The sequence below is a fragment of the Tenacibaculum amylolyticum genome (assembly GCF_964511145.1).
Lineage (GTDB): Bacteria > Bacteroidota > Bacteroidia > Flavobacteriales > Flavobacteriaceae > Polaribacter > Polaribacter amylolyticum.
In genome coordinates this window covers 57,672-115,342 of record NZ_CAZEFZ010000066.1, presented here as the reverse complement: position 1 = coordinate 115,342, position 57,671 = coordinate 57,672, and the positions used below count along the sequence as shown (strand labels likewise).

The 57,671-nt window shown below is 30.9% G+C and carries 51 protein-coding genes and 1 tRNA gene (2 of these 52 cut by a window edge); 20 read left to right on the top strand and 32 right to left on the bottom strand.

The window, feature by feature from the left end; translation table 11 throughout:
- Both ACKTTC_RS15755 and ACKTTC_RS15750 read left to right on the top strand, forming a co-directional pair.
- Positions 1–92: the 3' portion of an inorganic diphosphatase gene (locus tag ACKTTC_RS15755; protein ID WP_408040808.1), read on the top strand. 436 nt of this gene lie to the left of the window's left edge; the window shows 92 of its 528 coding nt (coding positions 437–528); the start codon falls outside the window, past its left edge; it ends in the stop codon at positions 90–92.
- Positions 93–203: 111 nt separating this feature from the next.
- On the top strand, positions 204–2,549 hold the full coding sequence (locus ACKTTC_RS15750; RefSeq protein WP_408040807.1) for a sodium-translocating pyrophosphatase: 2,346 nt from the start codon (positions 204–206) through the stop codon (positions 2,547–2,549).
- Between the two features lie 49 nt (positions 2,550–2,598).
- Here the strand turns inward: ACKTTC_RS15750 and ACKTTC_RS15745 are convergent, their stop codons facing one another.
- The gene (locus ACKTTC_RS15745) at positions 2,599–3,057 is read right to left on the bottom strand and encodes an Lrp/AsnC family transcriptional regulator (RefSeq protein ID WP_408040806.1); all 459 of its coding nucleotides are present in this window, start codon (positions 3,055–3,057) and stop codon (positions 2,599–2,601) included.
- A gap of 155 nt (positions 3,058–3,212) precedes the next feature.
- Between ACKTTC_RS15745 and ACKTTC_RS15740 the strand changes: the two genes are divergently transcribed.
- Positions 3,213–4,412 (top strand): aminotransferase class I/II-fold pyridoxal phosphate-dependent enzyme, encoded by a 1,200-nt coding sequence (locus tag ACKTTC_RS15740; RefSeq protein WP_408040805.1) that lies wholly within the window; start codon positions 3,213–3,215, stop codon positions 4,410–4,412.
- A gap of 1 nt (position 4,413) precedes the next feature.
- Here the strand turns inward: ACKTTC_RS15740 and ACKTTC_RS15735 are convergent, their stop codons facing one another.
- Positions 4,414–5,430, bottom strand: coding sequence for a metal-dependent hydrolase (locus ACKTTC_RS15735; protein ID WP_408040804.1), 1,017 nt, complete (start codon positions 5,428–5,430; stop codon positions 4,414–4,416).
- 83 nt (positions 5,431–5,513) lie between these two features.
- Here ACKTTC_RS15735 and nhaC point away from each other — a divergent pair, with 83 nt between their 5' ends.
- Positions 5,514–6,980, top strand: coding sequence for a Na+/H+ antiporter NhaC (gene nhaC, locus ACKTTC_RS15730; protein ID WP_408040803.1), 1,467 nt, complete (start codon positions 5,514–5,516; stop codon positions 6,978–6,980).
- Between the two features lie 80 nt (positions 6,981–7,060).
- Positions 7,061–7,225: a bacteriocin-like protein gene (locus ACKTTC_RS15725; RefSeq protein WP_408040802.1), complete on the top strand. Its 165-nt coding sequence runs from the start codon at positions 7,061–7,063 to the stop codon at positions 7,223–7,225.
- A gap of 58 nt (positions 7,226–7,283) precedes the next feature.
- Here the strand turns inward: ACKTTC_RS15725 and ACKTTC_RS15720 are convergent, their stop codons facing one another.
- Positions 7,284–9,236 (bottom strand): putative porin, encoded by a 1,953-nt coding sequence (locus ACKTTC_RS15720; protein ID WP_408040801.1) that lies wholly within the window; start codon positions 9,234–9,236, stop codon positions 7,284–7,286.
- Positions 9,237–9,306: 70 nt separating this feature from the next.
- Between ACKTTC_RS15720 and ACKTTC_RS15715 the strand changes: the two genes are divergently transcribed.
- The gene (locus ACKTTC_RS15715; RefSeq protein WP_408040800.1) at positions 9,307–9,912 is read left to right on the top strand and encodes a ribonuclease HII; all 606 of its coding nucleotides are present in this window, start codon (positions 9,307–9,309) and stop codon (positions 9,910–9,912) included.
- Positions 9,913–9,968: 56 nt separating this feature from the next.
- Here ACKTTC_RS15715 and ACKTTC_RS15710 read toward each other — a convergent pair whose 3' ends face one another.
- The 3 genes from ACKTTC_RS15710 to ACKTTC_RS15700 form a co-directional block, all read right to left on the bottom strand.
- A complete protein-coding gene (locus ACKTTC_RS15710) occupies positions 9,969–10,451 on the bottom strand; it encodes a hypothetical protein (RefSeq protein ID WP_408040799.1) in 483 nt (160 codons plus the stop codon).
- 111 nt (positions 10,452–10,562) lie between these two features.
- Entirely contained in the window at positions 10,563–11,090 is a 528-nt protein-coding gene (locus ACKTTC_RS15705; RefSeq protein WP_408040798.1) for a hypothetical protein, read from the bottom strand.
- A gap of 5 nt (positions 11,091–11,095) precedes the next feature.
- Positions 11,096–11,614 carry a hypothetical protein gene (locus ACKTTC_RS15700; protein WP_408040797.1) on the bottom strand — a complete coding sequence of 173 codons (519 nt, stop codon included), beginning with the start codon at positions 11,612–11,614 and terminating at the stop codon, positions 11,096–11,098.
- Positions 11,615–11,679: 65 nt separating this feature from the next.
- Between ACKTTC_RS15700 and ACKTTC_RS15695 the strand changes: the two genes are divergently transcribed.
- Positions 11,680–12,729 (top strand): nucleoid-associated protein, encoded by a 1,050-nt coding sequence (locus ACKTTC_RS15695; RefSeq protein WP_408040796.1) that lies wholly within the window; start codon positions 11,680–11,682, stop codon positions 12,727–12,729.
- Positions 12,730–12,870: 141 nt separating this feature from the next.
- Here ACKTTC_RS15695 and ACKTTC_RS15690 read toward each other — a convergent pair whose 3' ends face one another.
- From ACKTTC_RS15690 to ACKTTC_RS15665, 6 genes are all read right to left on the bottom strand, one after another.
- Entirely contained in the window at positions 12,871–14,703 is a 1,833-nt protein-coding gene (locus ACKTTC_RS15690; RefSeq protein ID WP_408040795.1) for a hypothetical protein, read from the bottom strand.
- A 5-nt stretch (positions 14,704–14,708) separates the two neighbouring features.
- Positions 14,709–16,427, bottom strand: a complete 1,719-nt coding sequence (locus ACKTTC_RS15685) for a hypothetical protein (protein WP_408040794.1) — start codon at positions 16,425–16,427, stop codon at positions 14,709–14,711.
- Positions 16,428–16,433: 6 nt separating this feature from the next.
- Complete coding sequence (locus tag ACKTTC_RS15680) at positions 16,434–18,014, bottom strand: hypothetical protein (RefSeq protein ID WP_408040793.1); 1,581 nt, start codon at positions 18,012–18,014, stop codon at positions 16,434–16,436.
- Positions 18,015–18,017: 3 nt separating this feature from the next.
- Positions 18,018–19,445 (bottom strand): hypothetical protein, encoded by a 1,428-nt coding sequence (locus ACKTTC_RS15675; RefSeq protein ID WP_408040792.1) that lies wholly within the window; start codon positions 19,443–19,445, stop codon positions 18,018–18,020.
- 68 nt (positions 19,446–19,513) lie between these two features.
- Positions 19,514–20,092: a PhnA domain-containing protein gene (locus tag ACKTTC_RS15670; RefSeq protein WP_408040791.1), complete on the bottom strand. Its 579-nt coding sequence runs from the start codon at positions 20,090–20,092 to the stop codon at positions 19,514–19,516.
- A 49-nt stretch (positions 20,093–20,141) separates the two neighbouring features.
- Complete coding sequence (locus tag ACKTTC_RS15665) at positions 20,142–20,570, bottom strand: YybH family protein (RefSeq protein WP_408040790.1); 429 nt, start codon at positions 20,568–20,570, stop codon at positions 20,142–20,144.
- Positions 20,571–20,662: 92 nt separating this feature from the next.
- Here ACKTTC_RS15665 and ACKTTC_RS15660 point away from each other — a divergent pair, with 92 nt between their 5' ends.
- Positions 20,663–21,166: a GNAT family N-acetyltransferase gene (locus ACKTTC_RS15660; protein WP_408040789.1), complete on the top strand. Its 504-nt coding sequence runs from the start codon at positions 20,663–20,665 to the stop codon at positions 21,164–21,166.
- Here ACKTTC_RS15660 and rimM read toward each other — a convergent pair.
- From rimM to ACKTTC_RS15610, 10 genes are all read right to left on the bottom strand, one after another.
- Positions 21,163–21,690: a ribosome maturation factor RimM gene (gene rimM / locus ACKTTC_RS15655; protein WP_408040788.1), complete on the bottom strand. Its 528-nt coding sequence runs from the start codon at positions 21,688–21,690 to the stop codon at positions 21,163–21,165. The genes ACKTTC_RS15660 and rimM overlap by 4 nt on opposite strands.
- Before the next feature lie 14 nt (positions 21,691–21,704).
- Entirely contained in the window at positions 21,705–22,205 is a 501-nt protein-coding gene (locus tag ACKTTC_RS15650) for a 30S ribosomal protein S16 (protein WP_408040787.1), read from the bottom strand.
- A 190-nt stretch (positions 22,206–22,395) separates the two neighbouring features.
- Positions 22,396–22,587, bottom strand: coding sequence for a cold-shock protein (locus ACKTTC_RS15645; protein ID WP_408040786.1), 192 nt, complete (start codon positions 22,585–22,587; stop codon positions 22,396–22,398).
- Between the two features lie 96 nt (positions 22,588–22,683).
- A complete protein-coding gene (locus tag ACKTTC_RS15640; RefSeq protein WP_408040785.1) occupies positions 22,684–23,784 on the bottom strand; it encodes a DUF4407 domain-containing protein in 1,101 nt (366 codons plus the stop codon).
- 66 nt (positions 23,785–23,850) lie between these two features.
- A complete protein-coding gene (locus tag ACKTTC_RS15635) occupies positions 23,851–27,177 on the bottom strand; it encodes an LGFP repeat-containing protein (RefSeq protein ID WP_408040784.1) in 3,327 nt (1,108 codons plus the stop codon).
- 271 nt (positions 27,178–27,448) lie between these two features.
- Entirely contained in the window at positions 27,449–30,409 is a 2,961-nt protein-coding gene (locus ACKTTC_RS15630; RefSeq protein WP_408040783.1) for a M56 family metallopeptidase, read from the bottom strand.
- Positions 30,406–30,777 (bottom strand): BlaI/MecI/CopY family transcriptional regulator, encoded by a 372-nt coding sequence (locus ACKTTC_RS15625; protein WP_408040782.1) that lies wholly within the window; start codon positions 30,775–30,777, stop codon positions 30,406–30,408. Before ACKTTC_RS15625 ends, ACKTTC_RS15630 begins: the two co-directional genes overlap by 4 nt.
- A 151-nt stretch (positions 30,778–30,928) precedes the next feature.
- Entirely contained in the window at positions 30,929–32,875 is a 1,947-nt protein-coding gene (locus ACKTTC_RS15620; RefSeq protein WP_408040781.1) for a DUF3857 domain-containing protein, read from the bottom strand.
- 5 nt (positions 32,876–32,880) lie between these two features.
- Positions 32,881–34,899 (bottom strand): transglutaminase domain-containing protein, encoded by a 2,019-nt coding sequence (locus ACKTTC_RS15615; RefSeq protein ID WP_408040780.1) that lies wholly within the window; start codon positions 34,897–34,899, stop codon positions 32,881–32,883.
- A gap of 23 nt (positions 34,900–34,922) precedes the next feature.
- A complete protein-coding gene (locus ACKTTC_RS15610) occupies positions 34,923–36,827 on the bottom strand; it encodes a DUF3857 domain-containing protein (protein ID WP_408040779.1) in 1,905 nt (634 codons plus the stop codon).
- A gap of 103 nt (positions 36,828–36,930) precedes the next feature.
- Between ACKTTC_RS15610 and ACKTTC_RS15605 the strand changes: the two genes are divergently transcribed.
- Together ACKTTC_RS15605 and ACKTTC_RS15600 are read left to right on the top strand one after the other, a co-directional pair.
- Positions 36,931–37,506, top strand: a complete 576-nt coding sequence (locus tag ACKTTC_RS15605) for a hypothetical protein (protein ID WP_408040778.1) — start codon at positions 36,931–36,933, stop codon at positions 37,504–37,506.
- Between the two features lie 3 nt (positions 37,507–37,509).
- A complete protein-coding gene (locus ACKTTC_RS15600; RefSeq protein ID WP_408040777.1) occupies positions 37,510–38,160 on the top strand; it encodes a DUF2490 domain-containing protein in 651 nt (216 codons plus the stop codon).
- A gap of 60 nt (positions 38,161–38,220) precedes the next feature.
- Here ACKTTC_RS15600 and ACKTTC_RS15595 read toward each other — a convergent pair whose 3' ends face one another.
- Complete coding sequence (locus ACKTTC_RS15595) at positions 38,221–39,609, bottom strand: dipeptidase (protein WP_408040776.1); 1,389 nt, start codon at positions 39,607–39,609, stop codon at positions 38,221–38,223.
- Positions 39,610–39,763: 154 nt separating this feature from the next.
- Between ACKTTC_RS15595 and ACKTTC_RS15590 the strand changes: the two genes are divergently transcribed.
- A tRNA-Leu gene (locus ACKTTC_RS15590) sits at positions 39,764–39,845 on the top strand.
- Positions 39,846–39,966: 121 nt separating this feature from the next.
- On the opposite strand, the gene ACKTTC_RS15585 is transcribed toward ACKTTC_RS15590, so the two are convergent.
- From ACKTTC_RS15585 to ACKTTC_RS15570, 4 genes are all read right to left on the bottom strand, one after another.
- On the bottom strand, positions 39,967–40,617 hold the full coding sequence (locus ACKTTC_RS15585; protein WP_408040775.1) for a hypothetical protein: 651 nt from the start codon (positions 40,615–40,617) through the stop codon (positions 39,967–39,969).
- 113 nt (positions 40,618–40,730) lie between these two features.
- On the bottom strand, positions 40,731–41,978 hold the full coding sequence (locus ACKTTC_RS15580; RefSeq protein WP_408040774.1) for a S41 family peptidase: 1,248 nt from the start codon (positions 41,976–41,978) through the stop codon (positions 40,731–40,733).
- Between the two features lie 78 nt (positions 41,979–42,056).
- Positions 42,057–43,145 carry a helix-turn-helix transcriptional regulator gene (locus tag ACKTTC_RS15575; protein ID WP_408040773.1) on the bottom strand — a complete coding sequence of 363 codons (1,089 nt, stop codon included), beginning with the start codon at positions 43,143–43,145 and terminating at the stop codon, positions 42,057–42,059.
- A 14-nt stretch (positions 43,146–43,159) separates the two neighbouring features.
- Positions 43,160–43,630, bottom strand: coding sequence for a DinB family protein (locus tag ACKTTC_RS15570; RefSeq protein WP_408040772.1), 471 nt, complete (start codon positions 43,628–43,630; stop codon positions 43,160–43,162).
- A gap of 86 nt (positions 43,631–43,716) precedes the next feature.
- On the opposite strand from ACKTTC_RS15570, the gene ACKTTC_RS15565 reads away from it, so the two are divergent.
- Both ACKTTC_RS15565 and ACKTTC_RS15560 read left to right on the top strand, forming a co-directional pair.
- A complete protein-coding gene (locus ACKTTC_RS15565; RefSeq protein ID WP_408040771.1) occupies positions 43,717–44,196 on the top strand; it encodes a hypothetical protein in 480 nt (159 codons plus the stop codon).
- A gap of 27 nt (positions 44,197–44,223) precedes the next feature.
- A complete protein-coding gene (locus ACKTTC_RS15560; RefSeq protein WP_408040770.1) occupies positions 44,224–45,762 on the top strand; it encodes a YifB family Mg chelatase-like AAA ATPase in 1,539 nt (512 codons plus the stop codon).
- A gap of 87 nt (positions 45,763–45,849) precedes the next feature.
- Here the strand turns inward: ACKTTC_RS15560 and ACKTTC_RS15555 are convergent, their stop codons facing one another.
- A complete protein-coding gene (locus tag ACKTTC_RS15555) occupies positions 45,850–46,908 on the bottom strand; it encodes a response regulator (RefSeq protein ID WP_408040769.1) in 1,059 nt (352 codons plus the stop codon).
- Positions 46,905–48,152, bottom strand: coding sequence for a PAS domain-containing sensor histidine kinase (locus tag ACKTTC_RS15550; protein WP_408040768.1), 1,248 nt, complete (start codon positions 48,150–48,152; stop codon positions 46,905–46,907). Before ACKTTC_RS15550 ends, ACKTTC_RS15555 begins: the two co-directional genes overlap by 4 nt.
- 110 nt (positions 48,153–48,262) lie before the next feature.
- Between ACKTTC_RS15550 and ACKTTC_RS15545 the strand changes: the two genes are divergently transcribed.
- The 7 genes from ACKTTC_RS15545 (at position 48,263) to ACKTTC_RS15515 (ending at position 56,042) form a co-directional block, all read left to right on the top strand.
- Entirely contained in the window at positions 48,263–48,673 is a 411-nt protein-coding gene (locus ACKTTC_RS15545; protein ID WP_408040767.1) for a hypothetical protein, read from the top strand.
- A 118-nt stretch (positions 48,674–48,791) separates the two neighbouring features.
- Positions 48,792–49,136, top strand: coding sequence for a hypothetical protein (locus ACKTTC_RS15540; RefSeq protein ID WP_408040766.1), 345 nt, complete (start codon positions 48,792–48,794; stop codon positions 49,134–49,136).
- 115 nt (positions 49,137–49,251) lie between these two features.
- Positions 49,252–50,562, top strand: a complete 1,311-nt coding sequence (gene pabB / locus ACKTTC_RS15535) for an aminodeoxychorismate synthase component I (protein WP_408040765.1) — start codon at positions 49,252–49,254, stop codon at positions 50,560–50,562.
- A 3-nt stretch (positions 50,563–50,565) separates the two neighbouring features.
- Positions 50,566–51,399, top strand: a complete 834-nt coding sequence (locus ACKTTC_RS15530) for an alpha/beta hydrolase (protein ID WP_408040764.1) — start codon at positions 50,566–50,568, stop codon at positions 51,397–51,399.
- Positions 51,399–52,709 (top strand): tRNA lysidine(34) synthetase TilS, encoded by a 1,311-nt coding sequence (gene tilS, locus ACKTTC_RS15525; protein WP_408040763.1) that lies wholly within the window; start codon positions 51,399–51,401, stop codon positions 52,707–52,709. The genes ACKTTC_RS15530 and tilS overlap by 1 nt, the downstream gene beginning before the upstream one ends.
- A 16-nt stretch (positions 52,710–52,725) precedes the next feature.
- Complete coding sequence (locus ACKTTC_RS15520; protein WP_408040762.1) at positions 52,726–54,705, top strand: protein-disulfide reductase DsbD family protein; 1,980 nt, start codon at positions 52,726–52,728, stop codon at positions 54,703–54,705.
- 368 nt (positions 54,706–55,073) lie between these two features.
- Positions 55,074–56,042: a DUF7151 family protein gene (locus ACKTTC_RS15515; RefSeq protein ID WP_408040761.1), complete on the top strand. Its 969-nt coding sequence runs from the start codon at positions 55,074–55,076 to the stop codon at positions 56,040–56,042.
- A 107-nt stretch (positions 56,043–56,149) separates the two neighbouring features.
- Here ACKTTC_RS15515 and ACKTTC_RS15510 read toward each other — a convergent pair whose 3' ends face one another.
- The 3 genes in view from ACKTTC_RS15510 to ACKTTC_RS15500 are tightly spaced (at most 33 nt apart) and all read right to left on the bottom strand, a layout consistent with a single transcriptional unit that may run on beyond the window.
- Positions 56,150–56,974, bottom strand: coding sequence for a DNA/RNA non-specific endonuclease (locus tag ACKTTC_RS15510; RefSeq protein WP_408040760.1), 825 nt, complete (start codon positions 56,972–56,974; stop codon positions 56,150–56,152).
- Positions 56,964–57,413 (bottom strand): acyl-CoA thioesterase, encoded by a 450-nt coding sequence (locus ACKTTC_RS15505; protein WP_408040759.1) that lies wholly within the window; start codon positions 57,411–57,413, stop codon positions 56,964–56,966. The genes ACKTTC_RS15510 and ACKTTC_RS15505 overlap by 11 nt, the downstream gene beginning before the upstream one ends.
- Positions 57,414–57,446: 33 nt before the next feature.
- Positions 57,447–57,671 carry the 3' portion of an ABC transporter permease gene (locus ACKTTC_RS15500; protein WP_408040758.1) on the bottom strand. 852 nt of this gene lie beyond the right edge of the window, so the window shows 225 of its 1,077 coding nt (coding positions 853–1,077); its start codon lies off the right edge, out of view — the gene reads right to left on this strand; its stop codon occupies positions 57,447–57,449.

Below are 57,671 nucleotides of genomic sequence, written 5' to 3'. Positions count from 1 at the left end.
GAGATGCAGATGAAGCTTATTCAATTTTAGATAAGTGTATCGAACGTTACGAAAACAGTGAACACAAAGAAAACGGAGATTTTAAAGTTTAATTTTTTGTGTTGAAAAATAAGCAAGCTCATTACTTAAGTAATGAGCTTTTTTTATTTAGAGTTTGATTTTGTTATATTTAAGCCAATAAACTAATCATTTAATTAACTATTATGAAATCAAACATGATCTTAGTGCCAATTATATTGGCAGTGTTAGGATTGATTTTCATGTTCATCAAAATGTCTTGGGTAAAGAAACAAGATGCAGGTGATGAAAAAATGAAATCAATCTCAAAAAGTATTAAAGAAGGAGCTTTGGCATTTTTAAATGCAGAATATAAGCTTCTTTTTATTTTTGCAATAATCGCTTCCGTAGCACTCTTTATAATATCACAAATAGTAGAAACCACGCACTGGGTAATTGTCATTGCTTTTATCATTGGAGCTATCTTTTCAGCCTTAGCAGGAAACATAGGTATGCGAATAGCAACAGATGCTAATGCACGTACAACCGAAGCCGCAAAAACAAGTTTACCTAAAGCATTGCAGGTTTCTTTTGGTGGAGGAACTGTAATGGGATTAGGAGTTGCTGGCTTAGCAGTATTGGGGTTAAGTCTTTTCTTTATGTTGTTTGTTTCGATGTTTGTAACTGGAGCAGGAAATTTTTATGAAGAAATGACAGTTGCTTTAGAAGCATTAGCTGGTTTTTCTCTTGGAGCTGAAAGTATTGCATTATTTGCTAGAGTTGGTGGAGGAATTTATACAAAAGCAGCAGATGTTGGAGCAGATTTAGTAGGTAAGGTTGAAGCAGGTATTCCCGAAGACGATCCTAGAAATCCAGCAACAATTGCAGATAATGTTGGAGATAATGTTGGAGATGTAGCGGGAATGGGAGCAGACTTATTTGGTAGTTATGTAGCAACAGTTTTAGCTGCTATGGTATTAGGAAATTATGTAATTAGAGATATGTCTATCACTTCTCCATTTACAGACGATTTTAATGGAATGGGACCAATTTTATTACCATTAGTAATAGCTGGTGTTGGAATTATAGCTTCTATTATAGGAACATTCTTAGTAAAAATAAAAGATAATACAGCTAAAGAAAAAGAAGTACAACAAGCATTAGATTTTGGTAACTGGGCATCAATTATTATTACACTTGTAGCAAGTTGGTTCTTAATTCAATGGATGCTACCAGAAACCTTATTAATGAGTTTCTTCGGAGAAGGAATTATTGAAGTTCCATCGCAACATGTTTTCTATGCCTGTGTTATTGGATTAGCAGTTGGAGCTTTAATTTCTACAGTAACTGCTTATTATACAAGTTTAGGGAAAAAGCCAGTATTACATATCGTTCAAAATAGTTCTACAGGAGCTGCTACAAATATTATTGCAGGATTAGCTGTTGGAATGAAATCTACTTTTTTATCAGTAATCTTATTTGCTGCGGCAATTTTTGGATCGTATGCTTTAGCAGGATTCTATGGGGTTGCATTAGCAGCTTCAGCAATGATGGCAACTACAGCTATGCAATTGGCAATTGATGCTTTTGGACCTATTGCAGATAACGCAGGCGGAGTTGCTGAAATGAGTGAATTAGAAGAACACGTACGTGAGCGTACAGATATTTTAGATTCAGTAGGAAACACAACTGCTGCTGTAGGTAAAGGATTTGCAATTGCTTCTGCAGCATTGACTGCTTTAGCACTTTTTGCGGCGTATGTTACATTTACGGGAATTGATGGAATTAATATTTTTAAAGCAGATGTATTAGCAATGTTATTTGTTGGAGGAATGATTCCAGTAATTTTCTCAGCCTTAGCAATGGAGTCTGTAGGTAAAGCAGCTATGGAAATGGTACACGAAGTACGTCGTCAGTTTAAAGAAATTCCTGGAATTATGGAAGGAACTGGAACACCAGATTATGCAAAGTGTGTAGATATTTCTACAAAAGCAGCTTTACGCGAAATGATTTTACCAGGATTAATTACCATTATCACTCCAGTAATTATTGGTGTGCTATTTGGGGCAGAACCTTTAGGTGGATATATGGCTGGAGTTTGTGTAAGTGGTGTAATGTGGGCAATTTTCCAAAATAATGCAGGAGGTGCTTGGGATAATGCTAAAAAGTCTTTTGAAGCAGGAGTAGAAATTAATGGAGAAATGACCTATAAAGGATCAGATGCACATAAAGCTGCCGTTACAGGAGATACTGTAGGAGATCCTTTTAAAGATACATCTGGACCATCTATGAATATTTTAATTAAGTTAACATGTTTAGTTGGTTTAGTAATTGCACCAATTTTAGGTGGTGGACATTCTGCTTTTTCTGAAGAAACTGGTGAAGTAAGCAAAGAGATTCGCGTAGAAGTAAAAGCTAAGGAAGGAGATACTGCTACAGCAACTATTACGACAACCGTTGTTAAAGATGGTAAGAAAGAATCTGAAGTTACAAAAGTAGAAGGAACAGTTGAAGAAGTTGAAAAAGAAATAGAAAAACAAAAAGAACAATAAATTTTTCTAAATAAAAGTGAAAGGCCATTGTAATGCACAATGGCCTTTTTTATATTGTGATTTTGGTAGAGTTTTTTACTTCTCCAATGGTAAAAGAACTTTGTGTACTACCAATATGTTTAATGGTTGTGAGCTTCGTAACCATAAATTCTCGATATTCTTGCATGTCTTTTACGTATATTTTTAAAATATAATCATAGTCACCACTAATATGAAAGCACTCAGACACTTCATCTAGTTTAGAAATTTCACTTTCAAAAACAGAAAGGTATTCTTTAGAATGTTGAATCAATTTTACTTGACAAAAAACTAAAAAGGATTTATCTATTTTTTTAGGGTCTACTTTAGCCGCATAATGCGTAATAATCCCTTCTTTTTCTAGTTTTTTAATGCGTTCGTAAGTAGCAGTAACCGATAAATGAAGTAGTATGGCCAACTGTTTGCTAGTACGTTTACTATCTTCTTGTAATAGATTGATCAATTTAGCATCAATAGCATCAAGTTTCATATCGAAAATATTTCTATAAAAGTACTTTTAAAATTTTGAATTAAGAATTAAAATCTATTATTGTTTATTTTTTTAGATTTTAAACCTGTATTTTCTTGTTTTTATTGAATTTTATTGTGTTTTACTGTTGTTTTGTGTTGTAAAAACAACGACTAATGAAATTTAAGCCAGCAAACAAAATTCAAGATTTACAGTACTTTGGAGAATTTGGAGGAGTAAATCCATCTATTTCAGATTCATCTACTTACACATTTTTATCTGCTAAAACCATGTTCGACACGTTCGAAGGAAACGCAGATGGGTGCTATTTATATTCACGCCACACTTCGCCGTCTAATTTATATTTAGGAGAAGCATTGGCGGCAATGGAAGGTACTGAAACGGCAAATGTAGCTGGTTCTGGTATGGGAGCAATTACGCCAGTATTATTACAATTATGTGGAGCAGGAGATCATATCGTATCTAGCAGAACAATTTATGGAGGTACATATGCTTTTTTGAAAAACTTTACGCCTAAATTGAATATTACGACGTCATTTGTAGATATTACAAAATTAGATGTTGTAGAAAATGCTATTAATGAAAATACAAAGGTTTTATACTGTGAAACAGTTAGTAATCCATTATTAGAAGTAGCAGATATTAAAGGTTTAGCAGCATTAGCAAAAAAACACAACTTAAAATTAGTAGTAGATAATACATTTTCACCATTGTCTGTAACTCCAGTACAATTAGGAGCAGATGTTGTAATTCATAGTTTAACGAAATTTATTAATGGTTCTTCAGATACAGTAGGAGGAGTAGTTTGCGGAACACAAGAATTTATAGACGATTTACGTAATGTAAATGATGGAGCTTGTATGCTATTAGGATCTACAATGGATAGTATGCGCGCATCTTCAATCTTAAAGAATTTAAGAACATTACATATTCGTATAAAACAACACAGTAAAAATGCGTTGTATTTAGCAGAGAAGTTTGAAGCTGATGGATTAAAAACTGTATATCCAGGATTAGCATCACATCCGTCTCATGAATTGTTTAAAACAATGATAAATGAAGAGTATGGATTTGGAGGAATGCTTACCATAGATGTTGGTTCTTTAGATAAGGCTAACGAGTTAATGGAATTAATGCAAAGCAAAAATTTAGGATACTTGGCAGTAAGTTTAGGATTCTACAAAACATTATTCTCTGCACCAGGAACATCTACATCATCAGAAATTCCAGAAGACGAACAAAAAGAAATGGGATTAACAGATGGTTTAATCCGTTTTTCTATTGGTTTAGATAACGATATTGAACGTACTTATGATATGATGAAAGAATGTATGAAAGAGGTAGGAATTCTATAGTTTAGATCCCAGAAACTCTTAACCAAAACTTTTGAAAGTCCTCCTGAGATGGAGCTCTATCATATAATGGCAACGCTTCCCAGCGATTGCCATTTTTTTTCACCTTAAAACTAAATACGGAAGAGTTTTTATCTTCAGGATTTAATAAAGGATAGCGTAAGTCATTATAACGAATAAAAGAACTATCCGTTTTTTGCAGATTGTAAAAATCATTACTAAACCACTCTAACTTTTCTAAATCTGGATTATGCATTGGTAATAGATCATGATTTTTAGGAAGAGATATAAAGCTGGTAGGTTTATGAGTGTCTAATAAAGAGTAAAAAGTTACTTTATAGTCTAGATCTGTTTCAGCAATAGCATACCATAAAACATTATTTAAAATAGTGGGTTGAGCAGAATAACGCTTGTATTCAATTTTAGCTTTAGAAAGGGCTCCTTTAAAAACACTATCAATATAAATTTTATTGATTATAGTTAATAGAAGGTAAAAAGAACTTACATAACCCCCTGTTTTTAACCACCATGTTCGTTTCGGATTAGATCTTTTAAAAAACATTAAAATAATTAAAGAAATTAAAAAAGGAATGGTGTATAAAGGATCTACTACTGCTATAGTATTGAAAGCAACTCTGTAATCTGAAAAAGGCAAGAATAGTTGTGTTCCGTAAGGAGTAAAACTATCTAATAACGGATGTGTGAAAATGGATAAAAAATAAAGCCAAATCCAATCTTTTCGCGTGGTTGTGTTTTTTCTTTTTCCTGTGTCGTATAACCAAAAAGTAAGATAACCAAACAGAAAAGCTCCAATAATAGCAAAAGGAATAGAGTGCATAAAACCTCTATGAAATATCAATTCATCAATAGAATTATTGTAGAAGAGTTTACCAAAGAAAACATCTAAATCGGGAATAGTACCACCAATGGCTCCGAATAATAATGCTTTGTTACCAATTTTTTTCCCGAGTGCAATCTCACCTACGGCTGCACCTAAAACTATTTGAGTTAATGAATCCATATTAGAAGCAAAAGTAGCAAACGCTTTTCACTTGCGTAAGTCTTAACAAAATCGTAACATTACAAACCAAAAAAAATCTTTCAATGCAAGAAAACAACAAGAATTCTGAAATTAAAATAGAAAATCAAAAAATTCAGCAAAATAAAGAATTGTCTATTTGGGAAGCATTACTACCCGTATTTATATTAATAGGATTACTTGCATATAATATTTTTGCCAAAGATGGAGCTTGGCTTGGCGATTATTCAAATCAATACATCCTTTTAATGGGAGGTGGAGCAGCAGCAATAATAGGTTTTTTAAATAAAACAACTATTAACAAAATGTTTGCTGAAGTATGGGAAAACTGGAAGAGTGTTTTTGTACCGATTTTAATTTTGGTGTTAGTTGGGGCTTTAGCTGGAACTTGGTTAATTAGTGGAATTATACCTGCTATGGTATATTATGGATTACAAGTATTGAGTCCAACGATATTTTTACCAGCTTCTGTAATAATTGCAGCCATTATATCTATAGCAACAGGAAGTTCTTGGACTACTTCGGCTACAGTTGGTATTGCATTAGTAGGAATTGGTAGCGCACTTGGAATTCCAACAGGAATGATTGCTGGGGCTGTAATTTCTGGAGCATATTTTGGAGATAAAATGTCACCTCTTTCAGACACAACAAATTTAGCGCCAGCTATGGCAGGTACAGATTTATTTACGCATATTAAATATATGACATTTACTACGGTACCAACAATTTTAATAACATTGGTCGTTTTCACCATTTTAAGCTTTTCAGTAAATACAAGTGGTAGTTCAGATGTAAGTACTTTATTAAATGCTATAAATAATGCTTTTAATATTTCTCCGTGGCTATTTGTAGTTCCTTTAGTAGTAATTGCCTTAATTCTTTTAAAAACCAAACCATTGGTAGCTTTAGGAACAGGAATTGTTTTGGCAGCAATATTTGCTGTTATTTTTCAAAGCGAAGTACTAGTGAAATTATCAGATTCTCATTTTGAATCTATTTTTAATGCAATTTTAAGTGATACACAAGTTGAGACAGATAATGAGCGATTAACAGAATTGTTTAGTTCTGGAGGAATTAAAGGAATGTTGTGGACTATTTTATTAATTGTATGTGCAATGGTCTTTGGAGGTATTATGGATGCAATTGGAGCCTTAGCCAAGATTACAAATGTACTTTTAGAAATGGCGAAATCTATATTTGGATTGTTCTTTAGTACCGTTGCGAGTTGTATTGGATTAAACATTGTTGCTTCAGATCAATACTTAGCACTTGTAATTCCAGGAAAGATGTTTAAAAAAGCGTTTGATGATAGAGGATTGGCTCCTGAAAATTTGAGTAGAACCTTAGAAGATAGTGGAACGGTAACTTCTGTTTTAATTCCATGGAATACTTGTGGAGCTTATCAAAGTGGTGTATTAGGTGTTGGAGTAGGAGAGTATTTTATATATGCAATATTTAATTGGTTAAGTCCATTTATGACATTAATCTTTGCTGCTTTCAGAATTAAAATAAGACAACTAGCTAAGAAATAAAAAGCAAATTAGTTTTCATCTAATAGCAAATGAAAAATGTTTTTTTATCTTTAGAATATTAACCTCTTAAATTTCTAATCATGAAAAAACAAATTGAAAACTTAGGAAAAAAATTAAACAGAGAAGAACTAAAAAACATTAATGGAGCATTGAGTCGCTTAGAATATTGTGAAAGAGTTTGCTCAGGTTTTGGTTCCTATCCATACAGAGCTTATTTAATGTGTGGTTGTTTAGAACTTTACTAAAATATAAAAAGCCTTATAATTCATTTATAAGGCTTTTTTATTGTTGATATTTTGTTTTTTAGATAAACCAGTTCCATACCAAACCAAAACGGATAGATAAATCTCTATATGGGTGATTTGGTGCAGAGAAATAGTTTTTAGTAGAGAAACCAGAAGTAACATTATCTACCTTAAAATAAATTCTTGTACGCCTTACTTTGGCATTAAAAAAAACATCTATTGTAGGATAGCCAATTTCAGTATCATTTTGAAGTGTAAATTCTGCTAATAATGGATTATAAGCATTTGCGCGATACTTTGTAAAGTATTTAAAAGTAGCACCAATTTGTACTTTTAAAGGTTTTCCTTTAAACCATTCATCTGTATAATATAAGGTATTACGAGTAACAAACTCAGGAACTCTAAATACATTACTACCACTAGACACGTTTTGGTACATTACAGTATTGTCTAATGCAAATTTTCGGAAAAACTTAAACTCTTTATTTACTTTCGCTTTAAGATATACAACTGATCCGCCAAATTGTTTAGGAAGATTGTCTGTGTCAAAATACACATAATCTTCAATATTAGTAAAATCGATACTTGCATTACCCCATTTAGAATTTAATGCGACTCCAATGTTTCGAGTATCTATATTGGTAAAGTTATTTTCCCAATTATAAGTATTATATACACTTTGAAAAAACTGTTGATTAAAGTTAGGTGCTTTCGAAGTAAGTAATACACTACCTTTTACTTTAAATACGCTATCTTTTTCATAAATAGCTTCACCATTAAAATGATTACCTGCTAAATAACCACTACCTGGAGTAACAGTTGCACTAGCATTTACGCTAAAGTCACCAACTCTTCCGTTCCAATCTGCGCCTAAAGAAACCGCATTACCTTTTAAACGTTGTTTGTTTACTAAAATATTACTGTTGTATATGGTGTCATATCCATAATCTACAGTTGTATAATTTGCTTTTACCCTAAATCTTCCTAAAACATATTTTGAATTAAATTCTAAATATGCCTGGTTATTTAATAGGGTATAATTGGTTGTTTCATTTACACTTCCTGCAGTTTTACTTGCATCTCCAAAAAAGCTAGTGGTTATATTTTGTTGATCAAACTTGTATGTTTTTCCTTCATAATAAAAAACTTGTCCAACTTTTAAATTACTAAAGTCTTTAACGTTGGCGCTATCTTTACTAGAGAAGAGCTTGTAGTTATGATCTACATAAACTCTTGTTCCATCAAAAACATTTTCAGCATCATTTAAGTTAACATCCAAACGCGCACGATCCGTAAAATTAGGATCATTATTTACAAAGTTTTGCAAAGAAGCTTCAGTTAATCCACCATTTTCTTGATTGGTAAAATCTTGGGTTGTAACATGTGCTTTTATATTATATTGATCTTTTGGAGTACTATAAAGCATGGTAGCTCTAAAATTACCAGTACTAGCCAACGAACGACGATATTGTCCTAAAGATCGTAAACCTCTGTAGGCAACGCTAAAATTTAAACGTTTAGATAAATTAAAAGTGAATAAAGCATCTAATACTTGTCCTTGTTCCTGACCAGTTCTATACATAATTACTGTAGTTGGTGTTGGTACTTGATAGTAATCGATGTCTCTAATGGTTAAGTAATTAAATTGCTTTGCTCTAAAACCAATATCTGGAAATTGAGTGATATTTCTGAAGTTATAACCAAGAGTATTAAAAGTTTGTCCTTGATTTTGAAAAGCTAATAACTCAAAGTTGTCTTTTCTTCTAAAATTAAACTTATACTCTTTTTTAATATTTAAAGTTGTATCTACGTATGTAGTGTCTTTTTGGTAATGAAAAACTTTATAATCGGTATATTTTGTTTTACCGTTTAAAATCACCGAAATTTCATTACCAGCTACAGAATCAATACTTCTATTTCTACCTCCAGCAAAACCTCCATCTACGGTTCTTAACTGACTTTGTATTGTAATACTTGAAAGTAAAAAAAGAAAAACTAAAAAATATTTCATAAAGACAAATGTAAAATAATAAAACGAAAATAAATGCGAATCTTATCTATGAAAACTGTTAATTTGTAGTATGCTAGCATTAAATTATAGTGGTTCTGTTTTAGAGGCAGGAACAGATGAAGCGGGGAGAGGTTGTCTTTCTGGTCCAGTAGTAGCTGCCGCAGTTATTTTACCTGAAGATTTTGAACATGAATTGTTGAATGATTCGAAGCAATTATCTGAAAAAAAGCGAATGGAATTACGTCCTTTTATCGAAGAAAATGCATTGAGTTATGCAGTATCGTTCATAGCGAATGAAGAAGTAGACGAGTTGAATGTTTTACAAGCTTCTATTACAGGAATGCATCGTGCTATTGAAGCATTAAAAGTACAACCAGAATTTATTATTGTAGACGGAAATAAATTTAAACCTTATAAAGATATTCCTCATGAAACAATTGTAAAAGGAGATGGTAAATACATGAGCATTGCAGCAGCTTCTGTATTAGCAAAAACGTATAGAGATGAATTCATGGAAAAAATCCACAAAGAATTTCCAAATTATCATTGGAAAAAAAATAAAGGATATCCTACAAAACAACACCGTGAAGCCATTCGAGAATTTGGTGCTACTAAGTATCACAGGAAATCTTTTCGATTGTTACCAGAGCAACTAGAAATAGAGTTTAAAAAGTAATAGAATAACGATTACTTTTTAAACTCTATAATGGATTTGATTCAAATTCAGAATTATCAATTGAAATAATGATTTTTCCAATCGCTCCAATCACAATCTTCAACACGAACTCTCCATCTACCTGAAACATGTCCATTTAATTGACTTAGAGAACTGTAATGCTTTGTAAATGTTTGTTGAGAGCCAGGAAAAATTAGTTCATCTTCACTAAAGCTAAAAGTTTGTCCAAAAACAGAAATTCCACCAGAACCTACTTGAAATTGCACAGTATAAGTTACCAACTCAGGTAAACCAGATAGTTGATTATCCACTGTCCAAGTTAAACTAACACCACTTCTCATTAGTGGTCCATTTACAAGGTTGCTTATTTGTACGTTATCACAAAAAAGATTGGCATTTAGTGCTTTTTTACCTTGAACTTGTTTAAATGTAGTGCTTTGGTCGTTTTCAAGAATTTCTTCAATCGCTTCAGATTCGCTACAAGAAGTAAATACTAAGCCAAACACAAATAACAAGGCTAATAATTTAATTACTTTCATTATTTTTATTTTTTTGAGTTTTATATATCAAAACTCTTTTAAAAAGGTTGTAAAAGCAATACTGTCTTCGCTAACGCAAGGATCTATTTCATGTTCGTTTTTTTATATGCTCTATTTTGATTTTGAACCTACAAAATGATCTGATTTCAATTTAAACAACACATTGAATGTAGTTAAACTTCCATAGATTCGGGTAATGTATTGTTGCAAATCTATTTTATCTTGATCGTCTAACGTTTTACTAGCATTAATTTTTTGTTCCATGACACGAATACGGTCTCTAACCATTACAATTTTGTGGAAAAACGTATCAATAGGAATTTCTTTAGCGCTTAAACTTGTGTCTGCAGGCTCTAAAATTAATTTCCCTCCTTTAAATTTATCTGCAATAGGAACTATTTCAGTAACATCGCTCCATTGCTTTAAAATTTTACGTAAAGAACTTTCTACTTCAAAAAAACTAATAGTATCTACTTCATCTTCTACAGCCTCTATAACTTCAAACTCATCATTAAGAGCTATGGTTTCTAATCCGTTTTCTTGAAAAGTAACCCAGTATAATTTGCTATCTACATTAGTAACTACTCCAAATCCATATTCTGGATGATTAATTCTGGAACCAATACCTAATAATTTCATATGTTTTAATTTATTATAATTTCATAATCCTCAACTGGAATTCCTTTGAGGGTATTTGTTTTATATCGTGTTGTAAATTCTGTGGTTGTAATATCAATTTCAAAAAGATTTGGAGCAGATGTAATGGCATCGCCGTAAATAGGATCTGTATTAAATTCTAAAGGAATAAACATTTTTCTATCATCTGAAAGTGTGATTATAAAACAACCTAAATCATTTTCTGATTTTAAAAATCTGGCATACTCAAAATACCAATTGACAGATTTTTTAGAACTCTTTTCAGCATACGTTAAATTTCCTTTAGCAGGAATATCTAATACTTTTTCGGAAAGTTTAATTACTATTTTATTATCTAAGACTTCTCCTAAAGCTATTGAAGCTTCACTAAAGCTATTATCTGTATAATTTTTGAAAATAAATTGTCTAGATTCGGAAGAAACATCTACGAATTCAGCACCATCGATACAGCTTGTAAAAAATAATGAAGTAAAAATAAATATAGCAATTGTAAAGATTTTTTTCATAAGATTCATAACATTAACATTAGAAATGCTAAAATACGTATTTTTGTGACCTAATTTTTTGAAAAATGATTAAAAGAACTCGAGCAGAAATAACGAAATGTATTATTCATAAAGTAGCAAATAAGTATAATAGTGGGAAGAATGCGTTATCGGAAAGTTTGGTACGTTTTGATGAGGAAAGTTATGAATTACTGATGCCTTTTTTATTAAAACCATTTGCTAATGTTACACAGAGTTATCGTTTTAGTCATCATGCAGATGTACGATTGAATGAAATTAATAATTATGCATCTCAAATTTTTGAAGACGAAGAAACTTTCATAGAAAATTCTAAGAATGTCGTAAATCATTTATATGAACAATCTAATTCAGCTCAAATTAAAACGGGTGATGTTTTGGTGGTGTTATTTGAAGGGTTAGAATATAAAGATGTGCTTACAGAAGCAGTTGGAATCTTTAAAATTGAAAGTAAAGTAGATTTCTTTCAAACTTATTTAGATGATGATAGTTTTGATGTAGTGGTGCAAAAAGGAATTTCAACAAAAAGATTAGATAAAGGGTGTTTAGTTTTAAATTCATCTGACACTGAGGGAACTGTTGTACTTTCTGTAGATAATAATAATTACGATGCACAATATTGGATAAAAAACTTCTTAAGTGTAAAGTTTGCAGATGATCGTAATTTGCACACGCAACATTATTTAGAATTGTGTAAAGATTTTTCTGAAGAGGTAATTAAACCAGAATTTGGAAAACACGAACAAGGAAACTTCTTAGCTAATACAGTAGATTATTTTAAAGAGCATGAAAGTGTAGATTATCACACATTCAAAGATGAAGTTTTTCATGAAGATAAACACAAAGATTTATTTGAAGATTACAAGCAACATTTTGAGAAGCTAAATGATGTGTTAATTCGAAATAATTTTGAAGTTTCTGATGTAGTGCTAAAAAAAGAAAAAGGGAAGCTTAAAACGGAAATAAAACTAGATACAAATATTCAAATAAAATTAGATATTGATGCTCCCGATGCAGCTTCTGAATATTTAGAACGTGGATACGATGAAGATAAGCGAATGAAATATTACAAGGTGTATTATAACGCTGAGAAGTAATAGTTTTGTTAAAAGTTTGAAATTTGGTGACTGAGCTTCGTCGAAGTCACAATTAAATAGATTCTATAATATTTAAAAAAGCCCAAAGATTAAATTTCTTTGGGCTTTTTGAATGTTTATCTTTTTTAAAGATAGAAAAACCTATTCTTTAGAATTTAGTAACTTTTTGACTAAAGACTTTAATTCTTCAAGCTCTTTTTCTTGCTTTTCAAGTCTCTCTTCTTGTTTTTGTAATCGATTGATTTCTTTTTGTTGTTGAATTGTATACAATGTTAACTCTTCTACTTTTTCTAGTAATTTCTTGTTCATTTCACCAAGCTTAACTCCATTTTCTTCAACTTCTTTAGCAGAAGGAATATTTTCTAAATGTCCCTTCTCTTTAATATGTTTTTCTACTTCTTGTAAGGTAGGGAGTTTATAATCATTCGTAAAAACGTAATCTGGCCATCCTATTAAATCAACTCTTACTTCTTTGGTATGAATTGTACCATTTACGGCTAATTCAGAGTCTGGTATTGCAGTTCCTATTCCTACATTCCCGGCATCGTCCATAATAATCGAGGGAGCTTTTAAATCTCCCAAGAAACTAATTACACCGATTTCTCCAAAAGAACGATTTCCATTTCTTCTTCCTCCTTTTAAATATAAACCTCTATCATTAGAGTGATTTACTCTTACTACTGCTGCGGTATTGTCATTATCATTACCTCCTTCAAAACGAGCAACCTCTACATCGCCAGAAGCAGAAGTTTTTTTAACATGCAGTACTGTAGGTATTGCAGATGATTCATTTTTATTAACTGGATTTGATGTACCAATACCAATATTTCCTGATTTGTTAATATTCATAGTAGCTCCTAGAGTACTTCCATTAGGATAAAAGAAAATACCAGAAGTTGTGTTTGAAGCTATGGTTGGAATTCCAGCACCATATTTATCTCCCCAAGAAAGGTTATGTCCATCTTTTATCACAATGCTTCCATCTACATCTAATTTATCTTTTGGCTCTGTAGTTCCAATACCAATATAACCTTTATGATTAATTCGCATACTTTCAGTTAAGGAGCTAGTATTTGTTTCTTTAGTCCAAAAAGTTAAATACCCTGTGTTTGTACCACCGGCTCTAGGCATTCCAATTCTTGCAACTTCTATGGTGCCTTGTTTAGCTGTCAATCTTCCTACATCTACGTATCCAGCATCATTTCTAAGACTTTTTAAAGAGATTGTAGCTGGAGTTGTATTAGAATTATAGATTTCCAGTTTTTCAGAGGGAGAAGAAGTACCAATTCCTATTTTACCATCTAATTTGATAACCATTCTGTCGGAGTTGTTATAGTTAGATCCGTTCCAATAGGTAGTATGAAATCTAAGCTCTCCATAATAACTGCTTCCGGCTGGGTTAGGGTTTATAGAATAAATTCCAGCACCACCATATCCAAAACTTAATCCTCCTTTATATGTAATTTGTCCTCCAGTAGCAGGGACGTATGTACCCGATGGAGTTTCGCTAATAATAAGTGTTGGTTTTTTACCATTAGGGAGAGGGCTGTTTATTTTTGTACCATTATAATTTTTAAAATCACTCCATATAGCATTAGTACCGTTTGCTTCTAACCTAGCTTTTGGGGTGGTAGTTCCAAGTCCTATATTACCATTTTTTAATGCATTAAATAAATTATTATTGGCACCATTATACCCTTCTAGAGAAAAGCGTTCGTCTCTCGCAGTGAGTTGCCAGCCAGATTTTGAGTTATTGAAAATTTGACCATTTTGAACACTTCTATTAAAACCAATTCCAATCCATTCATCACTTGCGTCAAAACTTAATCCATTATTTCCATTCATTAATTGAAGCTTGGAAGAAGGAGATATTGTACCAATACCTACTTTGCCATCAGGAGTTTCTGTTATTTGTGCATCTAGATGAAATACACCACCACTAACTAATAATATTGCTAAAAAAATCTTTTTCATACGTTTTACTTTTTTGAGTTGATTAATTGTTTTACTAAACCTTTTAGTTCTTCTATTTCTTTTTGCTGTTGAATTGTGTACAATGTTAACTCTTCTACTTTTTCTAGTAGTTTCTTGTTCATTTCACCAAGCTTAATTCCGTTCTCTTGAACTTCTTTTGCAGAAGGGATATTTTCTAAATGTCCTTTTTCTTTAATATGTTGCTCTACTTCTTTTAAAGTTGGGAGTTTATAATCATTCGTAAAAACATAGTCTGGCCATGCCGATTGTAACTTTACTGTTATTTCTTCAGAAATAATTTTACCAGCAACAGCTAGTTTGTAATTAGATGGAGTGTTTGTAGTTCCTATGCTAACTTGACCTTTAGTAGATAAGTGTAATACTTTCGTGAATTCATCTAAAGATCTTGGTGTGTTATCTGTTCCCCAATCATAACCATAAAAAGTTAGATCACTTCTTCCTCCAGAAGCCATGGACATTATCATACCAGAAGAGCTAGAAGATCCTGTCCAGATAGGTTTGAATTTACTAATATTTTGATCGTCAATTACCGAATTAAAACCTAACACTCCAGCATTGTTAATATCTTCTCTTTCGTTTAATTCAATATAGTCACCAATTTTTAACCCTCTTTTAGCACCAACTCTTCCTCCCAAATCTAGTTTACCATTTGGAGCATTAGTACCAATTCCTACAGTACCATCTGCTTTAATAATCATTTTTTCTGAATTATTAGCGTGTAGGCTTAAGTCATTATTAGATAGTGCTCCAATAATTGTTTTATTGGTATCCCATGAAAGTAAACCATGGTTTGAAGATGATCCCCAGTTTAGTACTCCATCACCTCTAAATCTAAATTTATTATTTAATTTTAAGGTAATATCAGTAGAACTTCCATCATCCGTAATGTGCATTTTTGCACTTGGAGATGTTGTTCCTATTCCAACTCTACCATCTAGTTTTATAACCATTCTATCTGAGTTGTTGTAGTTTGAACCATTCCAGTAAGTAGTGTGGAATCTAAGTTCTCCATAAAAACCACTTCCTGCTGGATTAGGGTTTATAGAATAAATTCCAGCTCCACCATAACCAAAGCTTAGTCCTCCTTTGTAAGTAATTTGTCCGCCAGTTGCAGGAATGTATGTTCCTGATGAAGTTTCGCTAATAATAAGCGTCGGTTTTTTTCCATTAGGAAGAAAACCATTGACAGTTGTACCATCATAGTTTTTAAAGTCACTCCATATAGCATTTGTACCTCTTACTTCTAATTTACCTTTAGGGGATGTAATGCCAACACCTATATTCCCGTCACTATTAATTCTTAATTTACTATTTTGATCTTCATTAGCTATTTCGCCTGCAGTAACATTACCACTTTTACCAAAGAAATCAATAATACCATTCTGTCCTAATTTGATTCCAGAGAAACCAAAAGTAGAAGTTTGACCTATTCTTCCAATTTGATTATCTGTAGCATCTAGGTATCTTGCATATACATTTTTACCTAAAATTAAACCACCATCAGATCTAGTAGAACCAATAGAGGAATATCCTTTACCTCCGCCTAGCATTATAAGTCCGTTAGTTGTACTACTACCTATTTGTATGTTTGCCTCAGGAGTTGTTGTTCCAATACCTACTTTGCCATCAGGAGTTTCTGTTATTTGTGCATTTAGATGAAATACACTACTAACGAGTAATATTGATAAAAAAATCTTTTTCATATAGAACTATTTTTTTAAGTTAATTAATTGTTTCACCAAGCTTTTTAATTCTTTAAGCTCTTTATTCTGTAGTTGTATTTGTATGTTTTGATTTTCTAGTTGTTTTTGTTGCTGAATAGTATATAAGGTTAATTCTTCTACTTTTTCTAGAAGTTTTTTATTCATTTCACCTAGCTTAACACCATTTTCTTCAACTTCTTTAGCGGAAGGAATATTTGCTAAATGTCCTTTTTCTTTAATATGTTGTTCTACTTCTTTTAATGTGGGAAGCTTATAATCATTAGCAAAAACATAGTCTGGCCATCCTATTAAATTAATTTGAACTTCTTTTGTATGAATTATTCCATTTACTGCTAATTTAGAGTCTGGGGTAGATGTTCCAATTCCAATATTTCCATTGTTTAAATCAACATTAAATAAACTACTACTTGTAATTAGATTTCCAGTTTTTTTACCTACATAAAATTTATTGTTATTAACAAAAGTTACTGCAGAAGAAGCAGATGTTGATGAATCGTGGAACTCAATGCTTGGAACGAATTCCTTAATAGTTATAGATGAGTTTCCTGTTACGTCTAATTGATTTTGAGGATTGATACCAACTTTTCGTAAGTTTGAGTGATATATGTCTAATTTTTCAGAAGGAGTAGTTGTACCAATTCCAATATTGCCTCCGTTTAAAAAAGAATTTCCATTAGATTTTAAGTGGAATTTTGCAATGTTATTGTCATAAGCTTTAAGTTCAGCACCTGTATTAGAAACCCCTCCATTAATTTCAATTCGATCTCCAGTTAAGCCATAATATCCTATTTTTAACAACCCTGCATCTCCAACTTCTGAAAAGTTTAATAAACTCCCTCCTCTATATTCATTAACTTGGAAGATGTTATCTTCATTATCACTTTTAGGTTGTATTAAAACATTACCATCATTTATATGTAGCTTTTCAGTAGGAGTTATTGTACCAATTCCAATATTAGCGCTTTGATCCATTACAAATCCGTAAGGGTTAGTACCAACATTAGTTCTTCTAGTTATATAGAAAGTACCTCCTGAATTTGATAATCCAATCTCAGCAGCCCCAGCTGTTAATGTATTATCATTTTTAAAATTAGGAGTTCTAAATTGCATATAGGCGTGTGAAACTCCAGATCCAGTGTAATGAGATGCATCTAATTCTACTCCCACATTTCTTACAGTAGGATTATTACTAATATCTAAATTATGGTTAGGAGCTGAGGTTCCTAATCCAATATTCCCATTACTCTTGATATTCATTAATCTTTCTCCATTCCATTCTCCTTTTGAAACAATCCAGTTTGAAGAATCGATATTTCCAAAGAAAAAATTAGGGCTACCGTTTAGGAATTCTGTTTGAATACCTTGTATAAACCCACCAGTATCAGTATCTCTTCTAAGTTTAAGAATAGGAGAGTAAGATTGGACTAATACTTTCCCATTCACATGGAGTTTTTCTAGAGGAGTAGTTTGACTAATACCGACATTTCCATTAAACTCTGTAATTTGTGTTTGTGCATTAATGGAAGTTGTTACTATAATGCTAATAGTAAAGAGAATCTTTTTCATAGATTAGTTATGTCTGGAGTTAATTAATTGTTTTACTAAGCTTTTTAACTTTTCTATTTCTTTGTTTTGATTCTCTAGTTGTTTTTGTTGCTGAATAGTGTATAAGGTCAATTCTTCTACTTTTTCTAGAAGTTTTTTGTTCATTTCACCTAGCTTCACACCATTTTCTTCAACTTCTTTAGCAGAAGGAATATTTTCTAAATGTCCTTTCTCTTTTATATGTTGTTCTACTTCTTTTAAAGTTGGGAGGTTGTAATCGTCAGTAAAAACATAATCAGGCCATGTCGATTGTAGTTTGATTGTTATTTCTTCAGAAATAATTTTACCAGCAACAGCTAGTTTATAATCAGAAGGGGTATCGATTGTTCCTATACTAATTGCAGATCCACTAGCTTTAAGAACGACTCCATTATTATTTCTTAATTCGAGTAATGAGTGTCCATATGATGCTCCTGAATCTACTACTAATCTTGCCGTTTCTTGTCCTAAACCACTACCTCCAGAGACTTTTAATGTACCATTATGTACATCTAGAGAAGTACCAGGAGTTGATGTACCAATCCCTACTTTACCATTGTTGTCTATAAAGAATCTAGACTTGATACTTAGTTGATCATTAACGGCAGTTTGAACAGCGGTAGGAGTATTTAAAAACTCTAGAGTACCTTTTCCAATTCTTAAAGCTCCTCTATGTGAAGAGAAATTATCAAATGTAGAAACTAATTGTCCTGAAGACCCTTGAGAGCTCATACCAGCTACACCATAGCCTAATATTAATGCGCCGCTACTATAATTTGAACTTAAAGTTGCAAGGTAGTCATCTCCAGAGTATTGTTGAGCTAAAAATACTCCGCCATATGTAGAAGAATTACCTAATTCAGCAATTCCTTCGACATCTAATTTCTGTGAAGGAGTAGAGGTTCCTATTCCTACATTACCATCATTACCTTTGTCAACATATAATTTGTTGCCTCCAATACTAAATCTTCCAAAACGAGTACTTGTTACTACATCACCAGCCCCAGGAGCTAAATTTCCTTCAAGAATATTACCTCCTGTCCATACAGATTGATCTAAGTATACAGTAAGATTTGGAACATCTCTAGTAAAGTTTATTTCAAGATAAGCATGTGTACCATCATAGGTAATTCTAGCTTCTGACCAGTAAAGTATATCACTAAGTGTTTCAGTGTGTATGCCACCATAATTAGAATATCCTTTAAACCAAGATATTTTAGAAACAGTTGGAGCGTTAGCGCCACCAGTTGTAGCTATTGTTATTTCATTATAACCTCTACCTACACTACCTGTTAGTCTTGCTAGTCTTTTCCAACCAGATGAATCTACAGTTACAGCTTTTTTGACAAAATTTTGGGCATAGAAGTTTAAAGAAGATAGCAGTATGATAACTGCTAGTAGCATCTTTTTCATATTTTTAAATTTACAATTAATTACTTAATTGCAAAAGTATAAAATCCAGCTATTTAATCAAATAAAAGCTATAGTTTCTTTACATATTTGGTAATAATAACAATGTTTTGTCCATCAACTTTTCCTTCTATATATTCTGCGTTTTCTGGATCTAAAGAAATGCGTCTTACTGCAGTTCCCTGTTTACAAACCATGCTAGATCCTTTGACTTTTAAATCTTTAATTAACACTACAGAATCACCAGCTTGCAAAATAGCGCCATTACTATCTCTGTGAATTACTTTCTCGCTTTCATCTAAATGTTCTCCAGTAGCTTCAGCAAAACGAAGTTCATCAGCCTCTAAGTACATCATATCTAGTAAGTCTTGAGGCCACCCTTCTTTTTTTAGTCGGTGTAACATACGCCAAGCAACTACTTTTACAGGACTGAATTCACTCCACATACTATCGTTTAAACATCTCCAATGGTTTGGATCTGTAGTTTCTGGATTTTCAATTTGTTGCAAGCACGTTTCGCAAACTAACAAATTTCCGTCTACGCCTCCTGTAGAAATAGGAGGTGCCTCATAAATTGTTAAGTTGTTTTTTGCAGCACACAATTCACATTGATTTCCGCTTCTATCCTGTAATTCTTGTAGTAAACTCATAGTGTAATTTCTTGCCGCGAAAGTACATTTTTATTTCGAATTGTTGCTTTTAACATGAAGTATCAGCAATAATTTTCCACTCACCATTAATTTTTTTGAAAATGATCATAAAAACACCATTTGCATTACCAATTTTTCTAGTCAAATGATATTCTCCCATAACATAATAGCTATTATTTTCTATTTGAGTGATGCTATTAATTTTAAAGTTTAATGTTCCTGAATGGTCTTTCGTAGGGTATCCTTTTTTGTAATTATCTAAGGTTTTTTTCCATCCATAAGTAATACCATTACTTCCATAAAACTTAAGTGAATCCGATTTCCAATAACCTTGCATAAAGCCTTCTAAATCATGTTTAGACCAAGCTGCTTCTTGCTGTTTCATTACAGCAATAATTTCTTGCTTGTCTTTAGATTGTGCTATAATTTCAGAATTGAAAGAAATGATAAGAATAAATAAGGTAAAAAGTTTTTTCATGGTCTATAATTTATAATGAGCTTCATTTTATGATCTTGATTGTTGTAATATACTTTATAAAAAAGATTATTATTGTATAAAAATAGCAATATATGTTTTTAGAAAGCGAACGTTTGGTAATAAGAGGTGCAAAAGTGAGCGATGCTCCTTTTTATTTTAAAATGTTTAACGATCCGGATTGGATTGAATATGTTCATGATAAAGGATTACGATCTGTAGCCGAAACTGAAGTGTATTTAGAAGATATTTTAAAGAAGAATGAGAAATTAAATGGATTAGGTTTTTTTACTGTAATTGTAAAAGAAACTGAAGAGCCTATAGGGATGTCTTCTGCGTTACAAAGAGAAACAATGGAGTATATAGATGTAGGGTATGGTTTTTTGCCTAAGGGAAGAGGAAAAGGATATGCGAAGGAAGCAACAGAATTGATAATGGAGTATGTGCGAAATACATTTCAACAAGAAAAAGTATGTGCTTTTACGATGCCTAAAAACCAAAGTTCTAGAAAATTACTAGAACGATTAGGGTTTGAATATGTTGGCGTAAAAGAAGTTTTTAAAGGAGAAGAAGATTGCGTATATGAATTTACATTTTAATTAATATACAAATCAATTAAACCTTCAGGAGTTTCAACTTCAATAGTTTTATTTTCTCGATCTACTTTTTGAATAAAATCATCTATCATAGGAATGAAAATCTCCGTTCCTTCTCTGTCAATTTCAAAAAGTGGTTGTGCAGCGGAATCATTAATATTAGTAAGAGTTCCTACTTTTCCGAAAGTATTATCTACAATAGTGAAACCAATAACTTCATGGTAATAAAATTTATTCCCTGTAAGTTTTGGAAGTAATGAAATAGGTAAATAGATTCCAGATCGAAGAATTGCTTCAGCATCTGGTTCTGTGTCTACACCCTCAAATTTAACTCTTAGCATGGTTCCTCTACTTAAAGAGGATTTTTCAATAAAAAAAGGAACCAGATTATTGCCGAGTTCGACAAATACTGATTCCAAATTTTTGTAAAGTTCAGGTTCGTCGGTATCTAATTTGATAACGACTTCACCCTTAAAACTGTGTTTTTTAACGATTTTGCCAAGGTAAAAACAATCCTTTTGTTGCATCTATCGTCTCTTTTTTACTCTTCGCTATCTCCACCTTCTTCAGTAGTAGCATCTTCGCTATCTACTACAGGAGCTTTTGCAGCAATACGAGCTTCGTTAACAGCTTTTTCAGCTTCTAAAGCTTTAGCTTTTGCATCTTCTTGAGCTTTCGCTAAACCATCTACTTTACCAGCAACTTTAGCAGCTTTTTCTTCTAACCAAGCGTTAAACTTAGCTTCAGCTTGCTCTTCTGTTAAAGCACCTTTTCTAACACCTCCAGCTAAGTGGTTCTTTAATAAAGCACCTTTGTAAGATAAAAGAGCCTTAGCAGTGTCAGTTGGTTGAGCACCATTTTGTAACCACTTTACAGCAGCATCAACATCTAAGTTAATAGTTGCAGGGTTAGTGTTTGGGTTGTAAGTTCCAATCTTTTCTAAGAAACGACCGTCTCTTTTTGCTCTAGAATCAGCAGCAACCACCCAATAAAATGGTTTTCCTTTTTTACCGTGTCTTTGTAAACGAATTTTTACAGGCATACTTGTTAATTTTTAAGGTTCACGACCTTGATTATTAATCTATTAATTTGTAAATATTGAATTAGCTTCAATATTTGAGAGCGCAAATTTAAAAAATCTTTTTGAGATAAATAATATATGTGATAGATATTTAAAAGAAAAACACCTGAATGACAGGTGTTTTTCAAAAAAAATTAAATGTTGTTCTATATTAAATAACTCTAACACTTACAGCGTTTAATCCTTTCTTTCCTTCTTTTAGTTCAAACTCAACAGTATCTCCTTGTCTGATATCATCAATTAAACCAGAGATATGAACAAAATACTCTGTTCCTGAGCCTGACTCAGTAATAAATCCAAACCCTTTAGATTCATTAAAGAACTTTACCGTTCCTTCTTTCATTATAAAAATGTATTAAATATTAAAGCCGCAATTTAAGGTTTAATTCTCAGTAAATGAGTCTTTTTTGAGTTTATTTGTTAAAAAATGTTAAGTGTTTTACAGTAAGCGCTTTTGGTTGCTTAAGAAGGTGTCTCCTTGTAGTTTAATTAATTCTTGAGCTAACTTTTGTTTATAATTATATAGCTCTTCTTCTGTTTTTAAGTCTTCATACACTCTAGAATTCAAATCAATATCAGTTTCGGCTACTTTTTCTCTCTGGTCTACCTGTTGTTTAATCCAAACTGTTACTTCAGATTCATGATTTTCCATACGATAATCATATTCACCTTTTGCGCTAATTAATTTGGTGAAAATTGGAGCAGTTTCAATAGCAAGAAATAATAAGAAAATGAAAAATGATGGCAACCAAGGAAGTTTATTTAAAGCATTTATTCTAGCCATTAATCCGTCAAAGTTGCTAATGATAGGTTGTGTGGTAACTTCTGCTTGCTTTTGTTGTTCAATTAGATTTGCTATAGCAGCTTCTTTATTCGCTATTTTTTCTGAATTTATTTCTCTCAATTTAGTTAATGCGGCTAATGAAGCATCGTGCTTTTCTCTCTTCTCTTTGTACACAGGGCCTTTACCTATTCGTTTTGTACCTTTTCTTCCTTCAGCCTCTGCAATATAAGTTTCATATAAGGTATTAGTTTCTTTTTCTTTATCTGCTATTTCTGTTTTTAATCCATCTATTTCCTCTTGTATTTTCGCTATTTCTGGAGTGAATTGTTGTGCGATTTGATTTTTATTATCTAGAGTCATCTGATTTTTTTCAGTAAGCAATACTTGATTGATCTCCTTTTCAAAAATCTTTAATTCCAAAGGTTTTGAGATAACAACAGCAATTATAAAAGCTAGAATAAGTCTAGGAATTACTTGAAGAAATTCTAAACTCTTTTTTTCTCTTTTTTTTATAGTTGAAACAATAAATCGATCTAAATTAAAAATGAGTAATCCCCATATAATACCAAAAAATATAGATGTAAATATATTGTCAAAAATAGTATAGAGCGCATAACTAGAAGCAATAGCAGCCATTAGTGCAGTGAAAAAAACGGTGGCACCTATACCAGCATATTTATTTTGTTCAGCATTAGAGCATTTGTTAATTATTTGTAAGTCAGCTCCTGAATATAAAAGGAAAAATCGTTTAAGCATACTATGTTAAACGATTTTTAATATGAAATGTTACAAGTTTACGACCTTTAAAAGGTGAAAAAAGTGTTAATTATTCGGATTTATATGAATCGGATTGAAAATTCGACCATGAATTCGATCAATGCTACCAATAATTAAGGTGTTGTTGTCTAATAAACGTTCTGGTCTAATTCTAAAACCGTTTTCTAGATTAGTATTGAATGTTGACTTTTTAATTACCTTATTTTGATTATTGATAATTTCTGTAGTGATTTTTGCACGAGAGTTTCCACCACTGGAAATGATATCAACACCTTCTAATTCAGGTTTTAAACTAAACTTTAAATCTTTTCTAGTAGCAGTAGGAATATTCTCGATTTTAACTTTTAATGTATCCTCTGAATGTCCAAGTTTTTGACTGTAACTAATGTCGTATAATTTGTTTTTTTGATTTAGAACAGCAATCGAATTATCTGTTTTTCCTAATTTCTCAATATGATATGTTTCAAGTTCATTTTTGCTAATGTTACTCTGCACAACAATATCTTGGTTCAGATTTACCACTCCATACTGTAGCTTTCCAGATTTTGTTCCTTTTAAAGAATGTTTATAATTGTTGTTAAGAGCTTGCCCTTTTTGTAAGAACATATTGAATGGATTTTTAGAATCAAAACCAGGATAGGGAACAAACATTTTATTTCGTTGAGAAGCACTGTCAGTAGATTTTAGTTTTCTACCATCTAAATTATTTCCATTTAGATCTGTAATAGCATTTGTTTCTGCTGTATCTCCAAAAATGATAACAGTTCCTAATAGTAGTAATGCGTAAATTTCCCAGTTAGGAGTTCTTGGCGCTGAGTTTAGAACTCGCCACGGCATATAATGAAATCTACCACCAGACCATGCACCACCGCGATATCTAGAAGAACCTTGGTAATCATAAGTGTTAGAATTTGGATTTACTTTTATTATAGTTTCTTTTGAAGTTACGTTTGGATCGAAACATCTAATTTCCCAAGGAGTTTTACTTCTGTCCCATTTCCAAGGCATAATGCAATGCGGTTTTTGAGTAAACCAATAATCTTGAGAAATACATATTACAGGCCAATCTCCATTTCTATAGGCGCGTTCAGATTCTAAAAAGACATCTTTTGGGTCGTGCGTGTTTCCTGATAAAAATTGTCCTACAAACCACCACATAGGTGCTGCTCCTAATTGGTATAAATGTTTGGTGTTTATTTCTCGTTGAATTTGATTTTTTGTAAATCGATTCAATGGTTTTCCAAATCTACTTAGACACTTGTTAGCATAAATTCCTTCTAAACTCATACCAAAACAATTTCCTCCTTTTGGAGCATCTTTAGCTATTACCTCATAATACAGCGAGCGCAAACTTAAATGGTCAAAAATATTTGTACCTTCAGTAACATCTCTAAAAGCATCTGCATAAACACTCCAAGGAACAGAATGTGTATTTCCCCAGTTTCGAACACCCCAGAAGCGATAATCTCTATCAGACATACTTCCTTGTTTTATTTTAGGTCGCATACTCCAATCTAATTTCATTCCTCTAGACCCAGCTGAGCGATTGTATATACCTCCATTGTCTCTTAATCCCCAAGCATTTCTGATAGTAAGTTCTTTGGTATATTTTCCTAAATGATCATCGCCTCCAGAGAATGGTCTTCCAGAATCACTATCCCAAGCTTCGAAAGCTAATTTTACTTTATAATTTACATGGTTTGGAATAAAAGGTTTGCGAATGGTATATTTTAGATTTGCTTCTGTGGTATTTGAGTAGGTTCCATTATTAGGAAGTTTTTTATTGTGCATTCTATGTCCATTTTCAAAGACTTCAATTCTAGCATAAATATCACTATCGTCTTTAAAAATAAAGTCATCATCTGCATCTCTTACTTTGATTCGATCTAAAAATAATTCAAAAGGATAGCACACATATGTACGACTCCAACTTTTAAACCAAGTAATAGTTCCGTTTTGAAAAGTGTTATATCGTGCGCCGCCTTCTCCAGGAATATCCATTTCTCCAGATGTAGGAAATCCTAATTGACCAATTGGTCCACCAACGCTATCATATTTTCTAGCAATATCTCCATATACTTCAAAAGCTCCTGTTCTGTTACTCCAATAAATAGAACAACGTTCAAAATCGCTTCTTTTTCCAACAACTCTAGTTCCCTTTTTAACATCTAATTCATCGCTGGTTGGAAATCCTTTCTTAGTATGTCCGCCTAGTCTTAAGTATCTATTTAATATAGCTCCGTGGACTTCTTTTGCATGACTACTGCCATTTCGGTAATACATTCTTCCACGTTTAAATAATTGCATTTTTCCGCCAGAGATAGTACTTGCATCTCTAATTGGTAAACCAATAGCATGTGCGCCTTCACCAATATTTTCATAGTCAATAAATAATTGACCTAACACAGTTTTTGCTCCTGTAGTTCCAGACCAATATATTCCGCCACCTCTAAACAAGCTTTTTTTACTTCCTCTTGCATTCCCGTTAATTTCATCGGATTGTAATTGTCCTAATGAAAATTGTACTCTGCTCGATAAACTTTTGTATTTTGAATAAATAGCACCATGCATTTCAAAAGCTCCTAATACAGAATACATAATAGCACCAAATTGATAATGTTGGATAGCATATGTTGATTTTCTAATAAGATCTTGTGTTCGTTTTCCAAAATTCAGATTCGGTTTTATAATGTTATATTTTCTAGAAATATGCCATTGATTATTAGCACGTGAATGATCTAATTTACTTTCTATGGCGGTAGGTATTCCTTTATGAAGCTCAAACTGTGCCATTTCACCTTTAAAAGGAAAACGTCTTCCATCTACCCAAGTTCCAAGATAAATTTTAGCTCCACGACCAATTAATAATTCTCCTTTAGGGAAAGCACAAACATCTATCAATCTATTATTGATAAATAAAGCAAGCGTATTGAAATCGTATGCGAATTCTAATTTATACCAAGTGTTTGGTGTGAGTTGTTTAGAAAAAAGACAAGAAGTGCTACTCCAGCCATTCTTTTTATTATGAACATTTACATCTAGTTGAATTTTATTTGCAGCTGTTCCTTTATTTAAAAAAGCGGCTATAGGTAAACTATTAGATTCTACTAAGTTTTGCCTGCTTTCTACTTTCGTAGGAGTTTTAAAAATTAACTTTCCATAGAATTTCTTAGCGTCGATCTCTGTTTTCTGTAATGCTGAAGAAATAGAAGTTGTTCCGTTGAAAATTATAGATTTTGTTAGTCTACTTACATTAGAAGGTATTGAAGCAGTATTGTTAATAGTACAATTTTTAAGGGTGGCAGGTTTGCTGCCATCTTTGTTGGCTACACTCAAAGTGTTTAAAGTGTAGTTGATAATTTGTGAACTCATAATATCTAGTTTTTAGTTGGTTAATTCCAGTTTTGGACTATGAATGGTTGCTGTATGAGGTATACAGATTTCACAAATTTATAGGTGTAATATGTTGATTTTTAAAGGTTAAAGGATGTAATGTTAATGGTTTTTCTCTATTTTTTTCATAGTTTAAAACCTTGTCTATCAGAAGGAAAAACCTGTTTTAATGTATCATGTAGTTTTAAGAAATAAAAAAAGCCTCAATGAAGAGGCTTTTATTTTTATTTACATACAGTAATGCTTTTTTCTAGTAGCTTTTTGGAGTAAAAACTTTATTTACAACTAGATTATTGTTTAAGTAATCTACTTTGTTAGGAATTAGTTCTTTAGGCAAAGAAAGTGCTAGTTTATTAGAAAGCTTACCGATTTTTCTATAGTTACTTTTCTTTTTTGTTTTAAAATTGTACCCTGTCTTTTTAGCTTTTGACGCTTTTCGTGTTTTTGGAGCTTTTGGTGGAGCAGGAGCAGGAGGCGGAGGTGGTGGAAGTTGATCTTTCTCTTCAGGAGTTAAATCAGCATATTTTTTAACCACTTTTTTTCCTTCTTTATCCGTCAGAACCATATATAATTCTCCTTTTTTATCCTTAATTACTTTAACGTCTTTATATTTTTTAAAAGCTTTTGGTGGAGTGGGAGCAGGAGGCGGAGGTGGTGGAAGTTGATCTTTCTCTTCAGGAGTTAAATCAGCGTATTTTTTAACCACTTTTTTCCCTTCTTTATCTGTGAGAACCATATATAATTCTCCTTTTTTATCCTTGATAACTTTAACGTCTTTATACTTTTTTAAAGTTTTTTTGGGTGGAGGTGGAGGAGGAATATTTGATTCATCTCCTTTTTTTACCACAGGAAACTTCTTTTCAGGGTTGATGATTTTTCCAGTTTTATCTACTTCTTGTCCCCATCGGTTATAGTAAGTTGTTCCTTTTTTATTAGTAACATAATATAAATCTTGATTATTTACTTTAACCATTCCTTTTTTTGGTTTGTCTTGTACTTCAATTTTTACTGGACGAGCCTTTTTTTCTTTCAAGTACTTGTTAACCTTTCTTGCCCACTTACGGAAAGCTTGTCGGTGTTTATCTTTTTCTTCTTCCGAAGCATCAGGTTCTATTGTTGGTGGAATAAATATTTTATCTTCTTCCGTTAGCTCATTAGGTAACTTATAATAAAAATCGTTTATTCTTTTAATTTTTATGTATGGTGAATAAGGACGAGCAGCGCGCTTAGTTTTGTTTCTATCTTTAATTGGAAGCGCGTAATACAATAGTCCCAAATCAGAACATAATTTATCTAACTCATTTTTGCGCTCTGGACTACTATAGATATAGTTAGGCTTTCTTTTTCTAATCTGATCATATTCAGATTTTTGTTGGTTGTAAAAGATTAAATCGTCGCTATAACTTTCCTGTAAACTTATAGTTTTTTGGATTTTTGGAATTGAAAGTTCAAGTTTATCAATATTGTTTATTGCTTCATTTGTACCCTTTAGTTTTGTATCAATGCCCTTTTTTAAGTTTGTTCCATAAGCAATCATCCCATTTTGATTGATATATCGCTTTTTGTTTTCAAGTAAAGGAAATTCTAAAGTTTCCCATGCTGTGTTTTTTAAACTTTTAAAACGAACATCTTTTTCTGTAACCTTAATCGTAAAAGCGTATTCTCCTTTTGAGATATTACCATTATTTGTGAAACCCCAATCTGTAATTGTAAATTCCTTATTTAATGGAATTTTTAATTTTGCCCATCGTTCACAGTTGTAACATTTTAAAATAGCATCATTATCAGTTCTTTCAATTGAAGCTAAGAACTTTTCTTTACTAGAAGTTTTAGCTTTTGTAGCAATTGGTTCTTCGCTAGGAATACTCTGTTTAGAATTAGTTCTAGTTTTCTCCTTCTTAATAATCTCTTTAAGATTTTTTAAAGTTTTTAAACCGTTTACTGTGATAAGATTATAATGATATTGTTGATCTAGCTTTGCTAGTTTATGGATCTTATCATATGAATAACTTACAAAATCAGAGCTTCTATATTTAGAGAGGTCAGAATTATTAATCAGATTACCATTAATTCTTACAATGTAATTCTGTGCGTTTTTTAGTGTATTTAATTCGCTTTGAGTTATGTTTTCCTTTTGATTTTTTGGAAATAGTAACCATTTTTTACGTAATGTTTCTGATAATTCGTAATACTTCTTTGCAACTTGTTTTCCATTCTTATCTTTAACCCAAAATGTCTGTTTGGTGTAATGATGTTCAGGAGTGCTTGTTTCATCTACACTTTCTCCTTCTCTAATTTCTAAATAAGAATCATGATCATCGTTTCTTTGCTCGTTAATAGTTTCAATTTCCTGAAATCTTTCAACACGTTCAGCAAAAACGTAAATACTTCCAGTTAGCAGTGGAATTACTGCAATTTTTTTCAGCCAATTATTGACCTTTGATGTTCGTGTGCTCATCATAACTAATCGTTTTTTTGTTAATGAATAATTCAAATTACTGGCCAGGTAATAATCGTTGTTCCAAGCAGTTCTGTTTAATAATAAATGTTGATACTCGGAAATATTTTTATGAAGGTGAATCACCTTGTTGTCTGCAATAAATTCGTGGTTGAGTTGAATGAATTTTTTAAGTATATAGAATAGAGGATTGAACCAAAAAATTATTTTTAAGAACTCTATAAAAAGTACATCTAATGTGTGTTTTTGAGTAGCATGAGTCAACTCGTGAGTCAATAATTCTTTTTCAATATTTTTAGATTTATAATCTTCTTTATTAATAAAAATATAGTTCCAAAATGTATGTGGATTAATTTCATCATCTACTAAAACTAAAATAGCTTTATCAATTTTAGTATTGGTATTCTTTCGAACTTTTGTGAATATTTTGAGTAGGTTTATACCAAATCGTATAAATAATATAAAAGAAATTATACTAGAAAGAATTAAGAAGACAGTTAGATAATTTATAGGATGCTCTTGGACTATAGTTTCTGTATAAACAATAGGTTCATCCATAATAACAGGTTCTACAATTGTTTCAATTGGTATATATACTGAAATACTGTATAGCGGAGCCAAAAATGAAAATAGCACACTACCCAAAAGATAGAAACGATTGAATTGATGCATCTTTTCTCGTTCCAGTATAAACTGATAAAACAGCATTAAAGCCGTTAAACAAATAGATGATTTAATTAAATAACTAATCATTTTTTCTGCTCTTTTATTTGATTGTCTATAATCTTGCGTAGTTCTTCTAATTCGGTAACAGATAGATCTGTTTCTTTAGTGAAGAACGAAGCAAACTGACTAGCAGAGTCGTTAAAGAAGTTTTTTATTAAGCCGTTTACATGCTTAGAAAAATAATCTGACTTTTTAACTAAAGGATAATATTCGCGTGATTTACCATATAGTTTGTAATTCACAAAACCTTTATCGGTCATTCTTTTTAATAAAGTTGCTACCGTTGTTGTTGCTGGTTTTGGTTCAGGAAATTCAGCTAGTATGTCTTTCATAAAAGCTTTCTTTAATTTCCATAATAATTGCATTACTTGTTCTTCAGTTTTACTCAATTGCATTTCTACAAAATTAGAATTTACTCTACAAATGTAGAGATAATATTTTAATTCTACAAATGTAGAGTTGTTTTTTGGTTTGTGATATTAAAAAAAGTGCAGTTGATAATAAGTTAACTGCACTTTGAATATCTTGTATATAGTTTTATGGAGATTATTTCTTTTTTAATTCAATGAATGTATCTTGTAATTCAATAATTTTTTTAAAAAATTCCTTTAAATAGTGGTATTCTACGTTCGTGTAAATCGCTTTTTTAAAGTTGAATTTCATGTAAATTTTAATTTCTTTATCTGTTTTATTAACTCTAAACATCAATCTAGCGCTTTTTTCAGGTAACGATAAAGTTGCGTTTTCTGGAGTTTTAGAAACAATGTATCCGTCAGGTATTTTTAATGTTATGAAATAAGAATTTGCCCATGCATATCCAAAGTCAACGGGATAGTTTCTTTCTTTAAGTTTAAAAGGATTTTTATCGTATTTATCAAAAACAAAAGGATTGATTTTTATAATATCTCCTTCCATATTAAAGTCAGGAACCTCTACTTGATATGAAGTTTTTAATGCCTCACTAGTATTTGAAATAACTTCAAAATGACTAACTTCTAGATCAGGATGATTTGATTCGAAGCTTTCTAGATATTCTTCTGTAGATTTAGTTTCTAATTTTCTTCTTGTGCGTAAAGAAGGGTATCCTTTTTTAGCACTAATAATATTTCCTGAAAGAATACCATCTTCATTAAAAGCTAACGTAATATTGTTTCTTTCTGAACTATAAAATTTAGGCTTTAATAGTTCCCAATAACTTCCTTTTTTAAAATCAATTACTCTGGCTTTACCATTTAAACACTTGAACGGAATTTCTCCAAAAAAGAGTTGTTTGTCAGTAGCATCAAGGAAATATGTTTCTCCATCAAGAATTACTTTAACGAGCACATAATTGAAAGCAGAAACAGATGGGTGTAATTTGGTGATTTGTCCATTATTTCTTGTAGATAGTGTAACCAAATAACTCTCTATTCCAGCAGCTTGCATTGCGTTATATAATACTAAATTGATGCCATCTACAGCTCCTGAATTATTTTCATAAACTTGCTTAACTCTAATTTTTTCTCGAGACCAATATTTATGGTTCCACGAAAGCTTATTTTGAATATGTTTATAAATTTCTTTAGCTTTTTCTAACTGTGGTGTTATCGATAAAATTTCCTGAGGAAGTTTTTTCTTGAAATAGCTTTTTTTTGAAGTTTGCTGATCAAAGAAATTGTTTTTAAGTGTTTTGTCGGCGTCTTTCCATGTTTTTGTGTATTTGGTAGTTACTCCGTTTGTATTTGTGAATGATACTAGTTCAAAGATTATTTTGGATTTGAAATTTTCTTCAGATAACATAAAATCTTCACTTTTAAATGCTGGAATATGATCCATACCATAAGAAACTACAGCACAATCTCCTTCTCCAATTCCACCAATATATAAACAACCTCTCTTTTTATAAGATTCATTTCGATCTAGTTTTCTATTCGATCTTAATACAATATTGTATCTCCAATTTCCAGGTATAGAAGCCGTATAATCGCTTTTTATTTTAGGAATATTTGTTTGAAATTTCCAATCATCTAATGAAGTGTATGGAGAAATTACACTGTAACGATATTCAATTACGGAGCCATCTTTAATATTAGGCAGTGTAAATGATACTTCTTTCCAGTTTTCTGAAATTGATTTAGTAAACACTTGGCTATCTAAAAGAAAAACTTTTGTTTCATTATTGTTTTCTATGTTATAAGTAACAGCCTTAATATATTTTACTCGTTCTTTCTTGTATAAAGGAATTTTAATAGTGGCTTGATCGTATCCATTATTGTTGAAAATCTTTACACGTTTGTATATATCAGTTCTAAAATCATAGTCATTTTTTTTGTCAACAAATGTGTATCCTATTTCTTCTAACACAACAGCATTGGCCGTCGAATCTTTTGAGTAAACGGCCATTTTTAATTCTTCTTGAGTTGTTTGCCCAAGCTTTGGAGTTTTACCGTTTTTTTGAGCAAAAACTTTTGTAATGGTGAAAGTGATTACTACAATAAAAAGTAGTTTTTTCATTGAAATTATCCTTTAATTAAAACTATGTTTTCATTTTGTTTAGCTACCACTTTCGCATAAAAGTCTTTTAAACTAGCATAATATTTAGGTGTAATAATAGCAGCGTTAATTTGCATTACTGCATTTACTTTTATAATGTTACCTGTATTTGTTACTTTACATTTAAAGAAACCAAGATTGTCTGGAAGCCCAATAGCCAATTGTTCAGGAATGCTTTCAACAGTGTAACCTTCTGGAATTTCAATAGAAACATTATTTGTTTCTTTCCAAGCCGAACCAAAGTCAACCGGGAACTTTCTATCATTAGATTTGAATGGGTTTGTTTCTTTTGTTAAAAATAAAAGAGGATTGAAAAGAAGTTTGTTATTAATTCCTTCTACTAAATCTTCACTACTAAATTTCAGCATTTGACTAACAGCCTTATTTAATTTCTTTTTATTGTTAAATCTGAAGTTTTCAATTTCAATATTATATTTTTCTTCAAGTTTAGAAATTAAGGCATCTTCTTCTAAATGATTATATCTTTTTCTAGTTAATAAAGCATTTAACATGCTTTCATTTTTTCTTAAAAGTCCTGTAATATTTCCTTCAGTATCTATTTTTGCTTTAAGAGTGTTTGTTTCTGAAGCATGTTTTGGCGGGCTTAAATTTACCCATTCAGAATATCCTTCTTTCGTAACTTTTCTACCATTCCAATTTAATGCCCTTACAGGTAAAACATTTGGCGTAGCATAAGGTTCTGTAGCATCTAAAAGCATTGTTCCTCCATTATTAGGAAACTCTACATAAGTAACAACGTAATTAAAACCATCTAAAGTAGGATATAATGGGATACCATGATTTCTAGTACTTACTAATACTGGATTAGCTCCTAAACCAGCTGCTCTTAACATAGCTGTTAATATTAAATTTATTTCAGCTGCGTTTCCACTACCATTTTTATAAGCGCTTTTAACTCCTTCATCTACATATTTACCATAATAATTATTCCATTTTACTTTGTTTTTTACATGTTCAAAAATGGCAATAGCTTTTTGCACATCTCCCTCTGTTGCACTAAGAATAGCAGCTAAATCATCTTTAAAATAATTATTCTTTTCAAGTTCTCTACCAAAACCTTTCGATTGATAGATTTGTTTACTTACATTTTCCCAAGTATTTGTATATGGTTTTGGAGATGAGTTTGGAAATTGAATCATGGCTAATTCATATTTTAATCCTCCATAATAATTTTTCACATTTGAAATAAAAGGTTCATTGTCTTTTAATGCAGGAATGTTTGTAGCTATAAATTCATCTATATTATATCGTAAATCTTCTCTAGCATTTTGAACCGTTGAACGAACTGTAACTGCTCCATGATGCCTAACTCTTTGAGTAAAAGAAATGCTTCCGTTTTTAGTAGATGATTTGACAGGAACATTATAATACCCTTTTGTCATTTTATTAAAAATAAACCATTCAGGAATTTCAATTTTTGTGTAAAGCTTCTTTATTGGTATGCCTGTTTGGAAGGTTAAATCATCTATAATAGTTCTATAAGGTGATATTAATTTATATTGTAAATCGATAACCGCACCTTCTTTAACATCTGGCATTGATATTTTCTTAGCGCTACGGTATTTATTTACTTGCTCATCAAAAATACTTTTACTAGTTAGTTTGGTTTTAGAAACTTCACCGTTATCATCTAGATTAAAAGTATACCCTTTTATACTGCTAATTTTTTCTTTATCACCAGATTCAGGATCATAATATACCAAGTTAAAATTAGCATGATCGAATCCTTCTTTATTGTATATTTTAATACGGAAAAAGAATTCTGAAATTACTTGAAACCCAACTCCCTTTCTATAAACATAATTGGTTTTACGTTTTCTATAAAGATATGCTGCATTAGCACTTGAGTCTGTAGGGTAAAATTTTTCTTCTAAGTCTTGTTTTGAGATTTTACCAAACTTAATTTCTTGGGAAATTCCTTGTAACGTAAGTAACAATGTACATACGAGAATAATTTTTTTCATAGTTTTTAATTAAAAAGTTATAGTTATTGTTGTTTTTGTAGGGCGATTCTTAAATTTTCGCGTTTTGCAATATTTTTTCTGAATTTTCTGTAAGCTTTATAATCTTCTTTAGGAAATAAACCGTCTTTAATAAGTAAAGATCTATGGTAGGCAATCGTATGATCATCTATTTTTTTAATTTCCATAGTATAAGTGCCAAACTTATTGTCGATTTCATATTTAGGAGGTAATTGATCTATAGCATATCCGTTAGGAAATGTTATAGTGTATTCTTCTATGTCTTTAAAACCTCTATTAATTTTTAATGGTAAATTCCTCTTTCGATAGCGTTTAGGAACTGATGTTATTCTATTGAAAATATTTACTCTGAATAAAAGCTCGTTTTCAGTAATACTAGCATAATCTTTGATTTCAACTTCTAAATCCTCTTTAAAAGTAACATTGTCTTTATCATTTTCAAATTGAAAAGAAGTCAGTTCTAAATTATTATTATAATCCCAAATGTTTGATTTATAGTGTTTTTCTATGTCTTCTTTAGGCTGATTTGCAATTGCATACTTGTGATCATATTGAATTCCGGTAGATTTTACTTGTACTGTTGCATTTACATCACCAGCTTCAGAGAGCGTAACTTTTGCTTTTGTAACTTGTAGGTTGTCTTCGTTTTTAAATACATCCGTATGTTTTATGACACCACCTTCAGGTGTAATAACAAGTACATCTCTGTCATCTGTAAAATCACCAATAAAACCAAAAGGCATACTTTGGCTAGTACATTCTAACCAAACGTCTTTACCTTCATTTGGAATGTTTAAAATCACATGATTTCCCTGTAAAGAGGAAAACTCTTTGTCTATATTTTGCTTCTCTTTTGCATATACTAAAGTATAATAAGATGTTATTCCAGCAGCATCAAATAAAGCTTTGGTATAATTTGTTAAGCCTTTACAATCCCCATATCCCATTTTGTCCACTTCGCTAGCAGGGATAGGTTCCCAGCCACCAATTCCAATTTGTACACTGATATAACGGGTTTTATCTTGAACAAATTCATAAATTTTCTTAGCTTTTGCTATATCATTATCCAAACCATTAACTAAACTCTTTATTTTAGCAACTGTTGTAGGTGGTAATGCTGTTTTTCCAAAAAGTAATTTGTCATTCATCCATTTTCCAAACTCTTTCCAGTTTGTTGCATTTCCAGAGACTCCTTTTAAAGTGAATTTATTAAGAGCAACCAATAATTCTGGTGCAATCTCTGTAAGATAAATGCTATTACGTTCATATTTAACAGCAGGCATGTTTTCTGCTATATAATGTACTTGGTTGTCAGAAAGGCTTTTGATAGGGTAGCCTTCAAAATTTTTCTTTTTAATTCTGAGATCAAAATTATTTGGATTGTTTATTTTGTATTCACTTTTTTGAATGGAAACATAAAAAGACTCTTGTGGAAACCACTTAGGAATAAAACCAGTAGAAGAAGTTTTGTATTCCGATTCAAATACAACAGTATAAGGATAACTTGTAGGTGTATAATTCAAATATTTAACTCGAGAGTCGGAATATAGAGAAACGCCATCTACAGCACTAACGTCTGTAAATTTCTTTTTAGAATATTTTTTAATTTCCTTGCCAAAAGCATCATAAACTTTTGCGCTTAATTCAGTTATTTTAGTATCGTTATCGTAGCCTTCAACTGCATTTACATGTTTGTTTCCTAGTTTGTTTAAAACAGTAATAATTCTTCTCTGTTTTACAACCATTCTATCAGTTGCTTCAAGATTAATTTCTAGGTAATTCTCTCTAACAATAGCATTTGCATCTTTTTTTAACTCAGATGGTAATAAAAAAGCTGTTATATTATTCTGAGAATAAGAATGTAGTGAATACCAAAAAAGGAGCATAAGCGTGGCAATGTACTTTCTCATAGTTTTTAATTTTTATGCAAATGTATAAAAAAAAATAAAACGGGGGTTTTACCTGAAAAAAGAGTATGTTTCTGGTAACTTTGTAGTTATAAATTAATATTTGATGCAAGTAAAACATTTTTTTAGCGTGTTATTTTGTTTTATTAGTCTTAATGTAATTAGTCAATTTAAGTTTGAAAAAGAATATCGTATAAAACAATCTGAAGTACCACATACGGCTACTAGTTTTGTGCGAAAAATTAAACCAACAGGAAAAATAAAATGGTATGTTGAAGAAAGTCAGCAAGGAAAAACATTTGAAGCTAAGTTTACATATTTATCTAAAAAATTTAGCGTTGAGTTTTTTAAGGATGGTAAACTTGCAGATATAGAGGTGAAAACACTATTTCCTAAAATTCCGAAGGAAACACAAAGTACTATAAAAGAGGAGTTGTATAAAGAATTTAAAAAGTTTAAAATTCGCAAAACACAAATTCAGTATAAAGGTTCAGAAGAAGAATTAATAAACTATTTTCAAGAGCATAAAACCGAGAAGAATTTGACAATAAATTATGAAATTGTACTAGATGGAAAATCTCAAAAAGGTTATCAACGTTATGAATTTCTTTTTAATACAAATGGAAATAAGGTAAGTAAACTGAAGTTTATACCTACGAACTTCGATAATTTAGAGTTTTAGTATATGCGATATATTGTAGTTGTTTTCTTATTTGCTGTTTTACAATTACAGAGTCAAACAACTTTTAATCTAGGTTGGTTACCCAAAGTAAATCTTTCTTATAAGTTGAATGAAAAAACAAAATGGGTAAATAGTATTGAAACTAGAGAAGTTGTGTATGAAGATACTTTTCGTTTTACACATAGCTTGGTTGATGTAGCAACGATCTTTTCAATAAAAACAAACATGCATCAATCTTTAAATTTGGGTTATATAGTTCGAATAGAAGAGGAGGAGTTAACGCATCGACTTTTTCAGCAATACAATTTTGTGCAGAGTTTTGACGGATTAAAATTAGGGCATAGGATTGGACTAGAACAACATTTTCCTGAGAAATCAAATACATTTTACAGAACTAGATATCGAATTACGTTACAAAAGTCTTTAGCTGGAGAAAAGGTAGACGTTAAAGAGTTTTATTTGAAATTAGGAAACGAATACGTGTATAACTTTACAAGTGAGGATTTAGAAATTAGATTTTCCCCTTATTTAGGTTACAAAGTAAGTCCGAAAGATAAGGTTGAGGTTGGTTTTGATTTTAGATCTAGCAATTTTATAGATGCTGTAAACGAACACAGTTTATGGTTTCGTACGACTTGGTACATTTCACTTTAAAAAGAAAGAAGTACTATTGAACTAAATTTAGTTAGCAATAGCACTTCTTAATAAAATATTTTAAGAGCTTAGTTCTGTGAAATATTTATAAAAATATGGAATAGTTTCAATTCCTTTTAAGTAATTCCAAACTCCAAAATGTTCGTTAGGAGAATGAATTGCGTCAGAATTTAATCCGAATCCCATTAATATAGTTTTGCTTTTTAATTCTTGTTCAAAAAGAGCAACAATTGGAATACTACCACCACTGCGTTGTGGTATTGGCGTTACACCAAATGTTTCTTGATAAGCTTTACTGGCAGCTTGATAGCCAATATTATCTATTGGAGTTACGTAACCTTGTCCACCATGATGCGGTGTAACTTTTACTTTTACAGATTTTGGAGCAATACTTTCAAAATGCTTTTGGAATAATTCAGTAATTTCTTCCCATTGTTGGTTTGGAACCAAACGCATAGAGATTTTTGCATAGGCTTTAGAAGCAATTACAGTTTTAGCACCTTCACCAGTATAACCACCCCAAATTCCGTTTACATCTAAAGTAGGGCGAATAGAATTTCTTTCGTTAGTGGTATAATCTTTTTCACCATAAACATCATCAATATCCAAAGCAGCTTTATAAGCTTCTAAAGAAAAGGGAGCTTTGGCCATTTCATCGCGTTCTTCTCTAGATAATTCTTCTACTTTATCATAAAAACCAGGAATTGTAATATGATTATTCTCATCGTGTAAAGAAGCAATCATTTTCGATAAAATATTTATAGGATTAGCTACTGCACCACCATATAAACCAGAATGTAAATCTCTGTTAGGTCCTGTAACTTCTACTTCAACATAACTTAAACCTCTAAGTCCAGTTGTAATAGAAGGAATATCATTTGCAATCATTCCTGTATCAGAAATTAAGATGACATCGTTGGCTAATTTTTCAGTATTTCTTGGAACAAACCATGCTAAACTTTCTGAACCTACTTCTTCCTCACCTTCAATCATAAACTTTACATTACAAGGTAAATTTCCAGTTGTTGTCATATATTCCAATGCTTTTACATGCATGTACATTTGACCTTTATCATCGCAAGCACCACGAGCAAAAATAGCTCCTTCAGGATGGATATCTGTTTTTTTAATTACTGGATTAAAAGGAGGAGAATCCCATAAATCAATTGGGTCTGCAGGTTGTACATCGTAATGACCATATACAAGTACAGTTGGGAGGTTTTTATCTATAATCTTTTCACCATATACAATAGGGTATCCTGGTGTTTCACAAAGTTCTACTTTATCACAACCTGCTTTGGTAAGAGCTTCCATAATAGCATCGGCTGTATTTAAAACATCTTGAGAAAAAGCGGTGTCTGCACTAACAGATGGGATTTTTAATAACTCTATAAGTTCGTCGATAAAACGATTTTTATGGGTTGATATATATTCCTGTATAGTTTGCATTATAATTTTAGTTTATTTCATGCTAAGTTAACTTATTTTTTAGGAAATATATTGTTGAATGTATAGCAGTTAAATAAAAAAGTAACATAAATTTATTTTTTAGGTTTTATTTTTGAATAGTTTGTGTATATTTGCACCCACAAATTCAAAGTATGCGGGCGTGGTGGAATTGGTAGACACGCTAGACTTAGGATCTAGTGCCGCGAGGTGTGAGAGTTCGAGTCTCTCCGCCCGTACTTAGTTTAAATGCAATTAGCTTATTTTTAGTTAATTGCATTTTTTAGTTTATAAGGTTTACACTAAACCTGCACAATAATTCTTTTATTTTTCTAAAGTTTAGAATTTATAAAAAGATTTCTATATTTTCTCAAGTACAAAGTTTATATGCCAAATCAATCTTTCGTAAGAGCCTAAATCTAAAGCTCTTTGTCCAGATAGCATGCTGGTAAAGAACACAGGTGTGTTTTCTAATTCGGAGTGGTTAATTATTTTTTGAGTACCTAAATTTGGATCAAATTCAAAATTAAAACCCATTTCTCCTTTCATATAATTTCTAGCCTTAGTATTTGAAACTATAATAACTTTGGGTTTAGATTTTATAATTATATCTTTAGATATATTTAATTGTTCATTAATGAACCTTTCTCCATTTTTTTGGTTATAAATTTTGTCAATACTTTTCTGTTGAGTTTCTCTAAGAAATAAAATATCTTGATGTGACCATTTAAGCCCAATTTTATTAGAGATATCAACAAATTTCTTAAAGTAAGGAAAAGTTTCACCTTTTTCTGTTTTTCCTTCTTGATCTAAATGGATAAAATAAGAGCCAGGATCATTTCCTGAAAAGGAAGGGTTTATACCAACAAAGAGAATAGAATTAAGAAGTATACTTTTATGAATTCCATAACCTCTATCGAAAACTTCTATTTCATTAAAGTCATCTTCATTTTTGAAAATATTATCTAATTGTGATTTATAGTTTTCTTCTATATCAAGTATCTCAGTCATAATGGGGGATTTCAAATTTCTGCTAATTTAAAGAAATCTTCGAGTTTATGATTTTTGAATTTTGTAAATCTTATATAAGACCTGCTATCTTCTTAAAGTATTTATCTAATCAATTATTCCTTTCCTTTTATATCGTTAAGAACCCATTGCATTATATTGTCAATGCCTTTAGAATAACTATCCCAATCATATGCAATAAATACATCTGGTTGTACACCTTGAGTTGAGGTGTCTTGAAATCTAAAAAGGCGTTTTGAGTAGGTAACAATTATTCCAGAATTAGGAAGTTGAAACTGTCCCATATCTTGATAACCTGAAGGATTGGAACCTGTAGGTTCTCCAACAATTTTAGCATTTAATATTTGTCTAAATTGTGACGCATTGCTAGTTGCTGCAGAAAAAGTTACATTATCTGTTAAAACATAAACTCCAGATTTCCAGTCTACGCTATCTGCAAGATTTAAATAGTAAGCTAAAAATGTACCCACAAAAAAATCTCCACCGCCATTGTTTCTTAAATCGATAACGATTTGTTTTATATCATTTTCATGAATATACTTTAAAACAGATTCACCAAACTTTTGCATTTCATCAAAAGAAGGATAACTTTCGAATTTTATATAAATACCCTTAGTATTTTTGATAGGACTAAACCAAAGGAAATCATGTTTTAAGTCTGTTGGTTTTTCTATTTCAGGAATTGTAGTTTCTAGGCTTATAAAGTCAGTATTTTCATAATAATCTTTGCTGCTAATTGAGTTTAACATTACTGTTGTTTTCTTGTTTTGGTCATCAATAAAAGTAAAAGCAGCATTATATTTCGTGGCTGTTAATTGTAAACCGTAAAGTAATTCAGAAATCATTGCATACTGAGCTGTTCGAATACTATTAGATTGTTCATTTTCGACATACTGAGCAATTTTACTTACTTCTTTTACTATTTGACTTATGGGTTTTCCGTCAATGGCAATCAATCTTTTGCCTAAAAGTTTTTTGTATTTATTGATAGTTTTAATAACGCGCCATTGTCCTTTTGTTTTGTAGATTTCAATTGGGAACAAATGTTTTGCAATACCTCTTAAAGAAAATGCAGTATGACCGTCGCCAATTTTTCGAGTGAGTCGCATTAAATCAATAATTACAGATAGATCTGTTTTTTTATCTAAGTTTGATTGTATTTGTTGTAATTCTTGGTCAAATTCAGTTTTACTGATTTTGTTATATAAATCTATATGATACTTTTCAAGGTTGGTTTTGTATAGGTTAATATCTTCTGTCCAATTTGCTACGTTTGCAGATTGAGAACAGGCTGTTGAAATTGTTATTAGACAAAAAATGGTAGTTAAAAATTTTATCATCATTATTTTAAATTTTCAACAAACCTAGGTGTGACAGGAGTTTTAAAGGTTCTAGAACCTTCACTTTACACAAAATAGAACTTATTTGTTTTTAAATTCCTTTGGAGTAAGTCCTGTTTGTTTTTTAAAGTTGGTGTAAAATGAAGTTTTAGAATTAAAACCACATTCCAATCCAATAGCGAGCAAACTATATTTATCAAATTGTGGATCTTTCATCATTTTTTTTACATCCTTTATACGATAGGAATTGATAAAATCTGAAAAACTGGAAGAAGCGTGTTCTTTTAAAATTTGAGATAGATATCCATTACTAATACCAAGTTGTTCTGCAATCATATCTCTACTCAAATTTGGATTATGATGTAATTGTTCTTCTTCAAGAAGTGTGATTAATTTTTGAAAGTGAGCATTTTTACTTTGAGTAGCTATAGTTGTAGGAATTTGTTTTTTTGTAATTGTTCGTATTTCATATTGGTCGTTAGATAGTTTGAACTGATATAATCCTTTATAAATTAGCCAATAAATAAGAATAGAAGTCAAAGCCCATACATAGGTAAGTGGTAGCTTTTCTGAATATAAGAATCTATGTACTTCTAATGCAATTCCTAATAATTCAATAACTAAAAAGAAATACCAAAGGTAAAGTAACCATTTCTTTGTAGTTAGTTCTTTGTTTAAGGCAATCTGTTTATGAGAAAGTAAAATCATTCCTAATGGAAAAACAATAGATAAAAAACTAATACTTCTGTAAAATAAGGGAAGTTGTTGTTCAATGACTGTTGGTAATTCGTAAAATTTAAAAATAGTGCTTAAATAAATAAAACAATTGATAATACTAAGAACGAAAAAAGGAAGATAAAGGAATCGGATGTATTTCGATTTTATAATATGTTGTTTAGAAGAACCATAAAAGAATTGAAATAAAGTAATTGGATATAAAAACTGCCAAAGGAATATATCTAATACATTAATAAATTGTGGGTTCATTCCACGATCCCAATACCAATTATTTAAGCCAACAATGCCTATAATAAAAAGAGTAATGCCTAAATATTTATTTGTACTACTTCTGAAAAACTTAGAAAATAAAATAACAAAACTTAAAACAAAGCAATGTAAAATGGCTATGAAAGATAAAACTTCAAGAAAAGATATATTATGTAATAACAAAGTTTTGAAAAAAATTATACTGTTATTTGAAGTAAGTGATGTTCTAAATGATCAACATAATCTATCATTAAATAACGGACGTCTTTCATTGTTCCGTTGGGGACTATAATGGTTTCATTTAATGTTTCTTGCGTTGTATGTTGCATTATATATGCAATCCTATGATTCAGAGCTAGCCAAAACATTAATAATTCTTCTGTTTCGGAATCTTGATACTTGTTTGCAACAACCAATTCATTTTGTTGATAGCTTCTAACTGTATATGGAAAATCTGTAAACTGAATTTCGGTAAATCTTTGCAAGTTATTTATAGCAGAATCAATTAAATGACCTAAAATCTCTTGTTTAGACCATTTTTTAGGATTGGGTTTGTATTTCAACTCTAATACAGATGTTCTCTGAATATACGAATGCCCTGTGTCTATTAATTTTTCTAGCCTATTGATAATAACTTCCATAATGCTAAAAATAGTAAAAATACTCAAGTCATTTTTTAAAAATAAATCGTGATGAAACGTAGGGGAATTTTAGTTTCAACTGTTTATAATCTACCAATACATAAAAACAAACAATGAATATTTTAAAAATTGCAAGATGTCTATTACTTATTTCTATTATAGTGTGTACATCATGTAAACCCCAAGAGAAAGATAATTTAGGTGTTAACGATTTAAATACGAGAACCTATATCCTTAAAGGGAATCATAAAAAGAGAAAGGGAAGTAAAAGAAATACAGAATTAGTTGAGAAAGAAACTAAAGAAGGTCATTTTATACGTTTACAAGAAATTCCTAGTGTAGAAGAGAAGGATGTTTCATATCAATGGAAAGTAAATGGAGCAGTTGTTGCTAAAAATACACGATCTATAAAGTTAGATGATTTTGTTTCTGAAGTAGGCTTGGCAGATGTTTGCTTTGAAGTCATTACTAAAAATGTTATTAAAAAAAGTGTATGTAAAACGGTTGCATATGGAGGAGAAGAGTTGGTTTTTTTCTTGAATAGATATCCAATGGCAAGTAATTCAGAGTCTTATGTTGTGAAAATGGAATAAATTTCTATTTTTACAAGAAAAAGTAAAATGCTAGTAAAAGTTTATGGATCAGCCGTATTCGGGGTGGAGGCGATCACAATTACTGTAGAAGTTAATATTGATAAAGGAATTGGTTATCATTTAGTAGGATTACCAGACAATGCCGTAAGAGAGAGTTCATATAGGATTTCTGCCGCACTTGCCAACAACGGTTTTAAATTACCTGGAAAGAAAATTATAATTAATATGGCACCTGCAGATATCCGAAAAGAAGGAGCTGCATACGATTTAACAATTGCTATGGGAATTCTAGGTGCTTCCAATCAAATTCGTCCAGAAAAACTAAATAAATATGTAATTATGGGAGAGCTTTCTTTAGATGGAAGTTTGCAACCCATAAAAGGAGCGTTACCTATTGCTATTAAAGCAAAAGAAGAAGGGTTTAAATATTTAATAGTGCCTAAAGAAAATGCCAAAGAAGCTGCTATTGTTCATGGTTTGCATGTATATGGAGTTGATAATATTACTGAAGTAATTGAGCATTTTAATGGAAAAGAAAAATTAAAACCTACTAAAATTGATATTAAAGATGCATTTTATGAAAAATGTGGATGTCCCGAATTTGATTTTTCAGATGTAAAAGGACAAGAATCAATTAAACGTTGTATGGAAATAGCTGCAGCTGGCGGACATAATATTATTTTAATAGGACCACCGGGAGCAGGAAAAACAATGCTAGCAAAAAGATTGCCTTCTATTTTACCTCCAATGACTTTGCAAGAGGCGTTAGAAACTACTAAGATTCATTCTGTAATAGGAAAAGTAAAAGATTCAGGAATTTTATATCAGCGCCCATTTCGTTCTCCACATCATACAACATCAGATGTAGCCTTAGTTGGAGGAGGTCAGTATCCACAACCTGGAGAAATTTCTTTAGCACATAACGGAGTATTGTTTCTTGATGAATTGCCAGAATTTAAACGTTCTGTTTTAGAAGTAATGCGACAGCCTTTAGAGGATAGAGAAGTAACGATTTCTAGAGCAAAGTTTACAATAACCTATCCAAGCAGCTTTATGTTAGTGGCAAGTATGAATCCTAGTCCTTCAGGTTATTTTAATAACGATACAAATAGTCCAGTAAATTCTACTCCAGTAGAAATGCAGCGTTACTTAAGTAAAATATCAGGACCGTTATTAGATCGTATAGATATTCATATTGAAGTTACTCCAGTTCCATTTGAAAAACTATCTGAAGAAAGAAAAGGAGAAAGCAGTGTAGAAATTCGAAAGAGAGTAATAAAAGCAAGAACATTACAATCTGAACGCTATAAAGACAATGAAACTGTTCATTATAACGCGCAAATGACGGTAAAGCAAATTCGAAAATATTGTATTCTAACGGAGGAGAGTAAAAACTTGTTAAAGAATGCGATGGAAAAATTCAATTTATCTGCAAGAGCTTATGATAGAATTTTAAAAGTAAGTAGAACTATTGCAGATTTAGATACTTCTTTAGAAGTAAAACCACATCATATAGCAGAAGCAATCCAATATAGAAGCTTAGATAGAGAAGGCTGGCTAGGATAATGATAATAACATAAATAAAAAGAGTTAACTTTTTAAGCTAACTCTTTTTATAGTTTTGTATTGATTAATAGTTGTTTTAAGTAATAATTATTCAACCATTTTTAACGCATCTAAGTCTAATATCTTAATGTTTCTACCTTCAATATCTATAATACTTTCTTTCTTTAGTTTAGAAATACTTCTAATTAATGTTTCGGTGGCAATACCAGCAACACTGGCTAAATCATGACGAGATACTTTTATTAAATCGTTTGGTTTTCTATTAATTTTTTCAGCAAACATTAAAAGTGTATCTGCTGTTTTTTTGTGAACAGAATTATATGCCATATCTAACAATTGTTCTTTTACATCTTTAAGGTTGTCTGTTAATAAATCTACCATACTTAAAACAACTTTATGATTTTGTTGTAAAAGATAAATAAACTCAGATTTTTTTAACCCAACCAATTCGGTAGGAGCAATAGCAATGGCTGTTTCTTGATAAGCTTGGTTTTGAGAAAAAGAAGTGTACCCAAACAAATCGTCTTCTTTGTATAAAGAAGTGGTAAGTGTTTTGCCTTGTTCATTTAATTTAGAACATTTTACAGTTCCTTTAGCAACTAAAAAAATGTAATTAGAATTATCCCCTTCTTCAAATACTTTTTCATTGTTCTTAAAAGTAAATACGGTACCATTGTCGTCAAAAAAGTTTTTTAAATCATTCAGATTTCGTAACTCATCTTGCTCTGGTTCAGTTGCTATTTCTGGTTGTTGTGCTCTTTGCTCATTTAAAATTAGTGATTTAGCCAATCTACTTTCAATAGCACTGGTTAATTCATCTTCAGTAAAAGGTTTTGTAATATAATCATCGGCACCTAAATTCATTCCTTTTCTAATATCACTTCTTTCAGTTTTTGCAGATAAGAATATAAAAGGAATAAATTGTGTGCTAGCGTTTCTAGATAATTCTTGTAAAACACCATAACCATCTAATTCTGGCATCATAATATCGCAAACAATAATATCTGGTAACTCCTTTAGCGCAGTAGCAACCCCTTGTGTACCATTTGCAGCAGTAATTACGTTGTAATAACCAGATAATTCAAGTAATTCTGCAGTGTTTTCACGTAAAGTAATATCGTCTTCGATTAATAATATTTTTTTCATAAGTCAGCTTTGTTGGGTATGGTAATTGTAAAAGTAGAACCTATTTTTTCTTTACTTTTAAAAGTAATGGTACCGCCTAAATTGGTTAAATGACTTTTTACAATATTTAACCCAATTCCAGTACCTTGATTTAATAAAACGTTTTCTGCTCTAAAATAGCGACGGAATATATTTTTTTGATCTTTTTCAGGAATTCCAAAACCTTCATCAATAACATTAAAAGTTGTTTTTTCGTCATCCTGTTTAATTGTAATATGAATCGTTGAATTTTCTGGAGAATATTTTACAGCATTACTCAAAAGATTAGAAAGCGTCAATTCTAATATTTTTTCGTCTTGATGTAAAAGAGAATACACTTCGTCTTTTGGATAAATAATTTCTTGCCCAGGTTTTAATAATAAGCTAGCACCGTTAACGGCTTCTTTCAGTGCTCTTTGAATATCGAAATCAGAAATATTATATTTAATTTCTCCTTTTTCTAATTTTTCAATAGATAAGAAATCATTTAAAATATTGTTGAGGTAATGTACTTTACTATTAATTATAGATAAATGCTTTTCTCTTTTTTCTTGTTGTTCTGTAAGTTTATATTTAGAAATAAGCATGCTAGAAGTTAAAATACCACTTAAAGGAGTTTTAAATTCATGAGAAACTAGAGACAAAAATTTTGTTTTTAATTCGTTTAACTCTCGTTCTTTTTTTAATGCAATCTTTACTTTATTTTCAGCTTCAACTCTTTTTTTATTTTCTTCGTCTAGTTGCTGATTCATTTTCTCGAGCTTATTAACGGTATCGCTCAAGCTACGTGTACGTTCTCGTACTTTGTTTTCTAACTTAGTGTTTAATTCAAGAATTTCTAATTCTTGATGTTTTCTTAAAGAAGTATCAATTACAAGTGCCATAATATAATGTTCACCTTGTATTTGAAAAGGATTTAACCCTACTTCAATAGGAAAAACATTACCGTTTTTATGAGCAGCATATAAATCTCTACCATGTCCCATTTGTCTTTTTTGTTGAGAACCTAAAAAAGAGTTAAAATGAGCGCTATGATGCTCTTTATATTTTTTAGGGATAAGAATCTCCAACGGTTTGTTAATCAATTCCCCTTCTTCGTAACCAAACATTTCTTCTGTAGATGAATTTACTACTTTAATTGTTTGTGTACGATCCACAACAATTACAGCTTCAGATACAGCTTCAAATAAAATATCAAAAGCGATAGTTTCTTCTGTGTTAAACATAGATCAACATATTTAGTATAAATATAGGTTTTCTAGTACAAGTAAAACTGATTTTTATCATTTAAAAAATCACAGTTTACGTATAGCTTTGTATGTAAAATACTTAAAAGATGAGTACGCAAAAATTAAATATAAAGTTTTATCAAAACATAGGGAAAGTCTTCTATGCAGTAGCTAAATCTGATAATGCGGTGGATACTAAAGAAATAGAAGTGCTTAAGAAGATTGTGAAAGAAAAATGGCTAGCAGTTGATGAAACTTTTGATGTTTTTGGCACAGATACAGCATACCAAATAGAAATTGTTTTTGATTGGTTGTATAGTAAAAATGCAACTTCAGACGATTGCTATGCCGATTTTATAGAATATTATCATAACCATTCATTCTTTTTTACAAGAGAAGTAAAGAAATTGATTATGGAAACTTCCAGTAGTATAGCCGGAGCTTTTGCAGGAAAAAACAAATCAGAATTAATGTTATTAGCAAGGTTAAGTTTAGAGTTTAATCAGTTAGCGTTATGATAAAAAGAAGCAATTGCTAGAAAAATAAATATTGAAGTTCTTAGAAACATGATAGATATCATAGTTATTTGTAATTCATTGTGTTAGTTTAGAGTTGTAATTAATAAAATCTAGAAGAATGTCAGCAATAATACTAAACACAGATTGGACTCCAGAAGAATTACAAGCTTATGTTTGCATTTTCTCTATGAATGCAGATTTAGAAGAATCTCCTGATGAAGTAAAATTAATAAAGCAAATGGTGTCTGAAGACACATTTGATAGCATGTATGAAGAGTTTAAAGAGGATAATGATTATCAAGCAATTCAAAAAATAAGAAAAACAATAGAAGATCTAGGATATACAAAAGATCAAGTTCAACATGTTTTTGACGATATGAAAAGTATTTTTAATGCAGATAATAAGTTTTCTGTTTTGGAAAGAAACTTAGCAATAGGTTTAAAAAGAGTGTTAGATTTCTAAAAGAATTATTAAAGAAAACAAACGAACTTAAAATTAACACACTTTTATAAAAATAAGGTTGGGATATCCTAACCTTATTTTTTTTCAATCTCTGTTCATTGATTACTTTTGCGTGATGCCTTTACGAACGGAACAAACATTTTTTTTAGAGGACGTAGCAACCTTTAAAGAGCAATTATTAAACTGGGGACAACAGTACGAAACCATTGTGTTTTTAGATAGTAATACCTATGCACAAACATATTCTAGTTTCGATTGTGTATTAGCTGTTGAGGAGTTTACCTCTATAAAAACAGATTTTCATGAAGGGTTTGAAAAATTAAAAGAATACCAATCATATACTAAAGATTATATCTTCGGTTATCTTTCCTATGATTTAAAAAATGATACAGAACGTTTAAAATCAGATAATTTTGATGGTTTAGATTTTCCAGATTTATACTTTTTTCAACCTCAGAAATTAATTTTTATTAAAAATAATGAGGCTTATTTTTCCTATTTAAGAGTTGTAGATGATGAAATTGAAGATGATTTTGAACAGATATTAGGAACAATTTCAAAAGAAATTGTAAATGAAAACTCAGAAGTAAAAATTAAATTACGTATTCATAAAGACGAATATCATTCAAAGGTCGGTAAAGTCATAGATCATATAAAAAGAGGAGATATTTATGAAGCAAATTTCTGTCAGGAATTCTATGCAGAAAACGCAGAAATAAATCCATATAATGTTTATGTACACCTTAATCAGATATCACAACCTCCTTTTGCTACGTTTTTTAAAAGCGAAGAATTGTATTTATTATCTGCCTCACCAGAAAGATACATACGAAAAGAAGGAGCAAAAATTATATCACAACCTATAAAAGGAACAGCCAAACGCTTTGTAGATCCTATAGAAGATGAAAAAATCGCGTTTGATTTAGCTAGAGATGAAAAAGAACGTTCAGAAAATATTATGATTGTAGATTTAGTTAGAAACGATCTATCTAGAACGGCTAAAAAAGGAAGTGTAACTGTAGAAGAATTATGCAAAGTATATTCGTTTAAGCAAGTTCATCAACTAATATCTACTGTAGTTTCAGAAATAAAAGAAGATGTACATCCTGTAGATGTTATTAGAGATACATTTCCTATGGGAAGTATGACAGGTGCACCTAAAATATCTGCAATGCAAATTATAGAAAACTTAGAAGAAACAAAAAGAGGACTTTATTCAGGTAGTGTAGGGTATTTTACACCAGAAGGAGATTTCGATTTTAATGTTGTTATCAGAAGTATTTTGTATAATGCAGAAAAAAAATATATTTCCTATTCAGTTGGAGGTGCTATTACTGCAAAATCTACTCCAGAAAAAGAATATGAAGAATGCTTGTTAAAAGCTAAAGCAATGAAATATGTGCTAACAAACCCTTTAAAACAATAAAAAATGGAACACAAAACACTACAATTTAAAGAATTAAATACAACATTTTTTGGTCAGTATTGGAAATCAGATACTGTAAAAGCTGTTGTACTTATTTTACATGGATTGGGAGAGCATTCTGGAAGATTTGCACATGTAGCAGAAGTATTGGTAAAAGATGGATTTGGTGTAGCAGCTTTTGATCATTTCGGACATGGAAAAACATTAGGAAAAAGAGGGCATAATCCAGGGTATGAAAGTGTTTTAGATAGTGTTGGGAAATTTATTGAAAAAACGAAAGAAATCTTCGGTGAAAAACCAATTTTCTTATACGGACATTCTATGGGAGGAAATGCAGTAATTAACTACATGTTATCGAGAGATCATGACTTGAATGGAGTAATTGCAACAAGTCCATTTTTACAATTAGCGTTTCAACCTCCAGCATGGAAACTATCTCTAGGTAAAATCATGCAAAAAATAGCACCGTCTATTACATTAGGAAATGAAGTCGATGCAAGTTTTATCTCTAGAGATGAAAATGAGGTAAAGAAATATATAGAAGATTCGTTAATTCACGGAAAAGTAAGTCCTAATTTTTCATTATCTTTTATAGATAGAGGAGCGTGGGCTATAGAAAATGCAGCAAAAGGTAATGTGCCAATGTTATTATTACATGGTACAGAAGATAAATTAATAAGTCCAGAAGGAACAAAAGCATTTGCTAAAAATAATAAACATGCAACTTTAAAATTATACGAAGGAGGGTATCATGAGTTACATAACGATCTTTGTAAAGAAGAGGTGTTGACTGATATTTTACAATGGTTGCACAAACAAAACGATGCTGTAGATTAATGAAGTTATCGCTTGAAAAGCATATAAATAATGATTTTCCTTTTATAAAAGGGAAAAAACTACTCGTAGCTATTTCTGGAGGAATAGATAGTGTGGTATTAGCACACTTACTCCATGGATTAGGATATGAAATTTTTCTAGCACATTGTAATTTTAAACTAAGAGGAGAAGCAAGCAATTTAGATGAAGACTTTGTAAAAGAACTAGGAAAAGAATTAAATGTAATAACTTTTGTCAAAAAGTTTGATACAAAGGAATATGCAGAAAAACAAAAGCTATCTATTCAGTTAGCTGCAAGAGAATTGCGTTATCAATGGTTTTCAGAAATAAGAAAAGAACATCAACTAGGTTATCTTGTAACTGGCCATCATGCAGATGATAATCTGGAAACTTTTTTAATAAACATGTCCAGAGGTACTGGATTAGAAGGGTTAACAGGAATTCCAAAACAAAATAAAGAAATAATTAGACCATTACTGCCTTTCTCTAGAGAGGAGATTTTAGCCTATGCAAAAAATAATCAAATAGCGTGGAGAGAAGATGCGTCTAATTCAGAAATAAAATATATTAGGAATAGAATTAGACATCAAGTTATTCCCGTTTTAAAGGAAATAAATCCTAATTTATTAAACAGTTTTTCGAGAACGATTGCGCATTTAGAAGAAAGTAGTGCAATAATAGCTGAAAAAGTAAAAGAAATTACTCCTCAAATACTATTAAAAGTAGGAGATGAGGTAAGAATTGACATCGAAAAAGTGTTAAAATTGTCGAGTCCCAAGGCGTATTTATATGCCTTGTTAAAGACATATAATTTTACAGAATGGGATAATGTTTTTGATTTGCTAACAGCACAATCTGGTAAGCAAATTCGCTCGAAAACCCACGTATTACTTAAGGATAGAGCCTTTTTAATCCTTAAGAGTCGTCATGAAATAGCCAAAGGGAAGCAAAAATTCATAATTGAAAAAGGTATAACCACTGTAGACGAACCAATTAGACTCCATATAGAAATTATGGACAAAAAACAATCGGAATCCAAAAATTATGCTTTAGTTAACAAAAATTTAGTAACTTTCCCGATGATTTTAAGAAAACGGGAGGACGGTGATTTTTTCTATCCAACTGGCATGTTTGGTAAGAAAAAAGTAAGTAAGTTTTTTAAAGACGAAAAATTATCGCAATTTCAAAAAGACGAAACTTGGTTACTTTGTAACGCCAATAATGAAATCATATGGATTGTCGGAATGCGGCAGGACAGAAGATTTTTACCAACTTCCACAACTGAGAATTTTTTAAAAATAAGTATATAAAATAACCCCAATAACAATGAAAAGAGTTTTTACCTTACTTTTACTAATCCTAGGATTTACCTCTTCAATTTATGCCCAAGATGATGCACCGATAGAGGTTGAGACCTCAGTAAAGAAAATCTCTGACACTGAGTACGATTTGATTTTTAATGTTTACATTGAAGATGAATGGCATTTATATTCACAATATAATCCACAAGATGCTTCGCTACCAATGACAATTAAACCATCAGAAGGAGAATCTGGGTTTACACTTGTTGGTAAAGCTACAGAGAGTGAAACAACCACAGAATACAGTGAAATCTGGGGGGTTGATGAAATCTTTTTTGTAGAAGAAGCACAATTAGTACAACGTATTAAAGTAGATGATCCTTCTGTAAGACAAGTATCTTTAAATATAGATGCTCAAGTATGTAAAGAATTTTGTTTACCGTATGATGATGATTTTACATTCTCATTAGATGGTGGTGAAGTAGTAGAAACTGTAGCAACAGTAGACGAAAAAAGCCAGGCGATCACAAATTCTTTAAAATTAGATCTTAAAAATGAAGAGTTATTAAATACAGATATAGGAGAAGAATCAGAAGAAAAAGATAAAAAGAACAATCTTGTAAATATTTTTCTTTTAGGATTCTTAGGAGGTTTAATTGCTTTCTTAACACCATGTGTATTCCCATTAATTCCATTAACAGTATCATTCTTTACAAAACAGTCTGATAAAAAATCTAAAGGGATTACGAATTCTGTTATTTATGGTTTCTTTATTGCTGCTATTTATGTAGCCTTAAGTTTACCTTTCCACTTTGCTGAAAACTTAGACCCAGCAATTTTAAATACAATTTCTACGAATATGTGGTTAAATATATTCTTCTTTATTGTATTAATTTTCTTTGCAGGATCTTTCTTCGGTTTTTATACAATTACACTACCAAGTTCTTGGAGTAACAAAACAGATTCAGCATCTGGAGTTGGAGGAATCTTAGGAATTTTCTTCATGGCATTAACATTAGCTATTGTATCATTTTCTTGTACAGGACCAATCTTAGGTTCATTATTAGCAGGTTCATTAACTTCAGATGGAGGACCAATGCAATTAACTGCTGGTATGGGAGGATTTGGTTTAGCATTAGCATTACCGTTTGCATTCTTCGCATTATTCCCTAACTTATTAAAAGCACTTCCAAAATCTGGTTTCTGGATGAAGGCAATTACAGTTATGTTAGGATTTGTTGAATTAGCATTAGCATTTAAATTCTTATCAAATGCAGACTTAGTTGGTCAATGGAATTTCCTTAAGAGAGAAGTATTCATCGGAATTTGGATTTTAATTGCTGTATTAGCGGCATTCTTCTTATTCGGAGTTATTAAATTCCCTGGTGGACCAAAAGTAAAGCGTGTTTCTGGATTAAGAATTATTTTAGGTTTAGGAGTATTAGGGTTTGGAGCTTATTTAGCACCAGGTTTAATGCAAAAACCAATGTGGAACTTAAACTTATTAAGTGGTTTTGCACCACCACAATTCTATAGTGTTTATAAGCAAGATAATAGCTGTCCGTTAGCATTAAACTGTTTTAAAGATTTTGATGAAGGAATGGCATATGCTAAATCTGTAAATAAACCAGTATTATTAGACTTTACAGGATGGGCTTGTGTTAACTGTCGTAAAATGGAAGAAAATGTATGGAGTGAAAATAATATCTATAATACATTAAAGAATGATTATGTATTAATTTCATTATATGTAGATGATAATGAGAATAAACTTCCAATAGACAAGCAGTTCGATTATGTGAAGCCTAACGGAAAAATCAAGAAAATTAGAACGTATGGTGAAAAGTGGGCAACTTTACAAAGTGTAAACTTTAAAAACGCTTCTCAACCTTATTATGTATTAATGAGTCCAGAATTAGAAGTATTGAATTCACCACAACAATACACAGATAAATTAACGTATCATAATTGGTTAAAAGACGGATTAAAACGTTTTAAAAACTAATTATATAGCAAGAAGATAAAGTAAATTAGAAAGGCTGTTCGTAAGAACGGCCTTTTCTATTTTATATAGTATTTAAAAAGTTAAATAAGAGATGATACCTTACCACTAAATAAAATAAGAATATTTGATTTAGTGGTAAGGTATCATTGCAAATACATGTATATTTGTACCAATTGAAAAAGACTAAAAGCTATGTTTACCACTTTATATAATTTTCTATAAAAAATTTTCTTAACTCTTTTTGAGGGCTAATAATTTAAGAAATAAAACGAATTCTCATAGTATTATTCATTTTAGTCTAATTATTGTTTTACACGTCAAAATTAAAATTCTAAACTAAATATAAATAACAGTTCAAATTATTAAAAATGAAACAAGGAAAAACAAAGAAAACTATTTATTGTATAATCTCTCTTTTCTTAATAGGATGCCAAGGAGAAGATGGTGTTGCTGGGCCAGCAGGAGAAAATGGTTTAAGTAGTCTTGTAAATATAACAAATGTACCTGCGGGAGAAAATTGCGAAAACGGAGGAATTAAATTAGATGTAGGAATAGATAATAATTCAGATGGGTTATTAGAAATGAATGAAGTTCAAACTACAAGTTATATATGTAATGGACTTAATGGAAGCAATAGTTTGACATCTGTGATAACTGAGTTAGCAGGAGAAAATTGTGAAAATGGAGGAGTTAAAATAAATTTAGGAATAGATACAAACTCAGATGGAATATTAAATGAATCAGAGATTACTTCCACATCCTATGTATGTAATGGAGCTCCTGGGGATAGTAGTTTAACAAAAATAACAAATGAAAGTGCTGGATCTGTTTGTGAAGCAGGAGGAATTAAAATAGAATCAGGTGTAGACGTTAATTCAAATTCTGAATTAGAAAATGAAGAAGTAACTTCTACACAGTTTATTTGTAATGGATTAAATGGAGATTCCTACAAAGAAACAAGATTGCTGATTTACCATGGAGCAATTAATGGAAGTTATTCAGGAACGTCAAGTACTTCTAGACTTAAATTGGGAGAGTTAATTCGTTTTGATAAAAGAGATTGGGAAAATGCAAGTTCAATAAGTTATACAGCAGTAGCGAAAACATCAAGAAGTGATAATAATTTTATTTTTGAATTGTATAATGAAACAGATAATGAGCTAATTCAAGAAAGTAGGATAACAAGCAACAATGTAACATTTGAGATGCTTGAATCAGCTAATATTATCAATAATTTACCAGAAAGAGAAATCACTTTAGCATTATATATCAGGTCCGAAAATGATGGAGTTTCAGTTGGTTTTAATGGTAAAAGTGAGTTGATTATTGAAAATTAAATAGTAAGATAAAGCTATCTTAAAACATTTATAATTTAGTGTATGATAGTGTTTTAAGATAGCTTTATATCTCTTTATATATAAATAATAATACTTTATTCAGTAAATTATAAGCCCTTACCAAAAGCCCAGTTTTTATAATCAGTAGCAGCTTCTAGTTTGTTTTCAATCGAATCTGGAAGCTCAGGAAAGAAATCGATGTTAGTTATTTCTTCTAACTTATCTATAGAAATAACAAAATCATGTAGAGGTTTATCGGTTTCTTTATGTGGAATTAAAAAAGCAATAGCTTTAATCTCTGGTTGTGTATAATCTAATATTACTTTAAAAAATGAATTAGGAACAGACACGTTTTCTTTACCTATCGTAGTGTATTTAGCATCTGTTAATACGCCACCAGTTACTACATATAAATGATCGTATTTTTTTGCCCAATAACGCACCTTTTGTTCTAATTTATTCCAAATACCTGCATTAAAATTATGTTTCTGAGGCGTGACATTAGAGGTGTAAAAAGTTTCATTAAAAGCAGCTTTAGAAAACCGTCTGTCACCAGCAGGACATAAATGCCCTTTATCGTATCCAGATTTTTTAAAGTTTTTCCAATCAGCAGAAGTTGTTTTTACTTTTGGATCTTTAATAAAAAAAGGACGTTTAAAATTAGTATTTACAATATCATCTTTGTCTAAGGTATATGCTACCCATTCAGCCTGTTCATGCTTTTCATTATAAGACAAAGCGTAATAGTTGTGTTTTACAATTTGCTGCGTTGTAGAAGACGGTAAGTAGTTAAAAGTAGCAGTCTTTTTTTTAGAAGGAAGAGTTTCTGGTATACCAGTTGAGTTATCGTCGTTAGTTGTATCCAGATAATGGTTTAAAGTTAAAATAGCCACTAAAAGTATAGCGGCTATTAATTTATTTCTATTTTTCACCTTTTAAAACGATTTCTTGAAAGTCTTCTGTTCGTTCTGCATCCTTAAAAATTTCTTGAAACTTTAAAGGAGGAACAGTTAATTTTCTTTTAGTTAAATCTAACCATGCTCCATAAACATTGATAATAGCAGAAAGCTTTCCTTTGCTATTAAAAACTTCGTGTTGAATTCTCCAACGTTCTCCTTTACTCGATAAACCTGTGATTTTTAGATTTACAGAAATATCTTCACCTAAATGTATTTCTTTTAAAAAACGAGTGTTTTCCTCAAAAAGAATAGGACCTACTTTTTCTTTTGTAAAATCGTGTATTGTAACTCCATATTTATTAAAGTAACGTAAACGTGATTCGGCAGCATAATCATTATATGCGGTATGACGCATGTGAATATTGGCATCAAAATCGGCCCACCTTGTTGTAAAATTTACCGTAAAATTCATAAGTTTTTTAATTGAAGGAGCGAAAGTACAAACTTAAGTTTTCACATCCAAAGCATCTCTCAATGCGTTTCCTAGAAGCATAAAAGCCATTACTAAACTCATAATAGCCATACCAGGTATAAGAGCTAAATAAGGTTTACCAAGTACAATATAATTGTAATGGTTTTTTATAATGGCTCCCCAAGATGGAGTAGGAGGTTGTGCTCCAATACCTAAAAAGCTCAATCCGCTTTCAATTAATATAGCCGCAGCAAAATT

Coding starts and splice junctions, on each gene's coding strand:
- ACKTTC_RS15505 (WP_408040759.1), bottom strand. CDS start 57,413: ATGAATTTTACGGTAAATTTTACAACAAGGTGGGCCGATTTTGATGCC.
- ACKTTC_RS15520 (WP_408040762.1), top strand. CDS start 52,726: ATGAAAAGAGTTTTTACCTTACTTTTACTAATCCTAGGATTTACCTCT.
- ACKTTC_RS15725 (WP_408040802.1), top strand. CDS start 7,061: ATGAAAAAACAAATTGAAAACTTAGGAAAAAAATTAAACAGAGAAGAA.
- ACKTTC_RS15710 (WP_408040799.1), bottom strand. CDS start 10,451: ATGAAAGTAATTAAATTATTAGCCTTGTTATTTGTGTTTGGCTTAGTA.
- ACKTTC_RS15595 (WP_408040776.1), bottom strand. CDS start 39,609: ATGCAAACTATACAGGAATATATATCAACCCATAAAAATCGTTTTATC.
- ACKTTC_RS15550 (WP_408040768.1), bottom strand. CDS start 48,152: ATGTTTAACACAGAAGAAACTATCGCTTTTGATATTTTATTTGAAGCT.
- ACKTTC_RS15560 (WP_408040770.1), top strand. CDS start 44,224: ATGCTAGTAAAAGTTTATGGATCAGCCGTATTCGGGGTGGAGGCGATC.
- ACKTTC_RS15690 (WP_408040795.1), bottom strand. CDS start 14,703: ATGAAAAAGATTTTTTTAGCAATATTATTAGTTAGTGGTGGTGTATTT.
- ACKTTC_RS15705 (WP_408040798.1), bottom strand. CDS start 11,090: ATGAAATTATTAGGTATTGGTTCCAGAATTAATCATCCAGAATATGGA.
- ACKTTC_RS15750 (WP_408040807.1), top strand. CDS start 204: ATGAAATCAAACATGATCTTAGTGCCAATTATATTGGCAGTGTTAGGA.
- ACKTTC_RS15645 (WP_408040786.1), bottom strand. CDS start 22,587: ATGAAAGAAGGAACGGTAAAGTTCTTTAATGAATCTAAAGGGTTTGGA.
- pabB (WP_408040765.1), top strand. CDS start 49,252: ATGCCTTTACGAACGGAACAAACATTTTTTTTAGAGGACGTAGCAACC.
- ACKTTC_RS15650 (WP_408040787.1), bottom strand. CDS start 22,205: ATGCCTGTAAAAATTCGTTTACAAAGACACGGTAAAAAAGGAAAACCA.
- ACKTTC_RS15585 (WP_408040775.1), bottom strand. CDS start 40,617: ATGACTGAGATACTTGATATAGAAGAAAACTATAAATCACAATTAGAT.
- ACKTTC_RS15515 (WP_408040761.1), top strand. CDS start 55,074: ATGAAACAAGGAAAAACAAAGAAAACTATTTATTGTATAATCTCTCTT.
- ACKTTC_RS15605 (WP_408040778.1), top strand. CDS start 36,931: ATGCAAGTAAAACATTTTTTTAGCGTGTTATTTTGTTTTATTAGTCTT.
- tilS (WP_408040763.1), top strand. CDS start 51,399: ATGAAGTTATCGCTTGAAAAGCATATAAATAATGATTTTCCTTTTATA.
- ACKTTC_RS15665 (WP_408040790.1), bottom strand. CDS start 20,570: ATGAAAAAACTTTTTACCTTATTTATTCTTATCATTTCTTTCAATTCT.
- ACKTTC_RS15715 (WP_408040800.1), top strand. CDS start 9,307: ATGCTAGCATTAAATTATAGTGGTTCTGTTTTAGAGGCAGGAACAGAT.
- nhaC (WP_408040803.1), top strand. CDS start 5,514: ATGCAAGAAAACAACAAGAATTCTGAAATTAAAATAGAAAATCAAAAA.
- ACKTTC_RS15695 (WP_408040796.1), top strand. CDS start 11,680: ATGATTAAAAGAACTCGAGCAGAAATAACGAAATGTATTATTCATAAA.
- ACKTTC_RS15600 (WP_408040777.1), top strand. CDS start 37,510: ATGCGATATATTGTAGTTGTTTTCTTATTTGCTGTTTTACAATTACAG.
- ACKTTC_RS15735 (WP_408040804.1), bottom strand. CDS start 5,430: ATGGATTCATTAACTCAAATAGTTTTAGGTGCAGCCGTAGGTGAGATT.
- ACKTTC_RS15630 (WP_408040783.1), bottom strand. CDS start 30,409: ATGATTAGTTATTTAATTAAATCATCTATTTGTTTAACGGCTTTAATG.
- ACKTTC_RS15740 (WP_408040805.1), top strand. CDS start 3,213: ATGAAATTTAAGCCAGCAAACAAAATTCAAGATTTACAGTACTTTGGA.
- rimM (WP_408040788.1), bottom strand. CDS start 21,690: ATGCAACAAAAGGATTGTTTTTACCTTGGCAAAATCGTTAAAAAACAC.
- ACKTTC_RS15660 (WP_408040789.1), top strand. CDS start 20,663: ATGTTTTTAGAAAGCGAACGTTTGGTAATAAGAGGTGCAAAAGTGAGC.
- ACKTTC_RS15640 (WP_408040785.1), bottom strand. CDS start 23,784: ATGCTTAAACGATTTTTCCTTTTATATTCAGGAGCTGACTTACAAATA.
- ACKTTC_RS15610 (WP_408040779.1), bottom strand. CDS start 36,827: ATGAGAAAGTACATTGCCACGCTTATGCTCCTTTTTTGGTATTCACTA.
- ACKTTC_RS15670 (WP_408040791.1), bottom strand. CDS start 20,092: ATGAGTTTACTACAAGAATTACAGGATAGAAGCGGAAATCAATGTGAA.
- ACKTTC_RS15545 (WP_408040767.1), top strand. CDS start 48,263: ATGAGTACGCAAAAATTAAATATAAAGTTTTATCAAAACATAGGGAAA.
- ACKTTC_RS15540 (WP_408040766.1), top strand. CDS start 48,792: ATGTCAGCAATAATACTAAACACAGATTGGACTCCAGAAGAATTACAA.
- ACKTTC_RS15745 (WP_408040806.1), bottom strand. CDS start 3,057: ATGAAACTTGATGCTATTGATGCTAAATTGATCAATCTATTACAAGAA.
- ACKTTC_RS15720 (WP_408040801.1), bottom strand. CDS start 9,236: ATGAAATATTTTTTAGTTTTTCTTTTTTTACTTTCAAGTATTACAATA.
- ACKTTC_RS15675 (WP_408040792.1), bottom strand. CDS start 19,445: ATGAAAAAGATGCTACTAGCAGTTATCATACTGCTATCTTCTTTAAAC.
- ACKTTC_RS15680 (WP_408040793.1), bottom strand. CDS start 18,014: ATGAAAAAGATTCTCTTTACTATTAGCATTATAGTAACAACTTCCATT.
- ACKTTC_RS15625 (WP_408040782.1), bottom strand. CDS start 30,777: ATGCAATTGAGTAAAACTGAAGAACAAGTAATGCAATTATTATGGAAA.
- ACKTTC_RS15635 (WP_408040784.1), bottom strand. CDS start 27,177: ATGAGTTCACAAATTATCAACTACACTTTAAACACTTTGAGTGTAGCC.
- ACKTTC_RS15530 (WP_408040764.1), top strand. CDS start 50,566: ATGGAACACAAAACACTACAATTTAAAGAATTAAATACAACATTTTTT.
- ACKTTC_RS15555 (WP_408040769.1), bottom strand. CDS start 46,908: ATGAAAAAAATATTATTAATCGAAGACGATATTACTTTACGTGAAAAC.
- ACKTTC_RS15615 (WP_408040780.1), bottom strand. CDS start 34,899: ATGAAAAAAATTATTCTCGTATGTACATTGTTACTTACGTTACAAGGA.
- ACKTTC_RS15685 (WP_408040794.1), bottom strand. CDS start 16,427: ATGAAAAAGATTTTTTTATCAATATTACTCGTTAGTAGTGTATTTCAT.
- ACKTTC_RS15620 (WP_408040781.1), bottom strand. CDS start 32,875: ATGAAAAAACTACTTTTTATTGTAGTAATCACTTTCACCATTACAAAA.
- ACKTTC_RS15700 (WP_408040797.1), bottom strand. CDS start 11,614: ATGAAAAAAATCTTTACAATTGCTATATTTATTTTTACTTCATTATTT.
- ACKTTC_RS15565 (WP_408040771.1), top strand. CDS start 43,717: ATGAATATTTTAAAAATTGCAAGATGTCTATTACTTATTTCTATTATA.
- ACKTTC_RS15580 (WP_408040774.1), bottom strand. CDS start 41,978: ATGATGATAAAATTTTTAACTACCATTTTTTGTCTAATAACAATTTCA.